Origin of the sequence: Blautia sp. LMAG:89 (genome assembly GCF_008679485.1) — a bacterium.
Taxonomy (GTDB): domain Bacteria; phylum Bacillota; class Clostridia; order Lachnospirales; family Lachnospiraceae; genus Blautia_A; species Blautia_A fusiformis.
Genome location: NZ_NANC01000003.1, coordinates 502843 through 560513, shown reverse-complemented (window position 1 = coordinate 560513; position 57671 = coordinate 502843). Strand labels below are relative to the sequence as shown.

Here is a 57671-nt window from a genome sequence, read left to right as displayed (position 1 = left end):
TCATTACATTTCCAGATAGTCTTCAGTTCTTCTTTTGACTTACTTTTCAACCAACTTTGTATCTCTGTCGTCTTTTCAATAAATTCAGGCAATCCATCCGGCGCTATGCTGTCAGTATCTGTAATCATCTTTTTAGCAGGGGATAATATTATCTTCATTAATCTAATTCCTTGAGCATATTTTCAGGATCATCTGCAGCCTTGACTTTATCATTTGCCTTTATAATAATCCCCTGTTCATCAATAAGATATGTGGTTCTTACTACTCCCATAGAGACTTTGCCATAATTTTTCTTTTCTTTCCATACATCATATGCTTCAATAACTTTCCGCTCTGGATCTGCTAAAAGTGTAAATGTCAATCCATATTTTTCCTCAAATCTCTTATGAGAGGATACAGAATCCTTACTGACTCCAAGAATAACTGCTCCTTTTTCGGTAAACTGAGGGTATCGCTCAGAAAACCCACATGCCTGTTTCGTGCATCCCGCTGTATTATCCTTGGGATAGAAATATAAAATCACTTTTTTTCCTGTATAATCCGATAATCTATGTATTTTCCCATTTTGATCTGGCAACTCAAAATCCGGTGCCTTAACCCCTACTTCCAACATTATTTATCCCTCCCTTTCTGTATCTTTCTCTTTATTCGCCTTTTTCTTCCTATTCCCGGTAATCATTTTATGACCTGTATATATCGCCATTACCATACATAACATAGAACTTAAAGCAAAGTATTTGTGACTTGATTTTTGCTTTTTATATCCAGTGTAAAAAGTCCCAAGCATTGTGATCAATGCTCCTACTGACCAATATTTATGTGCTTTCATGTAATTCCTCCATTTTTTCAGTGTATTCAATTCTAATTATACGCTACCATATTCCTATGTCAATTTGATAATAGAGCATTCCTATAAAATTTTTCAAAATATCATTGTCAAAACTATGTATTGTTATCCTTTAATTTTTCTTTGAAATAATTGACAAAAAGCTTGCTTTCAGGAGATTACTATTTAATCTCATTTCCATCTATATATAGTTGAAATTTATCAGGATTATTGACAACATCATAGTCCTTTCCGTATTCTACAGGTCTATATTCGGCTGTCATTACCGATTCCCCGTCTTCAATATCCTCTTTCCATAAATAGATGTTCATATCAATGCTCGTCGCATATCCTCTGTCTGTGGAGAATTTTGTCGAATGAAAAGAGACTTTACAACTTAAAATTGGATAAAAAGGACAAAAAAAGAAGAGCTGCTTGCTCTTCCCATATAGTAGTAGTAAAATAATATGTCATGCCAGCGCAATATATTACCTAGAATATCGCTATAACAGGAAAGGGACTGCATTGTGACAGCCCCTAGTTTACTTCATCATGTTGTCTACATTCTGAGTGAACTCATTCCCTGGTTTATTTTAGCATCGATCTGGATTTTGTTTCATAAAGATAAATTTTGCCACAGAGCGGTCGTATGTTTTAATGTGTCCAAACAGCCAGTCGATTACATTTTTCTGTACAAGTTCACTGAACTGATCTGTTGGTCCTTCATACTCCTGAAGGTATTCATACAGTTCCTGAATTGTCTTTTTAAACTCTTCATGTTTTTCATAATGTTTTTCACGCTCTGGATAACCGGATTTTTCCTGAAGCTTTTCCTCTTCTTTGAAATGAAAGTCAGTATATTCATCCAGATAATCCAGCATTTTGATTGCTTTTACTTTGCTGTCGCCATTTTGACAGGCAGTTACAAAGTTCTGGATACGGTCGATCAATTCTTTATGCTGGGTATCAATTGTTTCATTTCCTGTTACTAAATTGTCATCAAAGGTAATGTTTAAATCGTAAGTCATAATTTGACCTCCATTTCTTTTATATGTTCTCTTAGGATCTTTTAATGTCTGACAGTTTCGTACCTGCATTTTCTGCTTAGTCTTCTACAGGAACGAAAACATCTTTTCCTAATCCACAGATTGGGCATGTCCAGTCATCTGGAATATCCTCAAATGCAGTTTCTGGATCGATACCAGCGTCTGGATCTCCTACTGCCGGATCATAAATATATCCACATGGTTCACATTCATATTTTATCATAGTCATTTTCCCTTTTCAATGTCGATTTATTTTTGTTACCAAGTTCCTAGCAATTTTTCTAACACTTTGTTTCTTGTATATCTGTATTATACATGATAATTATTTCTCTTGTCAATAATAGTAATTATTATTATTATCGCACTTAGCATAAACTGATATTTGAATTGCAAATTTACATATTGTATATATCATGGGAATAGTTGAATAAAAAAATGAACTCTATTCATTAAAGACAGAGTTGCTGGAAATTATTTCTCTCCAACAACTTTTTTCGTCTTTAAGTCCTTGAAACACAATACTGTCCAATCAGATTCATCCAACTGTTATATTTATTCTTTTCACACACCTTTCGGCAAATTTCATTTTCCATCAATACACAGAACATCTTATCATAATCAAATGCCCAAACAGCACCATTCACATGGTTTTCCACTGCTTTCTGATCTATGTTCTTTAAACGTGTGGCCATTTTTTCAATTTCTCCATTTCTCAAGTTACCGATATTTTTGCAGATAAACCGAAAGAAATTCAACGTTGCATATTCGTCATGCCAATGGAACTCTTCTGGATTGTTTATAATTTTACTGACTCGCTGCTGTTCTTTGATTATCTGATCAGCTACACCTTTCATCGAATCTTCGTATCTCATATTACTCACCTACTCTTCCTCAACGCCCAGTGACGGTTTAAATCTTTTATCCTTTGCCTGCGGTACCACGATCTCATAAAAATAAAATCCTAAATATCCAAGTGCCTGCTTCTTCATTTTATAAAAAGAAGTCCTGCCTATTCCTAGCTCCTGCTGTACTTCCACATCTGTCTTACATAAATTAAAAGGTAAATATGTTCAAACATAAGGCCTCGGAATCTTAATGATTTCTGGGGTTTTCTATTATTGGGATAAGACTATTTATAGCAATTTAAACCGAATTATGATAACATAAGGCAAAGATAAATCGGAATTTATAAAGGAGAATATTGATGAAACTATTTTTATGTTCGCATTTTTCAAGTGTAGGAAGTCTGATAAAGGAAGAAATTGAAAATAAGAAAGTCGCATTTATTCCAACAGCTTCGCTGCGTGAAGGCTACACCGGTTATGTCGGCTCGGCTCGAAAATTATTCAAAAAGTTGGGAGCAATCGTAACTGAAATTGATATTTCAACGGAGGCTTATTCAACGATACAGTCTGTTTTTGAAGATGCAGATGTGATATATTTTACCGGCGGAAATTCTTTTTTTCTTATGGACCGGCTCCGTAAAACGGGAACTGATGGGCTGCTGAAAAAGGAATTGGCAAATGGAAAATTGATGATCGGCGAGTCGGCAGGCGCAATTATATGCGCTCCAAGCATCCAATATATCCAGCAAATGGATAAAAAGCCGGAGGACTACTCACAAGAAGATGATGCAGGGCTTGATTTGATTGATTTCTATGTTCTTCCGCATTATCTTACATCACCATTTAAGAAAGTTACCAAGAAAATAATGACTGAGTTTTCAGATTTGAATCTATGCCCAATTAACAACCGTCAGGGAATTGTAATTGACGGTGAAGGTTCAAAGGTTATTTGCAAAGACTAATTTGAAAATTCCAGTTTGCATATTTCTTAAAAAGATGTATGATATAAAAAAGCTCAGGAGGTTCAAATGAAATCACATAAATACTGGTCCATCGGTGCGCTGGTTTCCATGATCGGAACTTGCTACACTGGCTACAAGGATATGAAATCAGCTCATAAATATTTTGCGTTCAGTTCACTGATCTGCATGACTATGGCCATTTACTCAGGTCATAAAATGATTTCTGGCAAATCCAGAAAAAAGAAAGAAACTGCAGCTGAAGAATCTACGGAATAATAAGAGGAATAGGGGAGTATTCCATTATATATAAGCCTGATGGAAAGGGGAGAGTCCATCAGGCTCTTTCAAATCTACTCTTCCGTTTCTGGAAAAGACGGCTTATATCGTTTGTTTGCAGACTGTGGCACTACGATTTCAAAAAAATAATATCCCAGATACCGGAGAGCTGCTTTTTTCTTCCTGTAAAAACTTGCCCGGCTCATCCCCAGTTCAAGCATAATTTCCATATCTGTCATTTTTCTATGTCTGCAGAAGCAGCCATAAAGCACATCATAATATTCGGTTCCAAAATTCGGGGTAAAATATTTTACCAATGTCATTGCCCGGTTGACCATATCGCAAAATCCATAGATTAGAATGATATTGTTTACTTCTTTTTTCAGTTTTCCTAAATTCATGCGGTAATCGTAAGAATCCATATACTGAAGAGCATAAGCCATGTTCTCATTGATCTTTTCCTGACACTCCTGCTCTAATTCATCCAAAACCATCTGATTTTCCAAAATCAAGTCCTGATAATTGTTCATCAGTTCCTTGATTTTTCCATAGTACAGGTTCATTCTTTCTTCTGTATGGCGTGCTGCATTTAAGGTTACTTCTTTAAACGATCTGATCGCATAATCTCTCTCTGTCATTATCAAAATCTCCTTTTCGTATTGAATCGTCTTTCTCTGACGTTCTATACTCCCATCCCTGTGATTTTGACGGAAGCTCAATAAGAATTATTCTTGAGCAGAGCCACATCTGCATGGACAATATAGTGGGTATATTGTTTCATGCACATAGATGTAATGCCCTTATATGTCAACCTGAAAAGAGCAAAAGGGAAAGGTCAGCTCTTCTGCAGATCCTGTTTTCTTTCTTAAATCTTTACGCACTCTTGCGCTCCATAAACCACTTATCAAATTCATAATATAAATGGCATTCCTTACCATCTACCAATACCGTATACATGATTCCAGTACCACCTGCCTTACGACTCGCACATCGTTCTTTTGATTTTACTTTATCAATGATGTACTTCGTTCCATCTTCCCAGATAAATTCTACGGGCATCATAACACCATCAGTACTAAATTTTACGGTTACTTCAACATATACTTTATAATTTTCCAAAGAACTTACCTCCCATTAAAATATCCTACTGGATGTACCGTGTGGGATTTCTGTGCATCCAAACTTGATAAGACTTTATCCTGATACATAAATGCTCTCTGGACACTGTGATAACCAAACCGTCGTCTGATTTCATCTACTGCTCTGTCTAACTTCTCCTGTTTTTCTCGACGTTGTTCATTCATAAACAAATCTAACTGCACCGGTACTGTTCCCATCACCAGATCATCAGCACGAATGCCAAGGCTTCTGATCGGACGTGACCAATGATAATTTTCCTTGAATAGCTGATAAGCTGCTCTCATAATCTCATCTGTAATGTCAGTGGGTTCTTGAATTTTTTTCTGTCGTGAAAAATGATACAGCTCATTGTCCCGGATAGAAATTGAAACTACATTACATTTAAAACCATGTTTCCGTAATCTGGCTGCAACACTTTCTGCCAATGCCATCAGAATAATCTGTACATCCTGATCACATTCCAGATCTCTCGGTGTTGTCGTACTGTTACCAATAGATTTGATCGGAGCATGATATGATTCTGCTGCAACCGGCGAATCATCCCATCCGTTTGCAAATGAAAATATCACAAGTCCCATCTTTCCAAGCTACCGTTCCAGAAAACTTGGATCTGTTCTTGCCAATTCTCCAATTGTGCGAATACCATATTTCTGTAAAGTTCTATTCGTTGATCTGCCTACATATAGAAGATCTGATACCGGAAGTTTCCAGATTAGTTCACGGTAATTCGTCCGATTAAATTCTGTAATTCCATCAGGCTTCTTATAATCGCTTCCAAGTTTTGCAAAAATTTTATTCCAGGAAATTCCAATGCTTACCGTAATACCCAGTTCTTTCTTTACCCTTCTGTTAATTTCTTCTGCAATTTTTCTTCCGTCACCTTTCAGTAAAGAACTATTAGTTACATCAAGCCAAGCTTCATCACATCCATACGGTTCAACTTGATTCGTATATTCCGAATATATTTCTCGCAACATTGAGGAAAACTTCAAATATAAATCCATCCTCGGAGGCACAAATATCAAATCCGGGCAAACCTGCTTTGCCTGCCACAATGCCATGCCAGTCTTAACGCCGCTTCTCTTCGCAATATAATTCGCTGTCAATACAATTCCATGCCTCGCTTCAGGATCTCCTCCTACAGCTAATGGCTTACCAACATATTCTGGATGATATAGCATTTCCACACTAGCATAAAAACAGTTGGCATCACTGTGCAATACTACTTTTTCCACATTTTCACCTCCCTTTTAGAACGTGTGTTCTTTTTCTATACAGGCATTATATATCGTTTTTAAATCTTTATAAAGTAGCAAATATGTTGATTTTCTGGATTTTAACGCTATTATTGTTGATTTTTTATCTGTTATGGGTTATAGTATATATAGGGAATAAATACCCGCATATGGAGGTGTATGATGATAAAGAAAGATTTTGGATCCATTATTGCTAATAAAAGAAAATACCGAAAACTGTCTCAACCACAACTGGCAGCTCTTCTGTGTGAAAGAGGCTTAGATGTAAAAGCTCATTCTATCAGTAAATGGGAAAAAAATGTAAACCTGCCAAATGTTTTACAATTTTTTGCCCTCTGTGAGATTCTTGAGATTTCCGATATAAATAGAACATTCCAGATTGGAACGGATGAGAAACTTTTCTCCAAATTAAATGACGAAGGACAAGCCAAAGTTCTTGACTACATGAACCTATTAATGAAAAGTGGGGAATACATTCGAGAAGAACCAATCATTTATCAATTTCCACGAAGAACTCTCAGTCTCTATGATCTCCCGGTTTCAGCTGGAACAGGACAATTCCTTGATTCCGACCGTTTTTCCGAAATTGAAGTTGGTGATGAAGTATCTTCCAGTGCTGACTTCGGTGTCCGGGTATGTGGTGACAGCATGGAGCCTCTCTATCTGGATGGACAGATCATCTGGATTCATAAACAAGAAACACTTGAAGAAGGAGAAATTGGTGTCTTCTTCCTTGATGGTGATGCTTATGTAAAGAAATATCATCAATCCGATTCCGGTATTCAGCTTATTTCTCTAAATAAAAAATATGCCCCTATCCAAGTCACTTCCGGATCCACATTAAAAACCTTTGGAAAAGTAGTTGGCTAATTTTAAAAGGCTGATGCATGAACAGCGTGATATGCTCCCTTCTAAGTAGACAAGAGAAATAATAAAATCTTGTTTATTTAGAAGGGAGCTTTCTTTATGGCATTCAAACATAAATTTACTTATGAAGAAAAAGTCAAAATAGTTTCTGAATACATTGATGGAACATATGGGTTCAGAGAAATATGTAAACGTTATGATATTAATCAAGGTTCTTTAAAAGATTGGAAACGACTTTATGAAACCTTTGGATGGAGCGGTTTGAAAACCGCTTCTAAAACTACTCGTTATTCAAAAGAAACTAAAGAGGCAGCTGTTAGAGATTACTTGTCTCATGAGTTTACATTCCCAGAAATATTAAAAAAGTATCAGATTCGTTCTGGAACTCAACTCAAAAAGTGGATAAAAAAGTATAATGGTTGTGAAGTATTAAAATCTTCTGGAACAGGGGGAAACAATATCATGACCACAGGCAGAAAAACCACATTTGATGAAAGGATCGAAATCGTACAGTATTGTATTGCACATGATCATAATTATGCCGAAACAGCCGAAGAATATCAGGTATCCTATCAGCAGGCACGTAACTATACTATTAAATATGAATCAAAAGGTGTAGAAGCTCTAAAGGATAATCGTGGAAAAAGAAAATCTCTAGATTCAATGAGTGAGTTAGAAAAACTCCGTGCTGAAGTTAAAATCTTACGTGCTGAAAAAGAACGTGCTGAAATGGAGGTTGCATTCTTAAAAAAATTAGAGGAGATCGAAAGGAGGCGGGGCTAAACCGAATAAGAAACGAACATACTTATCTGGCAATCAAAGAGCTTCATGAAGAAACGAAATTTTCTATCTGCTCATTATGTAAGATTGGGCATGTTTCCAGAGCAGCCTATTATAAATGGTTAAACCATAAAGAAAGTGATAATGACAAATTGAATCAGAAGTTGGCAGAAAGATTGGAAGAATTGCATAAGCAGCATCCGGACATGGGATATCGCCGATTAAACGACAAATTATATCATGATGATAAAATCGACGTAAACGACAAACGTATCTTACGAATCTGTCGCAAAAAGCAGATAAAATCCACTTTGAAACATCGTTATGATGGTTGTACCAGACCTTCCAGAAATCCAGGCTTCATCGCAGAGAATGTTTTAAACAGAGATTTTCATGCAGATAATCCAAACGAAAAATGGGTAACCGATGTTACAGAGTTCAAATACGGCACATCCTTCGACGATATTCATAAACTATATCTTAGTGTTATTTTAGATTTGTGTGACCGACGACCTGTAGCATATGTTTTAGGTGATTCGAACAATAATCAACTCGTATTCGATACTTTTGATCAGGCAGTAACCTTGAATCCAGATGCTAAGCCGATTTTTCATAGTGACAGGGGTTACCAATATACATCCAGGGCATTTCATCATAAACTGGAACAAGCTGGAATGACTCAAAGTATGTCACGTGTTGCTCATTGTACAGACAATGGTCCAATGGAAGGGTTCTGGGGAATTTTAAAACGAGAAATGTATTATAAGAAGAAATTTCATAGTAGAGAAGAATTAGTCTCCGCGATTGTTGAATATATAGATTATTACAGAAACGACAGACCTCAACGAGGTCTCGGTATTCTAACTCCAATGGAATACCATGACATGCTTATGGCAGCATAAAAATGCTACCCAGCATGATCTGGGTAGCAAAAAACCTATATTTTTTTTAATTGTCTACTTGACGGGGCGCACACCAGTCCAAACACATCGGCTCAATCTTTTGACCTGATCGGTCATTATTCATTTTTTTCTTACTGGCTCATATAGTCCATTTTTCATAATGAGCAAAATAAAAGGCACTGACTGTTTTTTATGGTTAATGCCCTTTTGCGTTAATCACTTTTAAATTATTCGTCCAACATCAACTTGCCTTTCTTAGCCTTATTTTTTTATCTCTGCATTTGTTCTTTTTCTATCTGCTGGATACTTTTTTCCGGTGTTGGCAAATCTTCTAGCATAGTTCCTCCAATCTTTTCTATCGCAGTTCTTACCTCTTTTCCAACATTATAATGCACTGATATTGCGGTTTCCGCACCGACAATTTTATCTTTTCTTAGTTTTCTTTTGTCTTCACGTAGCGACCACTCTTGATTCTTGCGTCAGCTGGCTTTTCCGCATCCGCTGGAATCGCCCAGTATGAACCGATTTTCGTTGCTCCGGGAATTCGTCCGGCTTTACAAAGATCACTGATCCACCTTGCCGAAAGGTTCCATTTTTCCGCTGTCTGTCTGATTGATAAATAGCCCATACAATTCTCCGATCTAATCCGAGCAAATTCTACATGTAATCACAATAATTGTACTCCAAACCTCGCGGAAAATCAAGATATTCTATCCTCGTTAAGCTTTAGCTTTCGTGCCCCCACTAATTCGCAAGCAGGGCTTTCGTGACATGAAAGCGATTTTCTGCTTGTTGGGGAAACTCTCCAATCCCCATAGAACACTGCCTGCGGCATCGGGCTACTGCGTCTCCGTTCCACTCCGGTCCGCGCAAAGCAGACGTCCACCGGACGTCTTGTACCGTTTCGGATGCTTTAACGGCATTCCTGCCAAAGAAAACGCCGGAGTGAATCATCACCCCGGCTTCAAAAAGTATTTACTTGTGCTTGCGGCCTCCACGCTTTTTGTAGTCCTCGTCTATACGCTTTTTCCAGTCTGCACTCAGCGGGGCACTGCAGCGGGGCACTGCACCGGACAGAGCTGATTGCTTCGCTGACCACCTCATAATTCAACGCGGTTCCTTCACTATCGCACTGATAGTTGACTGCACGATCTGCACCGATTCCGAACTGGCTTGCAGTCTCTACTGCGTCAATATTGGCACCAAGGAACAAAAACTCCCAACCGTATTTCGCTTTCTGCCGCTCGATCATCTGCTTCACTTTTTCGCTGTTGTACCGGCGGCTGGCATTTTCCATTCCGTCCGTAGTGATTACGAACATGGTGTGCTCTGGGACATCTTCCGGTCGTGCGTACTTATGAACATTTCCAATGTGATGAATCGCACCGCCGATGGCATCTAAGAGTGCTGTGCATCCGCGAACCATGTAGTCACGGTCAGTCATCGGTCGGATATCCTTTACATTTACACGGTCGTGCAGGACTTCGCTCACATTGTCAAACAGCACCGTTGAGATCAGTGCTTCGCCCTCTGCTTTTTTCTGCTGCTCAATCATGGAATTGAATCCGCCGATGGTATCCCGTTCCAATCCGCTCATGGAACCGCTGCGGTCTAAGATAAAAACGATCTCTGTTAAATTTTTTCTCATATGCTTGTCCTCCCAAAAGATTATGGCTGCTCGGTTTCGTACCTTACAGCCATAATATAGCGATTTTCTTTTGTGAAGTGGTCGCATAGAAAACGACATTTCTTTGTCCTTATGCCCCGATCAGGCTCTGGTCAAAAGCAAACAATGCCTCGTTGATTTCATACACATTGTAGTTTCCCCGTTCGACAAAATATTCTACAATGATATCGAATTTGCTCGAATGGGAAAGAGTAAATCCTGCCTTGCCGAGCATCTCCTGCATCTGGGCAAGCGGCAACTCCAAAGCGAGAGCAAATGCCAGCACTGTTGGTTTGGATGGCTTATAGAATTTATCAGAACGAATTTTGGAAAAGAGCTTCCGGTCAATGTTTGCCTTCTTGTAGCACTGAACATCCGTCATGCCGCTTTCGTCAATCTTCCGCAGCAGCATTTCCGAAAAGCTCTCATCAATCTGCCCCAGTGCCTCCTCCAGAGATTGACTGCTGCAAGATTTACAGATTGCTTCGGACGGCAGCGGGGCAGATGCAGCTTCAAAGCAGGATTCCTCTGACAACGCTTCAAGCCGCCGTCTCTGTTCTACTCGACTGTCGGTATGTTCATCCACATACCAGTCATCTATGTACGCCGCGATATCAGCAAACAGTTTTCCGCTAATCTGATATGCCTTCTTATCAAAGATAACGATGTAGACCATCATCTCATTTTCCAGTAAGAATGCACTGATGGTATCGACTGCAACCTTCAGAGCCTGGTCTTTTGGATAGCCGTAGATGCCGGAGGAAATCAGCGGAAAAGCCACCGCCTGACAGCCATTTTCTTTTGCCAGGTTCAAAGATGTCCGATAACAGGATTCCAGAAGCTGTTGTTCCTGATGCTTGCCATCTCGCCAGCGCGGGCCGACTGCATGAATCACATATTTGCAGGGCAGGCGATATCCCTTTGTGATTTTTGCGCTGCCAGTCTCGCAGCCATGCAGCGTACTGCATTCTGCAAGCAGTTCCGGTCCGGCGGCACGATGAATGCAGCCGTCCACACCACCGCCGCCCAAAAGAGAAGTGTTGGCAGCATTGACGATTGCGTCAACGCGCATTTTTGTAATATCGTTTCTGATAATCTGTAACGGCATGAAGCATACCTCCCATTCGTCCGATCAGAGTCCTTGTCTGATCAAATATCTATTAAAGTGTCTCATACATTGCTTTCAATTTTTTCGGCGCTACACCGTTCCTGCAAATACACTGCCATAAAGGGCAAATATATTTGCTTCCCGTCCGTATTGTTCTATGCTATAATACTATTGTTGTCCAACCGAAACCCGACAACGGGAGGAGGTGAACCTCATGGAATTTATTATTTCTTTCTTTGTCTCCTGCATGGCTGGTGTAGCCTGCCACTACATCATCAAATGGTTAGACGGCGACAAGTAAGGACAGCACTGACCTAGTGGTTTCTTGTCCACTATAAAAAATAAGAAGAAGCCCTCAGTATTCGCGGTACTGGGGGCTTCATTCTTTTTGTCCTCATGGACTTATTATTTCTTTTGCCTACTGGCATTATATCATACACAATTTTTCTTTGCAATATACTCAATATATTTTTTAAGGTGTTTTGTGCGCTACGTGTGTTCTACACTTCAAAATCGACCCCTTTTTAGAAAATTTTAGAAATTTCAGATATAAAAAACCCCGGAAAATCAAGGCTTTCCGAGGTTTTAATAAATTTCCGTATTCGATTGGAATTATCGCTTGCTGAACTGCGGAGCGCGACGAGCTGCTTTGAGACCGTACTTCTTACGCTCTTTCATACGTGGATCACGTGTAAGGAATCCAGCAGCTTTAAGAGCTGGTCTGTAGTCTTTGTCTGCCTCAAGGAGTGCTCTGGAAAGGCCATGACGGATTGCTCCAGCCTGTCCTGTGTATCCACCGCCGTGAACGTTAACGATCACGTCGAATTTACCCTCTGTCTCTGTTAAAGCCAGTGGCTGACGAACGATAACTTTCAGAGTCTCAAGTCCGAAGTACTCATCGATGTCTCTTTTATTGATAGTGATTTTACCTGTTCCAGGTACCAGGTAAACTCTTGCGATTGATTTCTTTCTTCTTCCTGTTCCGTAGAATTTTGCGCTAGCCAATGTTTTCTACCTCCTATTAAAATGTTAAAACTTCAGGCTTCTGAGCCTCATGTTTGTGCTCTGGTCCTGCATATACGAAAAGTTTCTTGTTCATAGCTCTTCCAAGAGGTCCTTTCGGAAGCATTCCCTTAACTGCGAGCTCGATAACCTTCTCAGGTTTCTTTGCTAACATTTCTTTTAATGTGGTTTCTTTCATTCCACCAACATAGTCGGAGTGGTTATAATAAATCTTCTGCTCAAGCTTCTTGCCTGTAACTTTGATCTTATCAGCGTTTACAACGATTACATAATCTCCTGTGTCAACGTGCGGTGTAAACTGAGGTTTGTTCTTTCCTCTTAAAACACTTGCAACACCGGATGCCAGACGTCCCAGAGTGCAACCCTCTGCGTCAACTACATACCATTTTCTTTCGATTTTATCCGGATTAGCCATATAAGTCTGCATGGTCCTACCTCCTGTTATTTATCAACGATAATGTTTCTCAAACCGCGGTACTTCCGCGAAAAAAAGTAAATGGAAACGCGGGTGCAAAATAAATCGCGGAAATGTCCGAAACCGCTGATAAAATGCCGTCGCCGGGGCTATTGGCTCAAGCATCTTCGCACTACGTCACATTGAGTTATTATATTATAAGGCACCTTGCCTGTCAACTGTTTTTTCTTGTAATTTTCAACAAAATTCCTGTTTTCAGAAAAACTCGATTCCCATCAGCGTCAACCCCTGAGCCGGAGCTGTGGGGCCTGCTGCCCCGCGGTCACAGGCTTTCAGGATCTTATCCATGCGTTCCGGCGGATACTGACCGTTTCCGATCTCGATCAGGGTTCCGGAAATGATACGCACCATATTGTAAAGGAAACCTGTTCCTGAAATGCGGATGGTCACCATGTCACCATCTCTCCACACGTCCATGGAGGTCACGGTACGGATGGTGGTCTTCACCTGTGCGCCGGATCCGCAGAAGCTGGCAAAATCATGGCGTCCGATCAGATAAGATGTTGCTTCCTTCATCTTATCCACATCCAGTTTATAATGGTAAAAATAAGAGTACAAACGCTCCGTTGGCACCGGAAACTTCCGGTTCAGGATACGATATTCATATGTTTTTTCACTGTCACAGTAACGGGGATGAAAATCCGGCTCCACCTCCTCAGAAAGCTGGACACGGATATCCTCCGGAAGTCTCTGGTTCAGTGCATAGGAAAATTTTTCCCCGGGGATCCTGGATTCGGTATCAAACACCGCCACATTTCCAAGAGCGTGCACTCCTGCATCTGTACGGCTGGCACCGATGGTCTCGATCTTTTCCCCAAGCAGCTCACTTAAGGTATCGTTTAAAACGCCCTGAATGGTGATTCCATTTGGCTGTGTCTGCCAGCCTGAGTACTTAGTTCCATCATAAGCTACAACAAGTCCTACTCGTTTCATAAAATATATTCCCTCCTGATACAGACATCCCTGCAGTACTTTCTATCCCAAAACAGACATACCGTCCTGCAAAATGCCTGCCTGATCCGGTTACAGTTCCGCTGTGCAAAATGCAGCGCTTCGGACCGTTCCATGTCTGAGTACCGGCAGGATTTGGTTACAGTCCTGCCACGCGGAATGCAACCCCCACAGCAAGATATACCACAAGGATCCCATAGGCCGCATAATCTCTTTTTTCATAATGCAGCGGCTTCATCTGGGTTCTGTGCTCTCCACCATGGTAACACCTTGCTTCCATGGCCATTGCCAGATCATTGGCGCGGCGGAACGCTGAAATAAACAGCGGCACAAGAAGGGGTACCATATTTTTCGCCTTCTGGATCAGATTTCCGCTTTCAAAATCCGCACCTCTGGCGATCTGTGCCTTCATGATCTTATCTGTCTCCTCCAGAAGGATCGGAATAAAGCGAAGGGCAATGGACATCATCATGGCGATCTCATGTACCGGCACCCGGATCTTGTTCAGCGGACGGAGCAGTCTCTCCAGACCATCTGTCAGCTGATTCGGCGTGGTAGTCAATGTCATGATGGAAGATCCGATCACAAGGTAAACAAGACGGATTGCCATTCTTCCTGCAAGAACAAGGCCTTCCCTTGTGACCTTGATGATCCCGAAACGCCACAGCACTTCGCCAGGTGTCAGGATGATATTGAACACAACCGTGATCAGAAGGATCATAACGATGGCTTTCAGACCCTTGAACATGAATTTCACCGGAACCTTGGATATTGCGATCATGGCTACCAGAAATGCTGTTGCCACCGCATATCCGAGAAATGTATGGAACAGGAACACAGAGATCAGAAATCCCAGAGTTCCCAGAAATTTGGTCCGTGGATCCAGTCTGTGAAGAACGGATTTGGCCGGATAATACTGGCCAATGGTAATATCTCTGATCATTTTTCCGCCCCTCCTTTGTTCAGTAATGGAGAGTTCGCCTGCGCAAGTGCGGCAAGGATACTGTCTCTGGCTTCCTCCACCGTTGTGGCATCTGCATCCACATGCAGCCCATGTTCCTTCAGCGCATGCATGATATAAGTGATCTGCGGTGCGGCAAGTCCCATGGTTTCCAGTTCCTTATAATGTGAAAAAACCTTCTTCGGTTCATCATCAAATACAGCTTCTCCGTGGTTCATAACAATGAGACGCTCCACATATTTCGCAATATCCTCCATGCTGTGGGAAACCAGAACAATGGTTATCCCTCGCACCTTATGAAGCTCTGCGATCTGATCCAGGATATCATCCCTGCCCTTCGGGTCAAGCCCTGCTGTGGGCTCGTCCAGGATCAGGATCTTCGGGTTCATGGCAAGAACCCCTGCAATAGCTACCCTTTTTTTCTGGCCTCCGGAAAGCTCAAAGGGTGATTTCTTGAAATTGGACTCTTTTACTCCAACCTGAGTCAGCGCCTGCTTCGCTTCTTTCTCTGCTTCTTCCCTGGAAAGTCCCTGATTCATAGGTCCGAAGCATACATCCGAGATCACATCATTTTCAAACAGCTGATGCTCCGGGTACTGGAACACCAGACCAACCTCGCTGCGGAGCTGTTTCCGGTCATATTTCTCAGCCCACACATCTTCTCCGTTATACAGAACCTGGCCGGATGTTGGCTGTACCAGCGCATTCAGATGCTGGATCAGCGTGGATTTTCCGCTTCCTGTGTGTCCGATGATCCCGATAAACTGGCCGTCCGGGATCACAAGGCTGACATCCTTCAGCGCATGGCTCTCATAGGCTGTCCCGGGGCTGTAGGTATAGGTTACATTTTTTAATTCGATTGACATAATGCGCTCACCAGCTCCTCTGTAGTCAGTATTCCATCCGGAACATCCACGCCGGATTTCTTCAGTTCATATGCAAGAAGTGTTACCTGTGGTACATCCAGTCCATACGCCTTAAGGGTATCCACCTGGGAAAAGATCTCTTTGGGATTTCCCTGCATCACAACATTTCCGCTGTCCATGACATAAACACGGTCAGCATGGATCACTTCCTCCATGTAATGGGTGATCAGAATGACTGTTACCTTTTCCTTACGGTTCAGCTCCCGCACTGCCTCCAGGACTTCCTTTCTTCCGTTAGGATCCAGCATGGCGGTAGGCTCATCCAGAATGATGCACCGCGGGCGCATGGCCATCACGCCTGCAATAGCCACTCTCTGCTTCTGCCCTCCGGAAAGCTTGTTTGGGGACTGATAACGATAGGCTGTCATACCGACTTTTTCCAGGCTGTCATTCACCCGTTTCCAGATATCATCTGTAGGAACTCCCATATTTTCCGGACCAAAGCCTACATCCTCTTCCACAACGGTTCCTATGATCTGGTTATCCGGATTCTGAAATACCATTCCTGCCTTCTGGCGTACCTTCCAGAGTTTGGTCTCTCTGGCGGTATCGATCCCGTCCACCAGCATCGTTCCCTCTGTTGGGATCAGAAGCGCATTCATATGCTTCGCCAGTGTGGATTTTCCGGATCCGTTATGTCCCAGAACTGCCACAAATTCTCCTGCTTTAATGTCCAGGTTCACATCATTGACTGCACGCTGCATGTCTACCACATTGCCGTCATCATCGTATCTCTGATAGTCAAATCCCAGCTTGAGCGCCTTGATAATTCCCATCTTTTCTGCTCTCCTTAATCCTCTGTAGCTGCCGGTTCACCAAGGCCGGTCAACTCATCGATCAGTGCCCATATCTCGTCTCTTCCCTGCTTCGTCTCCGCAGAAAACGGAAGGATCTTTCCCTCTTTCGGAAGGCCCAGTCCGATGCGGATCTCCTTCAGGCTTTTTGCCACCTGGCTGCGTTTCAGCTTGTCAAGCTTGGTCGCGATGATCACCGGCTCATATCCGTTGTGACAGATCCAGTCATACATCTGCTTGTCATTGGCGGAAGGCTTGTGGCGGATATCCACCAGGAGAAAAACCGCACGGAGCTCTTTGGAATTATGAAGATAGCCCTCGATCATTTTTCCCCATTTTTCCTTCTCTGCTGCAGAAACCTTGGCGTAGCCGTAGCCCGGCAGGTCTACGAGATACATTGCTTCATTAATATTATAAAAATTGATCGTCTGTGTTTTTCCCGGCTGTGCGCTGGTTCTTGCCAGGGCCTTGCGGTTCATCAGACCATTGATCAGGGAGGATTTCCCTACATTTGATTTTCCCGCAAAAGCTACCTCCGGCCTTCCTGTGTCCGGGATCTTGCTTGTGATGCCGCAGACGATATCCAGCGATACGTTTTTGATTACCATTCGTTATTCCTCCCTTTTCTTTTAAAAGCCCTGTCCTGAAGGTCAGGGCAGGGTTTTTCTGTTTTTTGTTTATGCAAGAGCTTCACCGAGAACTTCTTTCATGTTATCCACAAACCGGATATTCAGTCCCTGGATGATCTCTCTGTCCATCTCCTCGATATCCGGACGATTTTTTTCCGGAACAAGGACTTCCTTGATCCTGGCATATTTAGCTGCAAGCAGCTTCTCTTTCAGTCCGCCGATCGGAAGCACACGGCCTCTTAAGGTGATTTCACCGGTCATGGCAAGATCCGCACGTACCGGTTTTTCGATAATTGCAGACAGCATGGCAGTTGCCATTGTAATACCGGCAGACGGGCCATCCTTCGGAACGGCCCCCTCCGGAATATGTACATGCATATCATGCTTCTGGAAAAATTCCGGATCGATCTCATATTGGTCAGAAACCGAACGGATATAGCTGATACCTGCCTGTGCAGATTCCTTCATCACATCTCCAAGCTGTCCGGTAAGAAGCAGCTCGCCTTTTCCAGGCATGATATTGACTTCGATCTGCAGGGTATCACCGCCTACCTGTGTCCATGCAAGACCGCGGGCGATCCCGATCTCATCCTTCTCATTGGCCATCAGATAGTTATATCGTTCTTTGCCAAGGAATCTGGAAATATTTCTGGATGTGACAACTACCTTATCCTTACCCTCTTCCATGATAGCACGTGCAGTTTTTCTGCAGATACGTCCGATGCTTCTCTCCAGAGAACGGACTCCTGCTTCCTTGGTATAGTTGTTGATCAGCTTGCCAAGAGCTGCCGGCTGGATCACCAGCTTGCCTTCCGGAATACCGTTGATCTCCATCTGCTTCGGGATCAGATGTTCCCTTGCGATATGTTCCTTCTCATTTTCCGTATATCCCGGGATTTCCATCAGCTCCATACGGTCAAGAAGAGGTCTCGGGATTCCCTGAACATCATTTGCAGTGGCAATAAACAGTACCTCGGAAAGATCCTGGGGAATCTCCACATAGTGATCATTGAACTTACTGTTCTGCTCCGGATCCAGAACCTCCAGAAGTGCTGCGGAGGTATCTCCTTTATAATCGCTGCTGGTCTTGTCGATCTCATCAAGAAGCATCAGCGGGTTACTGACTCCGGCTTCCTTCAGTGCGACTGTGATCCTTCCTGGCATGGCACCGACGTAAGTCTTTCTGTGGCCACGGATCTCTGCCTCATCACGGACACCTCCAAGACAGATGCGGACGTATTTCTTGTTCATGGCCTCTGCCACAGAACGTGCAATGGAAGTTTTTCCGGTTCCCGGAGGTCCCACCAGACAGAGGATCGGACTCTTTCCCTTGTGGGTCAGCTTACGTACAGCAAGAAATTCCATGATACGCTCTTTGACCTCTTTCAGTCCGTAATGACCCTCTTCCAAAACCTTCCATGCGTTCTCAAGATCCTCGGAATCCTCGGATTTCTTATTCCACGGAAGTGCAAGAACAGTTTCCAGATAGCCTCTCTGCACCGTTGCCTCTGCAGCACTGGCTGCCATTCCTTTAAAACGGCTGATCTCCTTGGAAATCTTCTCTTTTACTTCATCAGATGCATCCAGCTCCTTCAGCTGTTTTTTAAATTCATCGATATCATCAGCAGTATTCTCCTCGCCCAGCTCCTCACGGATGGTTTTCAGCTGTTCCCGGAGGATATACTCTCTCTGATTCTTATCGATATGGGATTTCACCTTGCGCTGAAGATCTTTAGTGATATGGATCACCTCGATCTCGCTGCCAAGAAGCGCTCCAAGGATCTCATAACGGTCATTCAAAGACACTGCTTCCAGAAGCTTCTGCTTGTTCTGATACGCCATCGGAAGATTTACTGCGATCTGGTCGATAGTTTCCTGCACATCTTCGATGTTCATGATCTGGGTTACCAGATCCTTGCTTACTTTTCCGCTTTCTCTGCAGTATCTCTGAAAAAGCTCCCGGATGCTGCGAAGCATGGCGTCCTTTACCGGTTCCGGGTAATCCTCTTCCTGTGCCGTAACGATCTCGCATTCCGCCTTCAGATATGGTTCCTCCTGCTCCAGGCCCAGAACCTCTGCCCTGTCCAGTCCCTCTACCAGAACCCGGTAAAGATCCTGTGGAAGCTTCACCACCTGCTTGATATAAGCGACGGTTCCTACCTGATACAGATCCGTAAGTTCCGGTATTTCCACCTCAGGATCCTTCTGTGTCAGCAGAAAGATCTTCTGGTCATGGAGCATGGCTGCTTCCACGGCACGGATAGATTTCTCCCTGCTCACATCAAAGTGTACGATCATATCCGGAAGGACTGTAGTCCCACGGAGAGCGATCATTGGCAATATATTGACCTGATTTGTCATTTATGTCATTCCCTTCATCAAGCTGTTTCCGGCTTGCCTTTCTTTCTCGAACGGGATGTTTTGTGTCCTGCTTTTTTTGCAGGAGCCTTGGCCTCCCCGTGGATGATCTCCGGCTCTCCGGTTCCCTCCACTGCCTCTTTTGTGACGATACACTTACGGATGGTGTCGTCCGATGGTGTCTTGTACATCAGATCCATCAGGGTATGCTCCATGATGGCACGAAGTCCTCTGGCACCTGTTTTTCTCTCAAGAGATTTCCGGGCAACTGTCTCAAGTGCTTCATCCTGGAACTCAAGCTGCACGCCATCCAGCTCAAAAAGCTTGTCGTACTGTTTTGTGAGGGAATTCTTAGGCTCCTTCAGAATACGGATCAGTGCTTCCTCATCCAGAGAATCCAAGGTTACCACGACCGGAACTCGTCCGATAAACTCCGGGATCAGACCGAATTTAATAAAGTCCTCCGGCATAACCTCCTTCAGAACTTCGCCCACATTGCGCTCTTCCTTCTCGGAAACCTCTGCTCCGAAACCAATGGATTTGGTATCCTGTCTTGCCTCGATGATCTTCTCCAGTCCGTCAAAAGCACCACCGCAAATGAACAGGATGTTTGTAGTATCGATCTGGATAAATTCCTGATGAGGATGCTTTCTTCCTCCCTGAGGAGGTACGCTTGCAACGGTTCCTTCCAGAATTTTCAGAAGTGCCTGCTGTACGCCCTCACCGGACACATCTCTGGTGATGGAGGTATTCTCGGATTTTCTTGTGATCTTATCGATCTCATCGATATAGATGATTCCGTACTGGGCACGCTCAATATCGTAATCGGCTGCCTGAATGATCTTCAGAAGAATGTTCTCAACATCCTCGCCAACATAACCTGCCTCTGTGAGAGTAGTGGCATCTGCGATGGCAAAAGGAACATTCAGCAGTCTTGCCAGTGTCTGTGCAAGAAGTGTCTTACCGGAACCGGTCGGACCAAGCATCAGGATATTACTCTTCTGCAGCTCCACGTCCAGGTTTCTTGAAGCAAGAATCCTCTTGTAATGATTGTAAACAGCTACGGAAAGTGCCTTCTTGGCATCATCCTGTCCGATCACATACTCATCCAGGATACTGTGGATCTCTTCCGGTTTCAGAAGGTTGATCCCTGTTTCATAATCTGCCTCATGATCATACATACTGAATTCTTCTTCCATGATCTCGGAGCAGATCCCGATACATTCATCACAAATATATGCTCCATCCGGACCTGCGATCAGCTTGCGTACCTGATCTTCAGTCTTATGGCAAAAGGAGCATCTTACCTTTCCTTCTTTTACTTTATCTGCCATATCTTTTTGTTTCCTTTCTAAGCGTAAATGTCCGTCTCTCGCAGACATTTAAAATTCCTTTTTAAAGCAAGATAAGACTCCTGTGTCTTTACAGGAGTCTTTTCTTACGCATTATTTGTGGATCACAACACCGTCGATCAGGCCGTATGCCTTAGCTTCTTCCGCTGTCATATAGTTGTCACGGTCAGTATCTTTTTCCACAATCTCAAGAGGCTGTCCGGTATTCGCAGAAAGAATCTCGTTCAGCTTCTTTTTGGTTTTTGCGATCTGGTCAGCTACGATCTGGATCTCTGTAGCCTGCCCCTGTGCACCGCCTGATGGCTGATGGATCATGATCGTCGAATTCGGCAGTGCATATCTTTTGCCTTTGGCACCGGAGGACAGGAGGAAAGCTCCCATGCTGGCTGCCATTCCAAGGCAGATCGTAGATACATCGCACTTGATATACTGCATTGTATCATAAATTGCCATTCCGGCAGTTACAGAACCACCCGGGCTGTTGATATAAAGCTGGATATCCTTGGAAGGATCTTCTGCTTCCAGGAAGAGAAGCTGCGCAACGATCAGGTTCGCACTGACATCGTTTACCTCTTCTCCAAGGAAAATGATTCGGTCCTTAAGAAGTCTTGAATAGATATCATAACTTCTTTCTCCTCTGCTGGTCTGCTCAATGACGTAAGGTACTAAACTCATTTTGCCCTCCATTTCCGAGGTTTATTACGCCTCTACAGCTGCATCGGCAACTAATGTAACAGCTTTCTGAACAGCCATATCTTTCTTCATCTGCTCCATCTCGTTCTCACCGATGAGATCTTTTAATTTGTCTGCTTCCATCTTGTACATCTCTGCCATCTTGGAGATCTCTTCGTTAACCTCTTCCTCTGTTGGCTGGATGTTCTCTACCTCAGCGATCTTCTCAAGAACAAGTCTTGTCTGGATTCTCTTAAGAGCCTGTGGCTTCATGTCTTCCATCATCTTGTCAACGCTCTGGCCTGTGAACTGGAAGTACTGCTCCATGGAAAGACCCTGGGACTGCATTCTTCTTGCGAAATCGTCAAGCATCTGACGTGTCTGTGTCTCGATCATTGCCTCCGGAATATCCATCTGTGCATTCTCGATCACTTTATCTACTGCTGCGTCTTCTTTTGCACGACGTGCATCTTCTGCTTTCTTCTCTGTCAGGTTCTTCTTAACGTCTTCCTTGTACTCAGCAAGTGTATCAAACTCAGATACATCCTTAGCGAAGTCATCGTCAAGCTCCGGAAGCTCTTTTGCTTCGATCTTCTTAACATCGCACTGGAATACAGCTTCTTTGCCAGCCAGCTCTTTTGCCTGATACTCCTCCGGGAATGTAACCTTAACTTCTACGTGATCACCTGTGTTAGCACCAACAAGCTGCTCCTCGAATCCCGGGATGAAGGTGTTGGAACCAAGTGTCAGCGGATAGTCTGTTCCTTTACCGCCCTCGAATGCCTCACCATCTACGAAGCCCTCGAAATCGATAGTTGCTGTATCGCCGTTCTGTGCTGCACGATCCTCAACTGTGATGGTTCTGGAGTTTTTCTCCTGCTCTTTCTTAAGCTCAGCCTCAACTTCCTCGTCTGTTACCTCTGTCTCAGACTTCGGAACCTCAAGTCCTTTATAGTCACCAAGAGTTACCTCTGGTTTAGTAGCTACTTCTGCTGTAAAGATAAATGGTTTGCCAGGCTCAACCTGTGTTACATCGATCTTAGGCTGGGAAACGATCTCAAGATCACACTCAGCAAGTGCTTTGCTGTAATGCTCAGGGATCAGAGCGTTTGCAGCGTCCTCAAGGAATACTCCCTTTCCGTACATCTGCTCGATCATTTTTCTTGGAGCTTTTCCTTTACGGAATCCCGGAATAGAAATTCTGCCTTTTGCTTTCTGATATGCATTCTGCATTGCTTTGTCAAGATCCTCGGCGGAAACCTCGATTGTAAGTTTCGCCATGTTTTTCTCCATTTTCTCCACCTGTAAACTCATGTTTCTTGTTCCTCCTTAATCATATCGAGTAAATACCTTATATAAAATAGTTAACACTCGCATTATATATTTACAGTCATTTCTGTAGTATAGCATAACCACTGTAAAAACGCCAGTATTTTTTTCAGTTTTCCATATGCCCCCACAGGGCATTTCTCAGCTGCCCACGTCCTCAATGTTAAAGTAATTTTCTGTCTTTCTTATGTTGTTAAGACAAAATGTAAAAATCCTTTTATAAGTTTTAGGCGTATAATGAACACCATCGTCTGTACCGTCTCCTGTATTGGATACAGTACCATATCCGGTCCGAATCAGATAACTGTAAACATCAATATAGTGGTACTGACTTCCAAGCTCACCAGCAAGACCGCTGTTAAAAGTCCGGACATCCTCACATTTACGATTCTTGGTACTTCCCTTTTCCCCTCCATTGATCGGATTCACAGACATATAATACAGACTGCAGTTTTTTATGGAAAGCTTTGTTCCCAGCTTTTTCATATAAGACACGTACTGTGAGAGTCTATCATTCAGATCCTGTTTTCCGTTAATATCTCTGAGATCATTGATACCATGATTAAACACCACTGCGATCTTTGCGTATTTTTCATTTTTACGACATTTTTCTATTTCTTTCAAAAGAGCCTGTGCGCCCGTTGACTTCAGCCAGCCCAGTTCCGTATTAGAACAGCATACAAAGCTGACATGGCTGTCCACATACTCCTTTCCAAACTGTTCGTACAATACCTTCTGAAGACCATATGTCCTGGAATCTCCCACAAAGATGATCCTTTCGTAATTCTCAGGATAATGAAAGCTGTTCCTGACCAGATTCGGTTCCTGATACCGCCAGAATCTCACCGCATAGAGATGCATGGTTCCACTGACTGTGATCACCTGTCCGGCTTCATACCTTGGTGCGGTCTTCTGACCTGCCCTGGTAGACCATCCAAGGAATGTATAATTCTCTTCATTGGCCATCACCGGTAGTTTCAGTTTTCCGCTTGGAGCCTGGATGATCTTGTAGATATCTCCGTCATTCCTGTGCAGGATCAGTTTGGGATTGTTCTTCTTTTTTATCACTGCATAAAACGTTACATTTCTTTTTACAAAATATTTTTTTCCCGGCTTATATCCTGCCTCCGCTCCTCCTTTTTTCAGAGACCATCCTTCTGCCTGATATCCTGCTGGGACCTGCGGCACTTTGGGAATCGTGATCATGGAACCATATTTCTGTTTCTTTTCCAATTTTTTATATATAGCAGAGGAGGCTCCTCCGCCTGACCTGAAAGATACGGAATACACTTTTTTGCAAGCATTCCCGAATGTATCATCCGACCAGTCAAAGCCGGCAGCTGACACCAAATTTCCTGTGGCTGTCATCAGTATAACAAAAAGCGCCACTACCCACAGGACCTGTTTCATCTCTTTTTTCATGCTCTTACATACACCACCGATTCAGCGATCTCTTCTGCCTTTGCGCTTCCCTCCAGCTGTCCGATCAGGGAAAGGCTGAAATCGATGGCTGTTCCAAGGCCTCTGCTGGTAGTTACATTTCCATCTACCACTACAGGCTCCAGAGATGTTCTGGCACTTTTAAGCTGTTCCATAACAGATGGGTACGATGTAGCATTTCTGCCTTTCAGGAATCCAAGTCTCTCGAATATACCTGGTGCCGCACAGATAGCTGCTACCTTGCCGCCATTCTGATAGAAATCTGTCAGAAGCTCAGTCAGCGGTTTATATTCCTCCAGATATTTTGTTCCCGGCATTCCTCCCGGAATTACAAGCATATCCGCATCGGAAAAATCACATTCTCCAAAGGTACGGTCTGTAAGAAGATCGATCCCATGAGAGGTTCTGATCTCTTTTGTCTCTTTGATAGATACTGTCTGGATGTCGATCCCGGCTCTTCTCATCAGATCTACCACGGTCAGTCCTTCAATATCTTCAAAACCATCTGCGAAAAAAATATATACTTTACTCATGATCCTGTTCATCCTTTCTTTTATAAGATCCATAAATATTTTCTGTATTCCCCATTCCCTTCCATAATGCTTTTTCCATCTGAAAATGTCAAGAAATTTCAACAGATATGCCATTGCAAATCCTGTTTTTTTCCTGTAGACTGAACATAATATCTTTTCATTTCACAAATCCGGAGGTTTTTTATATGGAGATCGAACGTAAATTTCTGATCCGGAAGGATGACCTTCCGCAGGATCTGGCTTCTTATCCCTGCCACAGGATCGAGCAGGGGTATCTTTGCACTTCCCCTGTCGTCCGCATCCGCCGGCAGGATGATGACTATTTTCTTACTTACAAATCCAAGGGTCTCATGAGCCGTGAAGAATATAATCTTCCGCTCACCGCTGAAGCCTATGAGCATCTGAAGCCTAAAGCAGACGGTATCCTCATTACCAAGGACCGCTATGTGATTCCGGAAAAAGACGGACTTTTTATTGAACTGGATGTGTTCCACGGAGAATACGAGGGAGTTCTTCTGGCTGAGGTGGAATTTCCTACAGAGGAAGCCGCCAATGCCTACACTGCGCCGGACTGGTTCGGAGAAGATGTAACTTATTCCACCAGATATCATAACAGTACCATGAGCCAGGGCTGGCAGAGCGATTACTGTTCACTCCGTTCTCAGTAACACACTTCGCGGAATATTACCAATGAACAGTAACGCAGAGCGATCACTGACTGGTATCGTAAATCGCACTTGTATTTCTTATTTCAGGTGCTATAATTAGTAATGTAGGCAGATATAGTTCATCGGTAGAACATCAGCTTCCCAAGCTGAGGAGGCGGGTTCGATTCCCGTTATCTGCTTTCATTGCCAAAGAGGGCACGCAGTCAGGCGTGTCCTTTTTTATAAATTTCAAGGAGGATTTTTGTTTATGAAGATTGGATTTATCGGATGTGGAAATATGGCCTCTGCCATGATCGGCGGTATTCTCCGTCAGGGGATCTTTTCAAAGGACGAGATCATTGTTTCCAACCTTACAGACGAAGGCAGAGCGCGCAGTGAAAAAACTCTTGGTGTTGTCACCACTCTGGATAACAATGAAATCGTCCGATCTGCAAAAACTGTCGTTCTTGCAGTAAAGCCGCAGTTTTACGAGGAAGTTCTCACAGAGGTCCACGACAGTCTCACGACAGAGCACACCATCATCGGAATCGCTCCCGGCAAGACTCTTGCATGGCTGGAAGAAAAAGCCGGTCTTCCTCTGAAAGTTGTCCGTTTTATGCCTAATACTCCTGCACAGGTTGGGGCCGGAATGACTGCTGTATGTACCAATGACCGGGTTTCGGAAGACGAACTGGCAGAAATCCTTAAAATCACAGACAGCTTTGGCTGTACCGAAGTGATACCGGAGCGTCTGATGGACGCCGCAGGCGCTGTAGGCGGCTGTGCACCGGCTTATGTGTTTATGTTTATCGAAGCCATGGCAGATGCAGCTGTCAGCCAGGGAATGCCTCGTAAGCAGGCTTATAAATTTGCTTCCCAGACTGTTCTCGGCAGTGCAAAAATGGTTCTGGAAACCGGCAGACACCCGGGAGACCTGAAAGACATGGTCTGCTCACCGGCAGGAACTACCATTGAAGGTGTCCGCACCCTGGAAAAGAGCGGCTTCCGCAGTGCCGTATTCGAAGCGCTTACCGCAGCTGCTGAGAAGGGTAAGAAGTTATAATTTTCGAAAACAAAAACTCCGTGAGGTCTGCATTCACCCGGGCCTCACGGAGTTTTTCCATCTCATCTCTTTTATCGTCTGCCGACAGCCCTACAGCAACTCGATCAGCGCGTCAATATCTTCCATTTTTGTTCCCCAGCTTGTGGCAAAACGGATCACTGTATGATCTTCATCATATTTTTCCCAGAAATCAAACTGAACTTCTTTGCCCAGTTCTTCTTTCTTTTTATTTTCCAAAACTACAAACTGCTGGTTCGTGGGAGAATCCAGGAAAAGCTGATATCCTTTTTCCTGAAGGGCTCTTTTCAGCTTCATAGCTGTTTCAATAGCATTTTTGCTGATTCTTGTATACAGATCATCGGTAAACAGTGTGTCAAACTGGATTCCCAGAAGACGGCCTTTTGCCAGAAGGGCTCCCTGCTGCTTCACCATAGTCATAAAGTGCTTCGGAGCTTTTTTCGTAAAGACCACTGCCTCACCGCAGAGTGCTCCTACCTTGGTTCCGCCGATGTAGAACACATCTGTACATCTGGCGATATCCTCAAGTGTCACATCTGCTTCCGGACTTACCAGACCGTAGCCAAGTCTTGCTCCGTCCAGAAACAGCGGAAGCTCGTATTTATGGCATACCTCGGAAATTTCCTCCAGCTCTTTCTTCGTATAAAGTGTTCCGTACTCTGTCGGGTGGGAAATATAAACCATTCCCGGAAATACCATATGGGCGTGACTTTCATCCCCATAAAAAGTTTCCACATAATCTGTGATACTTTCTGCTTTGATCTTTCCGTTTTCTGCCGGAAGTGTCAGTACCTTATGTCCTGTATACTCGATCGCTCCGGCCTCATGACAGCTTACGTGTCCGGTCTGCGCCGCAAGAACACCTTCATAACGGTTCAGGACAGAACCTATGATCGTGGCATTGGTCTGAGTTCCTCCCACCAGGAAAAACACATCTGCATCCGGGCAGCCACAGGCTTTACGGATCTTCTCCTTTGCAGAATCACAGTATTTGTCTGTGCCATAGCCGGAAAGCTTCTCCATATTGGTTTCCAGAAGCTTCTGGAGGATCGCCGGATGAGCTCCCTCGCAGTAATCGTTTACAAAAAATAACATTTTATTTTCTCCTCATCTGTATATGGTTTTTCACAGCATTTCCCCATATATTTTCATAGATTGCTGTAAAAGTTCTTCTTTGATTGTAAACATTGGTTTTTTCTCTGTCAATGCCCAACCTTTTTAATCTGTAAACGCTTCTTTCACATATTCCGTATTTACAAGCTTTTTATACTCCACTCTCTCATTAAGCTCTCCCGCTTCCTGCAGAATATCCTGCAGAAGCTCAAAACTTTCTTTCTCAAAAACCAGGTTTTCTTTCCAGGTATCCTGATCATAATAGCGCTTTACGATGGTCGTGATGGTATCCAGATCTGTTTCTTTAAACTGTGGTGCGATCACCTCTGCAATTTCCTCCGGTGTATGGCTCTGCACATAGTCCATTCCTTTCTGAAGAGCTTCCGTAAATTTCCGGATGATCTCAGGATTTTCTTTCATATAACTTGTTTTGGCACTGTAAGAGGTATATGGCACATAACCGGACGCCTCTCCAAGCGATGCCACCACATATCCGGCCCCTTCCTTCTCCAGGATTGTCGCGGACGGTTCAAACTCCACCGTATATGCCGCAGATTCATCTCCCGTAAAAGCAGCTGCTGTAGAACCGAAGTCTATACTCTGATCTATGGTCAGATCTTTCCGGGGATCTATGCCGTTTTTTCGGAGAATGTATTCAAATACCATTTCCGGCATGCCACCTGTACGGCCGCCAAGAACTTTCTTGCCTTTTAAATCTTCCCACTTAAAATCCGGCATTTCTTCCCGTGCAACCAGGAAATTTCCGGCACGCTGGGTGAGCTGGGCAAAGTTTACAACCGGATCTGTTGCGCCTTCCTGATAGGCATAAACAGACGCTTCCGCCCCCATAAAGCCGATATCTGCCTCACCGGAAATAACAGCAGTCATTGTTTTATCCGCTCCGAATCCCGTCACCAGTGTCAGATTCAGCCCTTCCTCCGCAAAATATCCCTTCTCGATCGCAACATACTGGGGTGCATAGAAAACAGAATGTGCTACCTCATTTAAAGTAACTTTGCTCAATTTCTCCTCTTCCTTATCTTTCTTTGATGCAAAAACTGTCATCGGCAGCGCCGTCACCGCCAGCACGACTGCCACCGCCAATGCGATCCGTTTTTTATTTTTCATGAAGATACTCCTTTTTTGACTTCTGATTTTAGCATATGCCAGAAGGACCTGAAGGGTTCGGAACATCAATAAAGCAGATAATATCATCAGAAAAATGAAACTTCTGGCCGTAACATCATACTGAAATGGAAAGGAATTGCCCCTCCCCCAAAAATATGATAAGGTGAAGCAAATAGAATTTTTCAGAAGGAGCATCCATATGAAATATGACTTCACTTCCATCATTGACCGGCATGGCAGAGATTCCATCGCAGTAGACGGCCTGAAGGGCGATGGTTTCTCTCCTGCCCCGCCGAAAGAAGGCTTCGATGCCATCCCGATGTGGGTAGCAGACATGAACTTCCCTACTGTACCTACCATACAGCAGGCAATCATCGAACGGGCCAGTCACCCGACCTTCGGTTACTTCGAAGCCCCGCCGGAATATTATAAGGCCATCATCCGCTGGCAGGAAACACGCCACGGTGTCACCGATCTAAAGCCCAGACACATTGGCTACGAAAATGGCGTTCTGGGCGGAGTTATCAGTGCACTGAACTGCATCTGCTCCCGCGGTGATAACGTCCTGGTTCACAGCCCGACATACATAGGCTTCACCAAAAGTCTGAAAAACAACGGCTACGAGGCCGTACATTCTCCGCTGGTAAGGGATGAAAACGGCATATGGAGAATGGATTATGCAGACATGGAGAAACAACTCCGGGAAAAGAAGATCCACGCTGCCATTCTCTGCAATCCGCATAATCCCTGCGGACGCGTGTGGGAGCGTTGGGAGCTGGAAAAAGCCATGGAGCTTTACCGAAAACATGATGTCTATGTCATCTCAGACGAGATCTGGTCTGATCTCATCCTGAACGGCCATAAGCATATCCCCAGCCAGTCCGTCAGTGAAGATGCCCGCCAGCGTACAGCAGCCTTCTACGCTCCATCCAAAACCTTTAATCTTGCAGGACTTGTTGGCAGCTATCACATTGTATACAACAGCTGGTGGCGGGATCGTATTTTGAAAGAGTCCAGTCTGAGCCATTATAATATGATGAATGTTCTGTCCATGCACGCTCTGCTTGGCGCTTATCAGCCCGAGGGCTATGAATGGACCGATGAACTATGCGAAGTACTAAGCGGAAATGTAAACTTTGCCTGTGATTACATTGACCGGCACTTTAAGGGTGTCAACGTTTCCAGGCCTGAAGGCACCTACATGCTCTTTGCCGACTGCACCGACTGGTGTGCCGCCCATGGCAAAACAATCGAGGATGTGGAAAAAGCCTGCTGGGATGTCGGTGTTGCCGTCCAGGACGGCAGGATGTTTTTCGGTTCCTGTCACCTGAGAATGAATCTGGCCTCACCCCGTTCCCGCATAGAGGAAGCCTTCCGCCGAATGGATCGGTACGTCTTCAACAGGTAAAAATCTACTCTGCCATTCATTACAATCTATGCTATAATAGAGCTCATAACATCAGCGTTCCATCCTGTCACTTTCCGGAACGCTGTAAACAGGAGGAAATCAATATGGATATTAAAGAGGAAATCCACGCATTATCAGAAGAAATGCTCACAAATCTTGGCAGACTGGTTGCCATTGACTCCCAGCTCGGTACCCCTTCCGAGGGAAAACCATTTGGTGAGGGTCCTGCAAAAGCCCTGGAAGAGGGACTGAAGATTGCCGAAGAACTTGGTTTTAAAACCGTAAACCTGGATAACTACTGCGGTTATGCCGAAATGGGTGAGGGCGATGAGATCGTCGGCATCGCCGGTCATCTGGATATCGTTCCTGTAGGCGGAGACTGGACCTACGATCCGTTCCGCCTTACCCGTGAAGACGATCATGTATACGGCCGCGGGACCACTGATGACAAAGGCCCTATCCTGGAAGCGCTCTATGCCATGAAGCTTCTCCGCGACCACGGCGTGAAGCTGAACAAAAGAGTCCGCCTGATCATGGGCTGCAACGAGGAAACAGGTTCCAAATGTATGGATCACTACAATCAGGTAGCAGAAGAGCTTTCCTGCGGTTTCACACCGGATGCCAGCTTCCCGTGTATCCACGGTGAAAAAGGTCAGCTTGCCATGATCGCCTGCTCCAAAAACACCCGGATTATCTCCATGAACGGCGGTTTTGTATCCAATGCAATGTGTGACACCTGTACAACCATTGTTCCCGATGAGGACGGTCTGAAGGAAAAGCTGGAATCCGCACTTTCCCAGACGAAGCTCCAGGAATATAAGGTAAGCGAAGAAAATGGCAGACTCACCATCTACGCCAAAGGTGTTCCGGCCCATGCCAGCACTCCTCATCTCGGTGTCAATGCTGCAGGAGTAACCTTTGAATGCCTGGCAGAAGCAGGCTTTGAAGATGACTTTGTAGAATTCTATAACTCCCATATCGGCACTGCATGTGACGGCTCCGGCATTGGTCTGAAATTTGCAGATGAATACGGCGATCTGACGTTATGCAACGGAATCGTAAAAACAGAAAATGGTGTCATTTCCTGTACCATCGATATCCGTGTTCCGGTAACTCTTAATGAGACCGATATCCGCAGAATGTGCCAGGACAGACTGGAAGATAAAAACGGCCGTATTGAGATCACAAATATTGTTGCCCCGTTATTCTTCCCAAGAGAATCTCCGCTGGTAAATGCTCTTTACAAAGCGTACACAGATGTGACTGGCGATACCGAACACAAACCAATGGTCATCGGAGGCGGCACTTACGCAAAATCCCTCAAAAACATCATAGCCTTCGGACCTGAAAAAGAGGGAATTGACTACCGTATCCACGGAGCCGATGAATTTATCCTGGTCTCTGGCATGGAAGAAGCAGTACTGATCTATATGGAAGCGATCAAAAATATGCTTGCGATCTGAAATCAGGAGGATAAGAAATCATGAGTACAAAAGCTGAACACGCTACAAAATTACACGAGAATGGCTGTAACTGTGCACAGGCAGTTGCCTGTTCTTTCTGCCAGGAATTTGGCATCGATGAAAACGAGATGTTCCGTATTGCCGAGGGCTTCGGCCTTGGAATGGGTGTTATGGAAATGTGCGGTGCTCTTTCCGGTATGGCTATGATCATCGGACTTTCCAACAGCCGCGGAAATACCGAAGAAGGTTCCGGCTCCAAAGGTGACACTTACAAAAAGCTCCGCACCTATATCCAGAAATTCAAAGAAAAAAACGGTTCCTGTATCTGCCGTGAATTAAAAGGTGTGGAGACAGGCAAGGTTCTCTGCAGCTGCCCGCAGTGTATCACGGATGCGGTTGCTCTTACAGAAGAATATCTTGCGGAAAACAGATAATCTCATAAAATAAAACAGCAGAATTGTATATTCCCTGTAATCCCGGGACATACAGCTCTGCTGTTTTCTTTTCCTGTTCCTATTCTCTTTTCACTGTCAGATCCTTCACCCATCTGTATTTCTTATAATCCAGGTACACCGCCGGGATCTTTACAAATTCATCCAGGCTGATGAGCTTTCTGGTAAAAATGCCAGGGCTCTTTTATTTTCCATTTATTTTTGCCCACGCCTCCTCATCAAACTTACGATCCTTAAAGTAATATGGCTTGTCCGCATCTGTGATCTCTCAGATAAAACTTTTGTTCTGCCTCTTCTAACTCATCCCCGATCACACCGTCTTCCTGAATTTCGCCGGTGACACTCCAAACTGCTCCCGGAACAGATGATAAAAGTGGCTCACATTGGAAAATCCGCAACACTCACAGATATCCAGAATCTCCCGGTCTGTCTGTGCCAGAAGATAAACTGCATATTTCAGACGCTCCTGGTTAATATACTGGGTAGGCGTTTTCCCACAGATCTGTTTCAGCAGCCTGCAGAGATGGCTTGGAGAGCAGGGAGCCAACTCGCACATTTTTTCGTAGCCTTCCTGGAGATTTTCAATCTTTGACATATTTAAGAGAAGCTCTGACAGCCAGGAAGGCATCTGATTCCAGGGATCCTTTTCATCATAAGTGAAGAAATAATCCTCCAGAAGAAGCGCAATGACACACTGCGCATGATATCTTGCGTGCCGGGGATGGCCGCTGTTTACCAGCTTTCCCGCAGTATCCATTGCATCCAGAACCTTGCTGAAACTTTCCCCTTCCAGATGTACATAGGCAGGCATCTCACTGTTTATCAGCTTATCCATCTTCTCCTCCTGCTCCAGAAACAGGGAAACATTCCGGAGCACCTGGGTAGAAAAGCCCAGATTCCGGACACAGAAATTCTCCGAATGATAAAAGTTATAGCTGTGCATATCATTGGGGCGTATAAAAAACAGATCCCCCTTTCTTACTGTCTGCACGGAATCATTGATCATATGATAGGCCGTACCCTCTGAAATGATGAAAAGTTCATAATGATTATGAGTATGTATTGGCACATGCTTGTAAATATCCGAAATTGTATAGGAAAGTCCGGACTCTCTGTTCAGCGGATACTGTTCTTTTCCAAATACCGGTATTTCCATCTTCTTTTCTCCTCCCCACTTTCTGATATCAATATACTACAAAAATCTGACAGCTGTAAACAAGAAACATAGTGTAAATTGTGATATTCTTTTACCGCATTGAAGAAGATTTTTCGTTGAAGAAGATTTCTCATTGAAAAAATTTTCTCTGATGCAGAAACTTACTCTTTATTTTTTCAGGGAGGACTTATTATCATGTCATCATCCAAATCTCGATTTTTTAATCCGGCTGTTGTAGGCCTGATCATGCTCAGCTTTTTCCTGGGTACCAGTGAATATACTGTGATCGGTATCCTGCCGGAAATTGCGGACGGATTCGGAATTTCACTAACTCAGGCCGGAAGCATTGTATCTCTGTTTGCCTTTGCCTATGGCCTTGGCACTCCGTTTCTGGCTGCCTATGTGGGAAAATACAACCGTTTTCGTATTACCATGTTGGGAATCTCACTGTTTGCACTCTGCAACCTGATCTGTGCCATTGCTGTCAATTACATGGTATTTCTGGTGTTCCGTATTCTTACGGCTGTGGTTTCCGGCACTGTGGTCTCCATCTCCATGACTTATGCGGAAGATGTTGCTTCCATCCCGGAGCATATCCCAGGTGTGATCGCAGGTGTCTTTTCAGGCTTCAGCGTTGCTTCTGTTGTGGGTGTGCCTATCGCTTCCACTATCACGCAAACTTTTGGCTGGCGTGCGGCTTTTATCACGATCTTCGTGGCAACCCTGGCTCTGCTGGCACTTCTGTTTGTGAAGCTGCCGCGACAGAACCGGCTGAAGGCCGGAAGTATTCTGGAACAGTTTAAGCTTTTTCTGGACAAAAGGATATCCATTGGCTGTGCCATCGTTTTCCTGGCAGGTGCCTCCACTTACTGTTTCTATACTTATCTGACACCGATTTTCCAGCAGGAGCTTCATATTCCGGATTCCATGCTGAGCCTTGCGCTTCTGATCTTTGGTATTGCAGCGATCACCAGCAATGTAAGCTCCGGTCAGGTGGCAAACAAAACCGGCATCCGCATGCTGCCCCTGATCTACATCATCCAAACTGTATGTCTGCTGCTTCTGCCTATTGCCACCCATAATCTGATAAGCGGAGGACTGGTACTGTTTATCCTCGGTGTTGTGATGTATCTTCTGAACTCACCACTTCAGATGCATTTTTTGAAGATCGCTACCAGAGAGCATCCTGCCTGTGTAAACCTGGCATCTTCTTTGATCTCGGTTTTCTTTAACTTCGGTATTGCAGCCGGTTCTGCCATGGGTGGAGTGATCGTAAAATATGCCGGACTTCGTTTTGTAGGGATCGGCGGTGCAGTTCCCGGCATCGGAGCGTTCATCTGTGCGATGATCCTGCTTCAGATCATGAAGCCTGGTGCGGATATCCGGTAAATAAAAATACAGCCAGGAAATTATCCAGATCTTATATCTGATATTCCTGACTGTATTTTATTCTCTCAATATTCTTCTGTTACTGATATGGTTTTATTTTTTATATTCTTTCAGTCCTATAAACCGGTCTTTCCTGTTTTCTATTTCATCTCGATTTTAAACAGTCTGGCCGCTTTTTCCTGTGGCATCTTCACTACAAGATTTCCATTTTCGATCTTATATCCGCACATCTCTTCCTTCGGATAGATCACGGATACTCTGCGGACCTGCTCTGCATTTTCCAGCGGGATCACTGCTTCTGTTGTTCCCGGTGTCCATACGGAAAGATAAGTATTCTTCTCTGCTTTCACTCCGTAAGCAAGAACTTCAGATTTCAGAGTTCCAAAACCAAGCGGAAAGAACGGCACGCCGTCACGGATTTCCTCACGGATCTCCTTATACAGGGAGATTCCCTCCTTCATACGGTTCATGGAATTTTCGCCCAGCTTCCATACCATACCGCTGATATATGGGCGGAGAAGCATACCATTTACTACATTGTAGATCACATGCTCTTCTTCATCCTCATACGGATATACCCACATACCACCCTGCTCCGGAGTTACCGCACTGGCTACATTGGCAGCGATATTAGCATTGTAGAGATAATCTGTCTGATCACTGGTAGACTGCAGGCTTAAGATCTTCAGCATACCATAATCCATACGCTGTCCGCCGGAACCGCAGTTCTCCACAACAAGCTCCGGATGATCCCGGAAGATTTCCTCATACCACTGGTGAAGACATTCATAATGCTCACGGATGGCATCTGCACAGCTGTCACTGTTCAGATCACTTCCATATCCCATGGTTACGTTATAGTCCACTTTAAAGTACTCTACACCGTAATCATTGATCAGCCTGTCTACTACATCACGGCAATATTTCCGTACCTCCGGATTGCGAAAATCCAGCATATAGCGTTTATTGTCAATGTGGCGTTTTCCATGACGGCAAACAAACCAGTCATCCGGAAGCTTGTTTGCCAGTTCGCAGGCAACTCCCATAACCTCGATTTCCAGCCAGAGTCCCATTTTCAGGCCTTTACTATGTGCATGATCGCAGACTTCTTTCAGACCATTGGGGAATCTTCCGGATGCTTCTTTCCATTCCCCGACACGGTCCCACCAGAATCCGTCGTCATACCAGCCTGCATCCAGGCAGTAATATTCACACCCAAGCTCTGCTGCCTTGTCAATAATGGAAAGCTCACGCTCCGTTGTAGGATCTCCCATCAGACAGTTCATGTAATCATTAAATACCACGTTCAGCTTCTCATCGTCCGTATTCGGTCTGCGTACTTTTCTCCGATATCTGGTCAGTGCCGCTGCTGCCGGATTCAGGCCACCTTTTACAACCGCTGCCCCTGCCGGAACGGTTGTAAAGCTTTCTCCCGGTTTCAGATTCTTATACCAGCCATGCTCCTGCTCTGTGGCGCCGCTTAAGGCAAGATACAGATTTCCGCCCTGTGCAGAGCCATATTCTGCCAGCCACTGTCCGGAGCTTTCAATCTGGAAAATATACGTCTCCCCTGTTTCTCTGTCCTCGGCAATTCCCATGGGAAGATACTCACAGGTAGACCAGGTGCCCTTTCCACTGTAACAATAACGATTCAGGCCATATCCCTGATGATTGAAGCCGTCTACGACCATTCCGTTTAAATTCAGCGTTTCTGCATCGTATTTCTGCCACTGTGCCTCACAGCACCAGCTGTTAAACGGCACATAGATATCTGTTTTTTTATAATAAGGCTTCTCGCCGCCTCTGGAGATTCCCTGATACATAAAAGAAGAAACATAGGTCAGCCCCTGATCCTCGCTTCCCTCGTTGATGATCTCTGTCCAGGTCTGTACTGCCGGCACTCCGTCAAACAGGCGCATATGATATACTGCCTTCAGCTTTTCCGGGGAAACCATTACGATCTCCAGCTCTTTTCCACCGTCCTGTGCCTTCAGCTCATGGTTCTCATAAACAAAATCCACAGAGGACTGATTGATGTTGTTTTTGTAGGCATGCATGTTCAGGCTTCCTGTGCCGCTTCTGTGAATCTCAACAGCCGGATAACAGATATCCTCCTTCGGCTCCATGATTGCTTTTTTTACTTCCTGTGATGAAAAATCTGCCAGCTCTACCACACCGTTTTCTCGGATACGGAACCGGATATCCAGGCCATTCTCATGTAATTCGATCATTTTCATGTTTTCATTTTTATAGCTCATAGAAAATACCCTCCGTTTTTCTGATTCTGATCACAGTATAACATCTGTTTTTTTATGAGGTGACAGGTATCATCCCCTGAATGTAAAAATGCAATATATTGTCGTATTTATTTTTGCGTGATATACTGTTTGCTGACAGTAAAGAGTACAGTCAGTCAGACATGTAGGGCGATTTAATCGAATATCTGCATCTGTCCGACTCGCAATTTACAGCTGAAATATTTACATTCCGCTTCGCAGTATACTCAGGAGGTTTTTTCATGCCAGATATTTTCCAGGACTCTTCCCGATATTTCCATATTTCTGCTTTTTATGCTCTCTCCCTGCCTTATTATCATATGGAGCATCACACACATTCCAGCTATGAGATCATGTATATCACCTCCGGTTCCTGCCGGGTTTTCTGCCTGGATGGCACACAGGACACGGAATTCCCACTGAAATCCGGGCAATTTATCTTTATCCGGCCGGATGTACCTCACCGGCTGGAGATTCCGGATGGTTTTCCCTGCTCGATCCTGAATCTGGAATTTTCTCTTACTCCCGAAAAAAGTCCGGTTGCTCTGGAGCTTCTCCTGAAAAAGGATCCCGGATTTTCCCAGTTCTGGAATTTTATGGAAGCCTCCCAGGGCTTCTGCTCCGGCGCGGATTCCCGCAGCTTCGGATACAGCCTGAAGGATCTGCTCACCTTTTTACAACAAAATTCCGGTCAGATACAAAAGGAAGAATTTCTCTTCTTTCTTCTTTTCAGCCGCATGCTTACAGAGCTTGCATTCTGCGCCCGCTCCAGCCGGAGCACCCAGGGAATCGTCTATCTGAAAAAAGCGCTCCGCTATATTGACGAGCATTATCTGGAAGACATTGATATTCCTGCCATCTCCGCATATGCAGGGATCAACAAATCCTACCTGCAGGCGCTCTTTACAGAAAAAAACGGCTGCACCATCAATACCTATATTAACCGCAAGCGTATGGAACAGGCCGCCTTTCTTCTGTGCAACAGTACTCTGCACATTACGGATATTGCCTTTTCTTCCGGATACAACAGCCGGCAGCATTTTGCACATACCTTCGAAAAATTTTATCATATGAGCCCCTCCAGGTACCGAAGCCTTCATACCCGGCCTCTCCGTTCGGATACCCAAAAGAAACGCTATCATATGACTGACGGACTGATGTTGGAAAGCGAACCCTTTCCTCAGGAATAAAACTTACTTCATACACCTACACCTTCAGGCTGATACCTGCGATCCACGTCTGAGCAGCCTAAAAAAACGGCCAGGTACGAAGCTCTTATCTCTTCGATAACCTGGCCGGCTTTTTATATTTATTGTCAAGCGGATATTCGCAATCCTACAGGGGACTTACTCGATTCGGTTAAAAATTTTCTATGGAAGCAGATTCTGCATACTCTTCAGGCTGATCGCCAGTGTGGAGGTATTATGCAGAAGTGCGGATGAAGTCGGCTGCAGGATACCTGCAACGCCACAGGCGATAAGACCTGCGTTAAAGGTAATAATAAAACGGTAATTGCGTCTGATACGCTTCATCAGTGCATTGCTAATCTCTTTCAGAACAACAAGCTCCTGAAGATCATCTGCACCTACAGTAATATCTGCGATCTCCCGGGCAATTTCAGCACCATCACTGATGGCGATACCGACATTGGCTGCGGAAAGTGCCGGAGAATCATTGATTCCGTCACCTACCATGATAACCTTTCTTCCGGCTGCCTTTTCTTTTTCGATGAAGTTGGCCTTATCCTCCGGAAGTACCTCGGAATAATATTCGTCCACTCCCACACGTCTGGCAATGGCTGCTGCTGTACGCTCACTGTCCCCTGTCATCATAACGATCTTGGAAATCCCTGCCCCGCGCAGTGCTTCTACAGCAGCTTTCGCCTCCTCACGAAGGGGATCTTCAATACAGATCACGGCCGCAAGGCGTCCGTCAATGGCAAGATACAGGTGGGAATACTCTTCCGGAATATTGTCGAATTTCTCCTTGCCATCCTCCGGGATCAGACATTTCTCATCTTCAAATACAAAGTGATAGCTTCCGATCACGGCCTTATGGTCTTCGATCGTAGTGGAAATTCCATGCGCTACTACATATTCAACCTTTGAATGCATCTCCTCATGAGCCAGATGCTTCTTCCTGGCAGCACTGACAACAGCCTTGGCCATGGAGTGTGGGAAATGCTCTTCCATACATGCGGCGATACGAAGCATCTCCTCCGGATCATTACCGTCAAAAGGAACCACATCCACAACGGTTGGCTTCGCCTTTGTCAGAGTTCCTGTCTTATCAAATACGATGGTATCTGCCTCAGCCATTGCTTCCAGATATTTACCGCCCTTAACTGTAGCCTTATGTGTACCGGCCTCACGGATCGCAGACAATACAGAGATCGGCATTGCAAGCTTAAGCGCGCAGGAGAAATCCACCATCAGGATCGCAAGGGCCTTGGTGGCATTTCTGGTAAGGAGATATGTAAGTGCTGTTCCTCCAAGAGTATAGGGAACCAGCTTATCTGCCAGATGCTCTGCCTTTCCCTCCAAAGAAGATTTCAGCTTCTCAGACTCCTCGATCATGGTAACGATCTTGTCATAGCGGCTGGAACCACCTACCGTCTTTACGCGGATGGTGATCTCACCTTCCTCCACAACAGTGCCTGCATAGGCAACGCTGCCCTCTTTCTTGCATACAGGTACAGACTCACCGGTAAGAGAAGCCTGGTTGACCATAGCCTCTCCATCTGTAACACTTCCGTCAAAAGGAATTACGGTACCCATACGTACAACAACATCATCTCCCGGCTGGACCTCTCCGGACTCTACCAAGATCTCCTGATCCTCTTTCTTCAGCCATACCCTGCCAACATTCAGGGACATGGTTCTTGCAAGATCACCTACGGATTTCTTGTGCGTCCACTCTTCCAGGATTTCTCCGATCCCAAGCAGGAACATGATGGAGCCTGCAGTACCAAAGTCCTGACGTAATACAGACACTCCAATTGCAGTGGCATCCAAAACCGGCACCTCGATCTTACGGTGAAGAAGTGTATCGATTCCCTTCCAGATATATTTCAGGGAAGTAGCTGTTGTATAAATGGCATTCAGCGGATATGGCAGAAAAAGACTTCTTCCGTAATGGCAGATCACCTTGGAGATCAGCTTCTCCTGATATTCTGCATTCAGTGCTCTCCCTGAGCTCTGCAGCACCTGTGAAGGAACCTCTACATCCTGATAATGAAATTCGCTGATACCACGGATAACCGCAGCTCTGCTGCCCCGATAATTTACAACTGCGTCACAGGTTCTCTCGTATACCTTGGCAGAAACCACTCCATCAAGATTCTCGAGATAATACAACAGCGTATCTGCCTGCCCGTAGCTCATCCTCTTCTGAGCAAGATGGATACGAAGCCGGCCTCTTGTCTCATGTTTGATATAAAATTTCACGGAAAATCGCCTCTTTACTCAGCTGTCTCTTCTGCTGCTTCTTCTGTCTCTTCTGCTGTTTCTTTGAATGCATCCTCATCTGCAGTTTCCTCTGCTTCTGTCTCAACATCCTCTACAGCCTCTTCAGCTGCTGCTCTTTCCTCATTGATCTCCTTAGCTTCAGCATAAATGTCTTCAGCATTCTCCTGAAGATTCGTAGCTGTTTTCATGATGCAGTCCTTAGCTCTTAAAACGGCTGCTGTGCATCCTGTGTAAAGCTTCTTCGCATCCTTGCTTGTGAGGATCTTGATTCCTGCTGTACCGAAAAGAACGCCTGCTGCAAAAAGTCCTGATTTCTTGAATTTAAAGTCTGCCATAATAATTTCCTCCTGATATATGATTTTTATTTTTTTCTGATTCCCGGTGAGGATTTTTCATGTCCGCCCCGATATTTTCATTATTATAAAATGTCTGTAAAAAAAAGTCCAGTGTTTTTTGTGTGAATTCAACACAATTCGTTAAATTTTCAGTTATTTTTGCCTAACAGTTAATTTTTACTAATAGTTTAATCTATCTAATTCTTAGTCTGTACAAACCTCTTCTTTCCTATTATATTGTGCCATAGCTTTTCCATACTCACCCGACCTCATGAACAGGCAACAGCGCCAGGGTACGGATATTCTGTTCACTGATCTCCCCGCAGGCCCGAAGTCCTGCAAGGATCACTTCATTAAGCTTCTGTCCGGACAGATGGCATATCGTATCATCATCCAGTTCTACTGTGCAGACGCCTTTTGTGCTGCATGCCACGCGATACATATTCTTTCGGCTGATAGCACCGATGGATTCCAGCGTATTGACCATACGGTATACTGTAGCTACACCGATCTTCGGATCCAGTGCGGAAGCCCTGTAATAGATTTCCTTACAACAGGAGCACTCTCCCTCCAGGATAATGTCCAGAAGAATCTTTCTCTGTCTGGTAATGCGGAGCCCCTTCTCCTTCAGTTTCTCTATAATAAGATCCCTCTGCATCTCTGTATGTCGGTAGCATCCTGTTTTTTTCTCTTCTGTTTCGGCTTCTGCAATATGCATTCTGATCCCTCCTTTATTGAGAAAACTTTTCTTTTATCTAATAAGTTAGTATACTCCAACTTAGGTTAGTTGTAAATAACTCCTTTGAACTTTTTTTACATATTGAGGATTCTGCCTGAATACCGTATAATGTTTCGTGAACCTGTACATAGGAAACCGTCGTTTTGACAAAATGACGAAAAATCCCCTTTCGTTTTTTCGTCAGAATGACAAGAAACTGCCGGAAACTTTGTAAGATTCAGCTCTAGCCCTTTTCTCTCATTTTCGATATACTGTTAACCAGCAAAGGAAATTACGTAAAACAATATATTAATTTTGGAGGGAAACAACAATGGCAAGTTTATCATTATCTCACATTAATAAAACTTATCCGAACGGCTTCCAGGCAGTTAAAGATTTCAACCTGGAGATCGAAGACAAAGAATTCATCATCTTCGTAGGACCATCCGGATGTGGAAAATCTACAACACTTCGTATGATCGCAGGTCTTGAGGAGATCAGCGGTGGTACACTTAAGATCGGTGACAAAGTCATGAACGATGTTGAGCCTAAGGACCGTGATATCGCAATGGTATTCCAGAACTACGCTCTGTATCCTCATATGACAGTTTATGATAACATGGCATTCGGACTTAAGCTTCGTAAAGTTCCGAAGGACCAGATCGACAAGGCTGTTCGTGAAGCAGCAAGAATCCTTGACCTTGACAAGCTTCTTGATCGTAAACCGAAGGCTCTTTCCGGTGGTCAGAGACAGCGAGTTGCTATGGGACGTGCTATCGTTCGTAATCCTAAGGTATTCCTTATGGATGAGCCTCTTTCCAACCTGGATGCTAAGCTTCGTGTACAGATGCGTATCGAGATCTCCAAGATCCATCAGAGACTTGGCGCTACTATCATCTATGTAACACATGACCAGACAGAGGCTATGACACTTGGTACCAGAATCGTTGTTATGAAAGACGGTGTTGTTCAGCAGGTTGATACACCACAGAACCTGTATCAGAAACCAGGCAACCTCTTCGTTGCAGGATTCATGGGATCTCCGCAGATGAACTTCCTTGATGCTGTTATCTCCGAAAAAGGCGGCAATGTAGTTGCTACGATCGGTGGTGAGCATGAGGTTATCGTTCCGGCAGCTAAAGCTAAAGTCCTGAAAGACAAAGGCTATGTTGGAAAGAAAGTTGTTCTTGGTATCCGTCCTGAGGATATCCATGATTCTCAGATGTTCCTTGAGACATCTCCAAGCAAACCAATGAACTCCGTAGTTAAAGTTTACGAGCTTCTTGGTGCTGAAGTATTCCTGTACTTCGATGTTGACGGAACTCAGGTTACAGCACGAGTTGATCCTCGTACAACAGCTAAGACCGGTGATCCGATCAGATTTGCATTCGATATGGAGAAAGCTCACTTCTTCGACAAAGAGACAGAGCTTACTATCACAAACTAATTCTCGTCGAATCATAAAAACAGAATGTAACCCCGGGGGATATGATTTCCCGGGGTTTCTTTTTATTTCACTAGTTTTATTTCACATCAGAAAGGACGCTTTTTATGAAAATACAGCAAACAATTCAAAAATGTCTGGATGACTGGAACCGGATCAGCGGTCTTGATTTCTGTATTCTGGATGAAAATGACCAGATATACATTTCCACAGGGGACCGCCGACTTCCTTCTTCTGAAAAGCTTGCTCAGTTTCGGGAGGATCCTGCCTTATGCATCTCCAACCGCAGCTGCAGTCTGTACAAGCTAAACAACATACCTCAGAGCAATATGCTTCTGATCGTATGGGGCTCCGGAGAGCAGGCTTCTACCATCGGAGAGCTTGCTGTCTGCCAGGTAGAAAGTCTCCTCACTGCCTATACGGAAAAAACAGACAAGAACTCCTTTATGCAAAATCTTCTCCTGGACCGTTATTCCCAGGTAGAAGCTTTTAACAAGGCTGCCCGTCTTCATATCACACCTTCCGCCCGCCGTGCGGTATTTCTTGTGGAAACCAAGCAGCACAAGGACGAAAATGCCCTGGCTACCATCCGCAACATCTTTTCTGCCCGTACACGGGATTTTATCACTGCACTGGATGATTCCGGCATCATCGTAGTACGTGAGCTTCAGAGCACCGAAAGCTACGAAGAACTGGAGGGTATCGCCTGCATGCTGGTGGATATGCTCAATACAGAGGCTATGACCTCTGCCTGGGTTTCCTACAGCAATGTTGCAGATGATATCATGGAGCTTTCCGATGCCTACAAGGAAGCCCGCACTGCCCTGGAGGTCGGCAAGATCTTTTATGCTGACAAAAATGTTTTCGGTTATAACCGTCTGGGCATTGGCCGTCTGATCTATCAGCTGCCCACTCAGGTCTGCAACATGTTTGTAGGCGAGATCTTCGGAGAAGAATCCCTGGAATCTATTGACGACGAAACCCTCAATATCATCCGGACCTTCTTTGAAAATAACCTGAACCTTTCTGAAACCTCCAGACAGCTCTATGTGCACCGAAATACTCTGGTGTACCGTTTTGAAAAGCTGCAGAAGCGTTTTGGCCTGGATATCCGTACCTTTGAGGATGCACTGGCCTTCAAGCTTGCCATGATGGTGTCCGATTACATCACCTATTCCGGAAATCACGGAAAATAGCTCCTGTCCGCAAAAATCCATCAAAAATGCAGATGCACAAAAAATCCCGGAAACAGCAAATAATGTCTGTTTCCGGGATTTTCTTTATTTCAGCAGCATCAGATGCTCCGGTGGAAGATACAGATATTCCGGAAGATCTTTATCCGGATCCTCCGTAAAGCTGTTTTTGGGACGCATCCACCATAATCCGGCAGCATTCTCTTCCGCTTTGTTTCGGATCATATACTGATGTTCAAATGTAGTTTCTATGTATTGGTCTACCCGTACTGCCATACAGTTCTCACCTGGCTTTGATTCCGGGCGGATCCAGTGGCCGCGGATCCCTACGTAAGTAATGTCCTCATCTACGTTTTCTTCGGTATGGAGCTTCATTTTCCAGTCTGCCGCATAGATCTCGTGAGGTCCCAGCCTCTCCGCTCTGGAAAAATTCTTACAGCCGGTAAGCTTTGCTGCCTCCAGAAGTCCCGGTCTCTCAAACAGCTGCTTTGTCTCCCCGGTCACAAGGATCCTGCCTTCATGTACAATGGAAAGCTCCCTGCAGAATTTATAGGCCTCATCTCTGCTGTGTGTCACAAGGATCATATCTCCCGGATAGTCCTTGAGGAAATCCTGCATCTCCCGCTGGAGCACATCCTTCAGGTAACCGTCCAGCGCGGAAAACGGCTCATCCAGAAGAATAGCTTCCGGCTCTCCAATCATCATTCTGGCCAGTGCCACTCTCTGCTGCTGTCCGCCGGAAAGCTGTGAGGGCAGGCGCTTCTCCAGCCCCTCCAGATGATATCGCCGGATCAGATCTGCCACTTTTTCTCTGGCGGAGGATTTTTCCCCACGATAACCGCAGCGGATGTTCTGTTCCACTGTCATGGTTGGGAACAGCGCATAATTCTGAAACAGATATCCGATCCGACGCTTCTGGGGCTTCAGATCGATCCCTGCTTCAGAATCAAACACTGTTTTTCCATTGATGACGATCCTTCCCTTATCCGGTGTTTCGATTCCTGCAATACAGCGTAAGGTCATGCTTTTTCCGCTGCCGGAAGCACCAAGAAGCCCAATGGCTGCCGAACTGCCTTCAAAATCCACCTTCAGTGAAAAATCCCGGAAGTTTTTTTCGATATTTACTTTGACTGCCATCAGATCCACCTTCTTGTTTTCATTCCTCTTCCGGATACGATATTGATCAGCGCTACGATCACAAAGGAGATCAGCACGATCACAACGACCCAGAACCCTGCAGTTCCGTAATTTCCGGCTGCTGTCTCTGATGCAATGGCAACAGAAACTGTTCTGGTTTTTCCAAGGATATTTCCGGCAAGCATGGAGGTTGCGCCATATTCTCCGATCGCGCGTGCAAATGCCAGCACTGTTCCGGATGCGATCCCCGGTCCTGCCGCAGGCATGACTACCCGCCAGAAGATCCGGCTGTCGCTCATCCCCAGAGTCTGGCCTGCATGGATAAGATTTATATCCACCTGTTCAAAAGCAGCCCGTGCATTGCGGTACATCAGCGGAAATGCGATTACTGCCGCTGCGACCACACAGCCCTTCCAGGTCTGCACGATCTTAATATCAAAATTATCCAGAAGAAAGCTTCCGAAGGGCTTTTTCAGGCTGAAGATCAGTAGCAGAAAAAATCCAGCCACTGTAGGAGGAAGTACCAGCGGAAGAGTAAGGATCCCGTCCAGTACTGCTCTGGCTCCCGGCTTCAGCTTCATGATCTTCCGGGCGCAGAATATTCCCATAAAAAAAGCGATCACTGTGGCTGCCAGACCTGTTTTTAAGGAAATCCACAGAGGACTCCAGTTTATTTCTCTCAAAAATTCTGTCATATTTCATTCCTGTATCAGCATTTACTGTGTTTCAGTATTTACTGCCGGTTTTCTACATCATACTCATTTGGATGTGCTGTCTGCGGAAGCTGTACTGTCCTCAGCCTCATATGCTGTAAATCCATAGTCCTCAAATACCTTGATCGCTGCGTCAGACTCTACATAATCAAGAAAAATCTCTGCTGCCCTGGTATCGTCTTCCGATGCTTCCTTGTCCTCGATAAGTCCCACAGGATAAAGAACCGGCGTCTTAAGGCTGTCTGCCGACGCCTCTGCGATGATATCTACTTTATCAGTAACAGACGCAGCATCTGTCGCATATACAACACCAACCTCATTGCTTCCTTCACTGACTGCTGCAAGTACATCCGTTACATTCTTGCACTCGTTGATCTCCATTTTGTTTACATCGTCCATGATCCCAAGATTGCTAAAGATCTCACGGGAGTACTGTCCCACCGGAACATCCTCTCCTGCAAGCGCCATATTTTCAGCGTCTGTGATATTCTCGAATCCTGTTACCTTTGTCTCTCCGTCCTTTGGTCTGATCAGAACGACTTTGTTCTCAAGAAGATCCTTAACGGTGTCTTCCTTTGTCAGTTTTTCCTCTGTGAGGGCATCCATCTGTTTATCTGCTGCTGAAAAGAAAAGATCACAGCGTGCACCTTCCTCGATCTGTGTCTGCAGTGTACCTGAACTGTCTGCACTGTAATAGATCGTTACATTCGGATAAAGCTCATTGAAATCCTTCTGGATCTCCTCCATGGAATTGCTGAGGCTAGCAGCAATAAATGCATAAACCTCTCCCTTCAGGTTCTCATCACCTTTCGCTTCTGTGTCTGCCGCAAAAACAGTTCCGGTCATAAGGCCTGTTGTTAAAATTCCCGCGGTAAGGGCTGCTAAGATTTTTTTCTTCATCTTTTGTTCCTCTACTTTTCCGTTTCATTCAGTTTTGTTTAGTTTTGAATGATTTTGTTTAATTTTACCGAAAGGAAAGTTTCTTGTCAAGCTATAAGGCATTGCTGTTTTTCTCTACAAGTGCTATCATAAATACATAGTTGACAAGCCAGGCGGATGTTCACGATCCGCTTCGTTTCTTATCATGAGTGGCTTACAGCACTCCTGATACAGACAAATCCCACACAAGGTTCATTGCTCTGCACAACGGAAGCAGAGAACTTGCCTGATCCGGTTCATTCAATATTCAAGAAAGGGAGAATTACTTATGAAACTCAGTGCGCGTAATCAGTTAAAAGGAAAAATCATCAACATCAACCAGGGAGCTGTAAATTCCATCGTTTCCATCGATATCGGTGGTGGAAATATCATCACTGCTACCATCTCCTGTGCGGCGGTGGAAGAACTTGGCCTGAAAGTAGGCTCTGATGCTTACGCAGTTATTAAGGCAACCAATGTTATGGTAGGTATCGATGAATAAAGTATACACAGCACAGGAAGTTGCAGATAAACTAAAGATCAAAAAATCCACAGTATATGACCTGATCAAACGCGGAGAGCTTTCCTCCTCCAAAGTCGGCAAACAGCTGCGGGTCAGCGAGGAACAGCTGTCTCAGTATCTTAAGGGTTCGGAATGTTCTGCGTCTTCTGCTCAGTCTTATGATCACCAGCCGGAGAGTTCTCTTTTGAAAAGGGATTATCTTCTGCATTCCAGTGGACTGATCATCAGTGGACAGGCTTCTCCGGCTCTGGATCTTCTCCTGAATCAGCTTCCCACACACCCGGACAATCTGCCGGTTCTGCAGTCTCACATGAACACCTACAACGGACTGTATTCTCTCTATTTTGAAAAAGTCCACATCGCCTGTGCATCCGCCTCACCGGAAGATATCCACAGCCTTATACCCGGTATCCCACTGACTGTGATCTCTCTGTGTCAATATCCCGTCGGCTTCTATGTAAAAAAAGAAAATCCCAAGAATATCCGGGGATTTTCTGATCTTACACGGGCAGATATTATTTTTGCGAACCGCGAAAAAGGAAGCAGCCGTCGTATCCTTCTTGACCGTACACTTCTGTCTTCCGAAATTTCACCGGATTCCATATCCGGATATCGAAATGAGCTTGTTACCGATCACTCCACGGCTGCTGCAGTGGCTGGCGGACAGGCAGACATAGCTCTTGGCGAGGCCTGTGTAGCGAGAAGCTTTCCGGAGCTGGATTTTCTTCCTGTTTGCCAGGAATCACTCTTCCTGGTTATGCAGACCAAAAATCTGAGCACCCCCGGCTTTCAGGCCGTAGCGGAAACCATTGCATCCGAACCTTTCCGCCGGTTTTTAGCTCTTCAAACCGGATACGATACTACTGACACCGGAAATATCCGGCATATTTAGGGCTAAGAAAAACGCTTATGTAAAAAATTCTTCCACAACCATTTCTTTGATAATACAAAATCAGCCAGCACGTCAATGATCACTCCTTATTTTTGCCCAATTAAGGAAGTTTCTTGATCTTATGACTGCTGGCTGATCTTTATTTATTCAGATATTGATATACTCTTGAAGAAATCGAACGGATTCCGTGCAGTAAATGATCTTCGGAAGCTCCTTCAGAGAATATACATAATACATAATTTGTTTTCTTTCCATAGATGATCGCCATATCATGCTGAACTGAGCTTGTCTCACCAGTTTTGTTCGCGCATACTATACCTGTCGGAAGACCTGATGGAATTTTGTATCGTTTCGTCTGATGCAGTAAAAGATTTAGCATTTCTCTGGAATACTGTTGAGAAACACACTGACCTCGATAGATTTTTTCTAAGAGTATCCCACAATCTTTTGCAGATGCCGTGTTACGCCAGCCATCACTGCTCCAGGCAGAAGAAGACGGATGCAGGGAACTGTGACAACCGGTATTTTTGTAACCGTTCTTTCGAAGATATTGGTTCACTACAGCTGTTCCTCCTACAAAGCTTCCGCCTCCCTGACGCCTTACCAGTTCATTATAACATTCATTATCACTGACGGTGATCATATCCCACAGCAAGCTGTACACACCGGAGCTGTATTGCATTTTTCCCTGACGGATCTGATCATAGACCGACGCCATCACAAATGCCTTGATCGTACTTGCCGGATACATTTCCCGATCATTTATGTTTACAATATTTCCTGTTTTCAGATCTTTTATATAAACAGACCAGTTTCCACCGTAGGCAGAAACAAAACTCTCCAATTCCGATTTAAATGCACTTAAAGCATACTCTGATCTTGTACTTTTTCTTCCCTGCCAGTCCACATACTGACCATCCGGTGTTTTCATATTTTTCGCAATGGTTCCGTTCGATTTCAGGTAATAACCATCTTTCCACCGGTTCACCAGCATTTTTCCATTTTGGTCTACATAATATTGCTGGCCCTCACAGGTTACCCACCCTGCCTTCTGTACCATTCTTCCGTTATCATTGCCAAAATAATAAATTCCGTTAAACTTCTTTCCCTGAACTGTTTTGTTCACTTTATGAAAAGACGGACGCATGCAGATTCTTCCGGTTCCATAGAAATAATAATAACCGCCTTTAAAATCACGCCCACCGAATCTTCTCTGTCTTATATAGCGTACTGTTCCACGATCAGCCAGTTTTCCGTACGCTTCCACATAATAAATGCCTGCGATAATTTTTTTGCCCCGTACCTTCTGTTCAGCTACGTTTACAAAGCCACGCTCTCCCTTTGAAATTCTTCCATTGGAGTCTGTGATGTGGTATTTATCAAAGCGGACACCAGAAACTGTCTTTTTATCGAAATAATAAACGGATTGCTTTCTCAAAAGTTTTCCGTTTTTATCAAACATATAAAATCCTGTTTTTAAAAACTCTGTCTTTGGAATTGACAAATAACGTAATCCGGTAAGTTTTCGCTTCTTAGAATCTTTCAAATACCAGTTCCCGCCAGATTTCTGAAGATAATTTCCACTGTTATCCCAAAATCGTACCGTTCTTTCAGCAGCCTCGACCTTTATCTCTGTACTTCTGGCACCAATAATACATCCAAAAACCACTACTAATATCAACCAATATATACAAACTGTTTTTTTTGCTTTCATACTTTAACAAGACCTGCCACAGACGATGGCAGGTCTTTCTCCTTTATCTTTATATTATCCTATTTTCATGCAGATGTTCTGGATCAGGCGGTTGTATCCGCTTACCTTTTTCAGCCATTCCAGCGCTATGGACACTGCCAGTGAAGCCAGCAGAAGCGTCAGTGTATTGGTCAGAAAATATCCACTCACATACACAAAAGAAGATTTTCTTATAAATGTATGTATCAGAAATATATTCATGGAATGTTTTCCGAGGAACAATAAAATCTGTCGCACTCCCGGAATGACATTAATAAATTCGCAGCAAAATGCCATAAATACAATTGGATACACACCCCAGTGGATCTCACTGTATACCGTCAGCGGCAAAGTTCTGTACGCTTTATACAAAATAAACACCGCAAGAAGCTCCAGAAGAAATTTGAAAACATGCTTCATTCCAGCATTCCATATCTTAAACCATCGGTTAAACAGATCATACTTGGCTACACACATTCCCATGAGAAATACCGGTAAAAATGCATAAATACCCGTAATTCCCATAACCTCCAGGGAAATTGTCCGTGGAAATGCCACAACAGCCACAAGAATAAATACCAAATATTCTTCCTTTATCATAAACAGCGGCACGCAGATGATAAAAATGATCGCCGCACTCATATACCACCAGGTTCCGTTCAGAGTCGAAGTTCCGAAAAGTTTCGCCAGACCAAAAAAATCCAGCACCATTGCGCTAACACCTTTGGCAATATTTCCGTTTCCGAAATATCTGGCCACGGCATAGCCGTTATAAAGCTGTGAGCTCACAACAGAAAGCCCCCATATGATCCAGAACCCTCCCATTGTTTTTATCAGTCTTTTGGCTGTCCACTTGCCAGGTGTAGAATTATTTTTTCTGTAACTGAGATACAGTCCGTATCCGGAAATAAATGCATAGATCGGTACACAGATCTTAAATGTTCTGCACAGATACATGATCCGATCTGCTGAAAACGGAGTGAAAACAACATTCAGCCCCTCAAATCTGTCTTGACTCAGATACATATGATGGAACAGCATTATAACAATGGCAATGCCCTTCATCGCCTGAGAATTATATTTATCAAACTTTATTGCCTGCTTTCCTTCCAAAATCCAACCTCCATATTACCGATTCTCGATGATCCTCTCATAAACTCGTTTGGAACAGTTACGGTCATTAAATGCAAAGGTCTCATCCATTCGTTTCCGATATTCCTCTTTCATCTGACAGCCGTCTGCCATATATTCGATGATCCGGTCCACAGTTCCGTCCAGTGTATGCTCCACCTCTCCGAAGCCATCTCTCTCATAGTCAAAGTATCCCTCTGTGTAGGAATGCGCGCCACTGAAAAAGCTGTCTCTGTCAAACTGGGAGTATACGATGGGTTTTCTCAAATATGCAAAATCAAAGGCAACCGAAGAATAGTCCGTGATCATCAGATCTGTCTGGGCAAAAATGTCCTTGTAGGAATAAGACGAATCCATAAATTTTACCCGTGGATCATGACGGAACATATGCAGACCGTCAATGGTATTTGGGTGAGGCATGAAGCAGATGGTATATCCGTACTTCTCTGCCGCCCCCAGAAGTCTTTCGTTGTTGAGAAGATCATCATAAAAATGGAAATATTCGCTTTCCTGAAATTCTTTTCCAAGCTGCCATACCCCTCTGGCATCGGTTCCTGAGGAAAGGCTTTTGCGCCAGGTAGGCATCACCGTCACATACTTACGCTCATCATGGACCAGACGGTCATAACGCGGCATTCCCGTAAGCCAGATATTTTTTTCCGGATAAAAATAGTCATAGGTAAAGGCAGAATCATATTCCGGCTTTGTGCTGACGATAAATCCGAAAAGATTACGGTTGTATTTGTTCAGCCACTTGGACTGGTTGTCTTTGGTCACACCATGCTGTAAAAATACCAGCTTTTTGTCATAGATGATATCGCGGTACAGATACTCCAGCTTTCCAAAAGGATTGATCACCGGTTTGTTAGCCTGGGAGGACAGTGAAAATTCATTCAGCAGGAACAGAAGCTTATGCTTCCAGGAGAAAGGCTCCACAACCTTTCCAAGCTTCTTCATTTCCACATAATCCTGTGTATCCTTGTTGACTACAAAGTACGGCTCCACCGTAGGGTCCGGATTGGCGCAGAGATAGCGGAACATCACTTCGCCGTTATCATCTCCGCGTGTTGTACGATCGGAGATCAGCCAGATCTGCTTTTTCTGCTTCGCCTTCTGCATCTCGTAGAGCTTACGCACGAGAACTGCCTTTTTTCCGGCCTTTCCCTGAGAAAATATTGCTTTGGTGCGTTTTTTCTTCAGCTGTTTCTCCCTGCTCTGACTGTATGGCTCTACCGTTACTTCATACTGATGGCCCAGAACCTTTGCATCTTCCTGATCCTCTCCACGGATCATCCGTACTTTTTCGTTAAGATACAGAAGCTTATCCTCTATATGCAGGAAAAGCGGCAGCTTCTTTGTAAATGGCACATATTTTCCGTAGGAAATATTGTACATTTTGTTTATATGTCCATCTGTGCCTGTGCCCCAGCTGATAAACTCCCGGATCTCGGAAAGCGGAATGTCCACGATATACAGCTTCTCAACGGCACTTTCTTCTCTGCACCAGCCGGTTCTTTCCAGTGTATATTTCCATCTGGCTTCATAGGTGTTGCCACCAGTCATCATATATACACGGTTTGTCCTGCTCACAGGCTCCACAATGGAAAATTCACAGTGCAGCTGGTCTTTTTCCGGCTGGAATATCTTGACACGGAGATTGTCATATATGGGATTCAGGATCGTGTCTGCCTGATCCGGAAATTTTTTGCATATATCCGGATAATATTTCCGGAGAAGATACACTTTGTTTGCCCTGCTGATATGCTGATTGGACATCACGATCTCCGGAAACTCCATCTGCTTCAGGAAGCTTTCGATGCCTTCCTCATATCTGCACTTTTTCTCTTCATCAAGCTTCTCGTTATCAAATATGATATCCGCTATTTTTGCGCTGTAATACAGCAGCACATAATCTGCATTTTTTTCATGAACAGGATTTTCTTTTATTCTGCAGTCTGCGATCTTTCGGAAAAATTCCTGATAAAATACCTCCAGTTGTTCCGGATCCTGCAGCATATTCTTCCAGTCCTCCACCATGAGATGGTCCGCAAGGATCTGCACATAGATATCTTCCCCTGAAGTCACTCCCAGACTCCGGCAGCTTACAACGGACTGATATACCATAGTCATCACATCCAGATACCAGATCTCCGGACGGATTTCGGATACCCATTTCACCTGATCTGCGGCAAATGTGTAAGCGGTATACAGCTGATGCAGAAGATATACATTGTTATCCAGCGTTGTTTTTTCGGTGAAACGGTCACAGTAGTTATTATGCTCCCGCACATGGATATTTCCTTTTCCACGGATCTTTGTTATGACAACATCTCTGTTGTCTTCCTCAAAGCAGCGTCTGACCTCTGCACTGGATTTTGGGGAAAAACAGATTCCGGCTTTTGCAAAAACGACATAGTTTCCGGCTATCTTATCCTTCAGCTCTGCCACAAGATCCCCGCATTCCAGTCCGTCAATATATAAAAGATCCCGGTCATCCAGCATCTCCCGGAAACGAGAATCTTCCGGATTGAACTCTCCGTAGATCTTATCCAGCTCTTCGTCCTTGAGCTCTTTCTCCTTTTCTCCTGCTTCTTCCAACTCCCTCATGTCCCGTTCATCAGGGATATCCACATCTCCTGCTGTGCGTACTGCAAGGATCTGTACCGTTCCTTTAGGTGTGACCTCACGTACATTTTTAAAGGTTCTGTAAAGCTTTGCGGTATCTTTTGCAAAAACAACTACTGAAAATTCATACTCCCTGTTCATATTGCTCCTTTTGTATCCTTACATTAAAATTTTTTCTCTTTCAGCCTTCTTTTCAGTTTGTCCGGTATTTGAGCATTGGCTATATATTCATAGATTCGTTTGCTGTTGTCATTGTCCCTGTAGGGAAGAAGCTCATCTCTTCTTCCTGAAAATTCCGGTTTTTCACGGAATCCGTTCCTCGCATATTCTCCGATAAGATCTACCAGCTGGTTCTGATCCCATGCCAGATCTCCGAAAACATCTTTTTTGTAGTCCATATAGCTTCCCTGGACTTTCTCATAGGTTTCCAGATCAAAGGGATAAAATATCACCGGTTTTTCCTGATAGTAGACATCCCAGGAAACAGAAGAATAATCGGTGATCAGCATATGACAGCTCATCAGAAGCTGATTCAGCGGCATAGTCCCAAATGGGATCAGCCGGATATGCCTGTCTTCCACCTGAAAGCTCCGGATATGTTCCCTGAATTTCGGATGGATATAAAAGTTCAGCGTGATATCCTCCTTTTCCAGAAGAGTCTTAAGCCTCTCATCCTGCAGAAATGCTTTATAACGCTGATAGTATTCACTTTTTTTAAACTGCTCCTCGCTGATATCCTCCAGCCAGCTTCTCCATGTAGGCATCAGCAGGATCTCTTTATGAGCCGGATCCGACTTGTCCTCCAGCACATCCCATCTGGCCAGTCCGGTGATGATGATCTCTTCATTATCGTATCCGAAATAATCATGGATGATCTTCTGTTCATAACCCGAAGACACCACAAACAGTGCCATCTGATTACCTCCGCCTTTATGAAAGGTCCTGTGGCATTGCTTGAAGCCCATCACTCCATGCTGGAGAAATACGATATTCTTCCGTGCCTGATACAGAACCTTGTAGATGCTGTTGGGCGAATCCCAGATATAAAAATGCCGGATTGCATCGGTAGATATCAGATACCGTGCAGCGCTGAGATAGATCATGTACTTAAATGACATGAACTGGATCACATTGGCATCATACTCTTTTACAGCCTGATAATCCGGACATTTTTTATCTATTACATAAAAAATCCGACTTCTGTCCTTCTCCGGTGCATGCTCCATACAGTACCGGAAAAAATAGAGGCCGTTGTCCTGTGCCATTGTACAGTATTTCTCGCAGATCAGCCATAATTTCTTATGATCCCAGTAAGGTTTCAGGATAAAATAGCAGAATAATGCAAGAAATTCTTTTGCTATAAATGCATAGCTGTCATATTTCGGATCATATTTCCGGTATTGAATGGTAAACTGCCTTGCTCCGTTGACAAAGGGATAAACCATATGCCCATCCCCGGTTCTGGTCCATCTTGGAAAAAGGATCAGCTTAAGTTTAAGTTTTGAACTTAAGCCTCCCAGGATCGCATCCTCATAATTTCCTTTTCCTTCTTTATCCACAGATGCCACCACATCCCAGAATGCGGTTTCCATCGGATACTGATCTACATTGATCTGTGCATGATACACGATCGTATTTCCTTTTTTTGCTGTCTGCATTTCAAAAGGAAAACTTGTATCCAGCACTGCATTTCGCTGTTTCAGCTTCAGGGAACGGATCTTTCCTCTGGATCCTTCCAGCTCAAAACTGATCTTTATGGTTCCTTTTGTCAGCGAAAATTTCCTGGTTTTTACCTTGATCTCCGCCGGAGCTTCCATTAACTGCTGCAATTTTTCACCACCTGTTACATTTCTTTGATCGCTTTGTAATTTCTTTCACAGTTCTTTGTATCCCACAGATCAAAATATTTTCCGTGTCTTTCCAGATAGATCTCTTCATTGGCAAATCCCTGCTTATGCAGGCGGATCAGCCAGTCCGTTACTTCCTGTTCCGTTACACATACCGGACCGAAGCCATCTTTCCGGAAATCAAAATACCCGATCTGATGATGACTTTGCCGGAATTTTTCATTGTCAAACTGGTAGTAGACCAGTGGCTTTTTCATGTAGGCAAAGTCCATGGCCACACTGGAAAAATCAGTCACCAGCACTGCGGACTCTTTAAGGAGTGTCTGCACATCGTACTCAGGCCAGGACGCCACTGTGATCTTCGGATGATCCACATGAAAATATTTCAGAAACCGATGCATTTCCCTGTGCGGATAAAAGATGATCTGAAGATCGTTCTCCTCAATATAGCGGATCAGTCTCTCATCCTTGAGAAGTGCATCCCAGTACCGGTAATAATCGGTTTCCATGAATTTCTGTGCTTCCAGCTCGTGATCAGAGGCTGAGATCTCATTGCGGATATACATACGCCAGGTCGGCATGATCAGGATCTGGTTCTTTTTTACCTTCATATCATGAAGCTGGTCAAAACGACACAGTCCCAGCTCCTGCACATAGCCTTCCGGATATCCGTACCGGTCATTGACATATTTCCACTCATCATAGGTACTGGTAACAAAAAGGCTCATTTTTGTATGGGGATAATACAGAAAACTAAGATCTGCCGTAATGATCCCATGCTGCAGGAACGCCCGCTTGTTCCGTAGGATTCCGTAAACCTCCAGCACATAGCAGATGGCTGCGTTTGGTTTTCCCATTTTCTGGGAGCTGATATTTTTTGATGCAGCCAGATAGTAGATCCAGTGGCGGAAGCTTCCATACTGGATCACAGGTCCCAGATCTTTTACCCGGGCATAATCCGGAGATTTTCTATTGATGGCGTACACTGCATCCTCACTGGTATTTTCTCTCAGATATTTGTACAGCCAGAATCCGTTATCCCGGCATTCATTCTCTGTATCACAGAGAAGCCAGAGATCCCTGCGAAAAAGTCTGTAGACCATCGCAATGGGAAATGCCAGGATAAACTTGATGATGTGAAGCAGATCCCCAGGTTTTACTCGTTTCAGTTTTTCAAGAAATGTCTGTTCCATGTTTCCCTCTGTTTACAGGATCCCGGTTTATTCCTCTGACCAGTCTCCGTTATCATCCCAAACAATCTCTCCGTCTCCGCTGTCATCTGTATCTGTACTGTTGTCAAGAGAATCGTCACCGCTTCCGCTGTTGCTGCTGTCATCTACATAGTCGCCGCTATTATCACTGCTGTCATAGTTTCCATCATCACTGCTGTTGTCGTAGCTTCCGTCATCGCTGCCGTCGTAGCTTCCGTCATTACTGCTGTCATAGCTTCCGTCATCACTGTTATCATAGCTTCCATCATCACTGTTGTCATAGCTTCCATCGCTGCTGTCGGAAGAAGTATCCGTGATACCGGAAGAACTGTCTGTCAGATCTGAAGCATCTGTGCTGTCTGCGGAATCACTGCTGTCCGCCTCACTGTTATCCGTTTCCACATTGCCAATAGTGCTCTTCTCACTCTTGTCACTGAGGCTTGTATAGGTCAGGTATGCTTCTCCGTTATCGATCATCAGTTTTGCCTTTTCCATATCGCTCAGCTGTACACTGTAGATCTCATAGGCATTTCCGTCTCCGTCTACGATCTTCAT

At 44.4% G+C, this 57671-nt stretch carries 56 protein-coding genes, 1 tRNA gene and 2 pseudogenes (2 of these 59 only partly in view); 17 read left to right on the top strand and 42 right to left on the bottom strand.

The features are described 5' to 3' along the window. The 7 genes from yaaA to CCC70_RS02830 all read right to left on the bottom strand — a co-directional run. A protein-coding gene (yaaA, locus tag CCC70_RS02860; RefSeq protein ID WP_055066634.1) for a peroxide stress protein YaaA crosses the window boundary here: on the bottom strand, positions 1-158 show its start. 589 nt of this gene lie to the left of the window's left edge; 158 of the gene's 747 nt are visible here — the first part of the coding sequence; it begins with the start codon at positions 156-158; its stop codon lies beyond the left edge, outside the window. Next, the gene (bcp, locus tag CCC70_RS02855) at positions 158-613 is read right to left on the bottom strand and encodes a thioredoxin-dependent thiol peroxidase (protein WP_005421605.1); all 456 of its coding nucleotides are present in this window, start codon (positions 611-613) and stop codon (positions 158-160) included. Before bcp ends, yaaA begins: the two co-directional genes overlap by 1 nt. A 3-nt stretch (positions 614-616) precedes the next feature. After that, positions 617-829, bottom strand: a complete 213-nt coding sequence (locus CCC70_RS02850; protein ID WP_005421604.1) for a DUF6219 family protein — start codon at positions 827-829, stop codon at positions 617-619. Between the two features lie 179 nt (positions 830-1008). Further along, the gene (locus CCC70_RS02845; protein ID WP_173684846.1) at positions 1009-1158 is read right to left on the bottom strand and encodes a hypothetical protein; all 150 of its coding nucleotides are present in this window, start codon (positions 1156-1158) and stop codon (positions 1009-1011) included. A 261-nt stretch (positions 1159-1419) separates the two neighbouring features. Further along, on the bottom strand, positions 1420-1854 hold the full coding sequence (locus CCC70_RS02840; protein ID WP_106492463.1) for a bacteriohemerythrin: 435 nt from the start codon (positions 1852-1854) through the stop codon (positions 1420-1422). Positions 1855-1930: 76 nt separating this feature from the next. Next, complete coding sequence (gene rd, locus CCC70_RS02835) at positions 1931-2095, bottom strand: rubredoxin (RefSeq protein WP_020993356.1); 165 nt, start codon at positions 2093-2095, stop codon at positions 1931-1933. Positions 2096-2372: 277 nt separating this feature from the next. Further along, the gene (locus CCC70_RS02830; RefSeq protein ID WP_055057025.1) at positions 2373-2744 is read right to left on the bottom strand and encodes a hypothetical protein; all 372 of its coding nucleotides are present in this window, start codon (positions 2742-2744) and stop codon (positions 2373-2375) included. A 332-nt stretch (positions 2745-3076) separates the two neighbouring features. Here CCC70_RS02830 and CCC70_RS02825 point away from each other — a divergent pair, with 332 nt between their 5' ends. Then, on the top strand, positions 3077-3679 hold the full coding sequence (locus CCC70_RS02825) for a Type 1 glutamine amidotransferase-like domain-containing protein (protein ID WP_005421573.1): 603 nt from the start codon (positions 3077-3079) through the stop codon (positions 3677-3679). Positions 3680-3745: 66 nt separating this feature from the next. Beyond that, on the top strand, positions 3746-3955 hold the full coding sequence (locus CCC70_RS02820) for a DUF6219 family protein (protein WP_270391931.1): 210 nt from the start codon (positions 3746-3748) through the stop codon (positions 3953-3955). Between the two features lie 74 nt (positions 3956-4029). Here CCC70_RS02820 and CCC70_RS02815 read toward each other — a convergent pair whose 3' ends face one another. The 3 genes and pseudogenes from CCC70_RS02815 to dinB form a co-directional block, all read right to left on the bottom strand. Next, the gene (locus CCC70_RS02815) at positions 4030-4593 is read right to left on the bottom strand and encodes a hypothetical protein (protein ID WP_287084205.1); all 564 of its coding nucleotides are present in this window, start codon (positions 4591-4593) and stop codon (positions 4030-4032) included. Between the two features lie 235 nt (positions 4594-4828). Then, positions 4829-5074: a hypothetical protein gene (locus CCC70_RS02810; protein ID WP_044924549.1), complete on the bottom strand. Its 246-nt coding sequence runs from the start codon at positions 5072-5074 to the stop codon at positions 4829-4831. Between the two features lie 5 nt (positions 5075-5079). Continuing rightward, positions 5080-6330: pseudogene (dinB, locus tag CCC70_RS16480) on the bottom strand (DNA polymerase IV). A 183-nt stretch (positions 6331-6513) separates the two neighbouring features. Between dinB and CCC70_RS02800 the strand changes: the two are divergent. The 3 genes from CCC70_RS02800 (at position 6514) to CCC70_RS02790 (ending at position 8900) form a co-directional block, all read left to right on the top strand. After that, the gene (locus tag CCC70_RS02800) at positions 6514-7221 is read left to right on the top strand and encodes a S24 family peptidase (protein WP_044924547.1); all 708 of its coding nucleotides are present in this window, start codon (positions 6514-6516) and stop codon (positions 7219-7221) included. Positions 7222-7317: 96 nt separating this feature from the next. Continuing rightward, positions 7318-8001, top strand: coding sequence for a helix-turn-helix domain-containing protein (locus tag CCC70_RS02795; RefSeq protein WP_118369385.1), 684 nt, complete (start codon positions 7318-7320; stop codon positions 7999-8001). After that, the gene (locus tag CCC70_RS02790) at positions 7959-8900 is read left to right on the top strand and encodes an IS3 family transposase (protein ID WP_118369387.1); all 942 of its coding nucleotides are present in this window, start codon (positions 7959-7961) and stop codon (positions 8898-8900) included. Before CCC70_RS02795 ends, CCC70_RS02790 begins: the two co-directional genes overlap by 43 nt. 433 nt (positions 8901-9333) lie before the next feature. On the opposite strand, the gene CCC70_RS02785 is transcribed toward CCC70_RS02790, so the two are convergent. From CCC70_RS02785 to CCC70_RS02710, 16 genes and pseudogenes are all read right to left on the bottom strand, one after another. After that, entirely contained in the window at positions 9334-9528 is a 195-nt protein-coding gene (locus CCC70_RS02785; protein WP_287084204.1) for a helix-turn-helix domain-containing protein, read from the bottom strand. A 347-nt stretch (positions 9529-9875) separates the two neighbouring features. Beyond that, positions 9876-10548: pseudogene (locus CCC70_RS02780) on the bottom strand (vWA domain-containing protein). Between the two features lie 109 nt (positions 10549-10657). Beyond that, positions 10658-11674: an O-acetyl-ADP-ribose deacetylase gene (locus CCC70_RS02775; RefSeq protein ID WP_110104171.1), complete on the bottom strand. Its 1017-nt coding sequence runs from the start codon at positions 11672-11674 to the stop codon at positions 10658-10660. A 612-nt stretch (positions 11675-12286) separates the two neighbouring features. Then, positions 12287-12679 carry a 30S ribosomal protein S9 gene (rpsI, locus tag CCC70_RS02770; RefSeq protein WP_059086106.1) on the bottom strand — a complete coding sequence of 131 codons (393 nt, stop codon included), beginning with the start codon at positions 12677-12679 and terminating at the stop codon, positions 12287-12289. Between the two features lie 16 nt (positions 12680-12695). Next, complete coding sequence (rplM, locus tag CCC70_RS02765; protein WP_021650595.1) at positions 12696-13124, bottom strand: 50S ribosomal protein L13; 429 nt, start codon at positions 13122-13124, stop codon at positions 12696-12698. A 243-nt stretch (positions 13125-13367) separates the two neighbouring features. Next, positions 13368-14105, bottom strand: coding sequence for a tRNA pseudouridine(38-40) synthase TruA (gene truA / locus CCC70_RS02760; protein ID WP_287084203.1), 738 nt, complete (start codon positions 14103-14105; stop codon positions 13368-13370). A 157-nt stretch (positions 14106-14262) separates the two neighbouring features. Further along, positions 14263-15066, bottom strand: a complete 804-nt coding sequence (locus tag CCC70_RS02755; RefSeq protein ID WP_287084202.1) for an energy-coupling factor transporter transmembrane component T family protein — start codon at positions 15064-15066, stop codon at positions 14263-14265. Then, positions 15063-15950: an energy-coupling factor transporter ATPase gene (locus CCC70_RS02750; RefSeq protein WP_015527360.1), complete on the bottom strand. Its 888-nt coding sequence runs from the start codon at positions 15948-15950 to the stop codon at positions 15063-15065. Before CCC70_RS02750 ends, CCC70_RS02755 begins: the two co-directional genes overlap by 4 nt. Next, positions 15935-16786, bottom strand: a complete 852-nt coding sequence (locus tag CCC70_RS02745) for an energy-coupling factor transporter ATPase (RefSeq protein WP_015527361.1) — start codon at positions 16784-16786, stop codon at positions 15935-15937. Before CCC70_RS02745 ends, CCC70_RS02750 begins: the two co-directional genes overlap by 16 nt. A gap of 14 nt (positions 16787-16800) precedes the next feature. Next, positions 16801-17412, bottom strand: a complete 612-nt coding sequence (yihA, locus tag CCC70_RS02740) for a ribosome biogenesis GTP-binding protein YihA/YsxC (protein WP_015527362.1) — start codon at positions 17410-17412, stop codon at positions 16801-16803. 69 nt (positions 17413-17481) lie between these two features. After that, positions 17482-19794, bottom strand: coding sequence for an endopeptidase La (gene lon / locus CCC70_RS02735; protein WP_092068692.1), 2313 nt, complete (start codon positions 19792-19794; stop codon positions 17482-17484). Between the two features lie 17 nt (positions 19795-19811). Continuing rightward, positions 19812-21125: an ATP-dependent Clp protease ATP-binding subunit ClpX gene (clpX, locus tag CCC70_RS02730; RefSeq protein ID WP_287084201.1), complete on the bottom strand. Its 1314-nt coding sequence runs from the start codon at positions 21123-21125 to the stop codon at positions 19812-19814. Between the two features lie 111 nt (positions 21126-21236). Next, positions 21237-21818 (bottom strand): ATP-dependent Clp endopeptidase proteolytic subunit ClpP, encoded by a 582-nt coding sequence (clpP, locus tag CCC70_RS02725; protein WP_015527365.1) that lies wholly within the window; start codon positions 21816-21818, stop codon positions 21237-21239. Between the two features lie 24 nt (positions 21819-21842). Then, entirely contained in the window at positions 21843-23129 is a 1287-nt protein-coding gene (gene tig / locus CCC70_RS02720; RefSeq protein ID WP_015527366.1) for a trigger factor, read from the bottom strand. Between the two features lie 156 nt (positions 23130-23285). Beyond that, a complete protein-coding gene (locus tag CCC70_RS02715; protein ID WP_287084200.1) occupies positions 23286-24566 on the bottom strand; it encodes an InlB B-repeat-containing protein in 1281 nt (426 codons plus the stop codon). Next, entirely contained in the window at positions 24563-25120 is a 558-nt protein-coding gene (locus CCC70_RS02710) for a DJ-1 family glyoxalase III (protein WP_092068762.1), read from the bottom strand. The genes CCC70_RS02715 and CCC70_RS02710 overlap by 4 nt, the downstream gene beginning before the upstream one ends. Before the next feature lie 182 nt (positions 25121-25302). Here CCC70_RS02710 and CCC70_RS02705 point away from each other — a divergent pair, with 182 nt between their 5' ends. The 3 genes from CCC70_RS02705 (at position 25303) to proC (ending at position 26827) form a co-directional block, all read left to right on the top strand. After that, a complete protein-coding gene (locus CCC70_RS02705; RefSeq protein WP_021650584.1) occupies positions 25303-25785 on the top strand; it encodes a CYTH domain-containing protein in 483 nt (160 codons plus the stop codon). A 108-nt stretch (positions 25786-25893) separates the two neighbouring features. Further along, a tRNA-Gly gene (locus CCC70_RS02700) sits at positions 25894-25964 on the top strand. A gap of 68 nt (positions 25965-26032) precedes the next feature. Beyond that, positions 26033-26827: a pyrroline-5-carboxylate reductase gene (gene proC, locus CCC70_RS02695; protein WP_287084199.1), complete on the top strand. Its 795-nt coding sequence runs from the start codon at positions 26033-26035 to the stop codon at positions 26825-26827. A gap of 90 nt (positions 26828-26917) precedes the next feature. Here the strand turns inward: proC and CCC70_RS02690 are convergent, their stop codons facing one another. Both CCC70_RS02690 and CCC70_RS02685 read right to left on the bottom strand, forming a co-directional pair. Further along, entirely contained in the window at positions 26918-27940 is a 1023-nt protein-coding gene (locus CCC70_RS02690; RefSeq protein ID WP_287084198.1) for a threonine aldolase family protein, read from the bottom strand. A gap of 123 nt (positions 27941-28063) precedes the next feature. Further along, positions 28064-29086, bottom strand: coding sequence for an ABC transporter substrate-binding protein (locus CCC70_RS02685; protein ID WP_287084197.1), 1023 nt, complete (start codon positions 29084-29086; stop codon positions 28064-28066). A gap of 199 nt (positions 29087-29285) precedes the next feature. Here CCC70_RS02685 and CCC70_RS02680 point away from each other — a divergent pair, with 199 nt between their 5' ends. The 3 genes from CCC70_RS02680 (at position 29286) to CCC70_RS02670 (ending at position 32391) form a co-directional block, all read left to right on the top strand. Further along, on the top strand, positions 29286-30494 hold the full coding sequence (locus CCC70_RS02680; RefSeq protein ID WP_287084196.1) for a MalY/PatB family protein: 1209 nt from the start codon (positions 29286-29288) through the stop codon (positions 30492-30494). 104 nt (positions 30495-30598) lie between these two features. After that, positions 30599-31957, top strand: coding sequence for a M20 family metallopeptidase (locus CCC70_RS02675; protein WP_287084195.1), 1359 nt, complete (start codon positions 30599-30601; stop codon positions 31955-31957). Positions 31958-31977: 20 nt separating this feature from the next. Further along, complete coding sequence (locus CCC70_RS02670; protein ID WP_022426236.1) at positions 31978-32391, top strand: C-GCAxxG-C-C family protein; 414 nt, start codon at positions 31978-31980, stop codon at positions 32389-32391. Between the two features lie 328 nt (positions 32392-32719). Here the strand turns inward: CCC70_RS02670 and CCC70_RS02665 are convergent, their stop codons facing one another. Then, the gene (locus CCC70_RS02665; RefSeq protein ID WP_287084194.1) at positions 32720-33565 is read right to left on the bottom strand and encodes an AraC family transcriptional regulator; all 846 of its coding nucleotides are present in this window, start codon (positions 33563-33565) and stop codon (positions 32720-32722) included. Between the two features lie 195 nt (positions 33566-33760). Between CCC70_RS02665 and CCC70_RS02660 the strand changes: the two genes are divergently transcribed. Beyond that, a complete protein-coding gene (locus CCC70_RS02660) occupies positions 33761-34954 on the top strand; it encodes an MFS transporter (RefSeq protein WP_287084193.1) in 1194 nt (397 codons plus the stop codon). Between the two features lie 140 nt (positions 34955-35094). Here CCC70_RS02660 and CCC70_RS02655 read toward each other — a convergent pair whose 3' ends face one another. Beyond that, entirely contained in the window at positions 35095-37212 is a 2118-nt protein-coding gene (locus CCC70_RS02655; RefSeq protein ID WP_287084192.1) for a glycoside hydrolase family 36 protein, read from the bottom strand. Positions 37213-37472: 260 nt separating this feature from the next. Between CCC70_RS02655 and CCC70_RS02650 the strand changes: the two genes are divergently transcribed. Continuing rightward, positions 37473-38420 (top strand): AraC family transcriptional regulator, encoded by a 948-nt coding sequence (locus CCC70_RS02650; protein WP_015527383.1) that lies wholly within the window; start codon positions 37473-37475, stop codon positions 38418-38420. A gap of 180 nt (positions 38421-38600) precedes the next feature. On the opposite strand, the gene CCC70_RS02645 is transcribed toward CCC70_RS02650, so the two are convergent. The 3 genes from CCC70_RS02645 to CCC70_RS02635 form a co-directional block, all read right to left on the bottom strand. Then, positions 38601-40676: a heavy metal translocating P-type ATPase gene (locus CCC70_RS02645; RefSeq protein WP_287084191.1), complete on the bottom strand. Its 2076-nt coding sequence runs from the start codon at positions 40674-40676 to the stop codon at positions 38601-38603. A 14-nt stretch (positions 40677-40690) separates the two neighbouring features. Further along, entirely contained in the window at positions 40691-41032 is a 342-nt protein-coding gene (locus CCC70_RS02640) for a DUF6110 family protein (protein WP_110102788.1), read from the bottom strand. A gap of 259 nt (positions 41033-41291) precedes the next feature. Continuing rightward, a complete protein-coding gene (locus CCC70_RS02635) occupies positions 41292-41750 on the bottom strand; it encodes a transcriptional repressor (RefSeq protein WP_021651932.1) in 459 nt (152 codons plus the stop codon). 331 nt (positions 41751-42081) lie between these two features. Between CCC70_RS02635 and CCC70_RS02630 the strand changes: the two genes are divergently transcribed. Together CCC70_RS02630 and CCC70_RS02625 are read left to right on the top strand one after the other, a co-directional pair. Next, positions 42082-43197, top strand: a complete 1116-nt coding sequence (locus CCC70_RS02630) for an ABC transporter ATP-binding protein (RefSeq protein WP_015527387.1) — start codon at positions 42082-42084, stop codon at positions 43195-43197. Between the two features lie 104 nt (positions 43198-43301). Then, a complete protein-coding gene (locus tag CCC70_RS02625; protein WP_021651931.1) occupies positions 43302-44390 on the top strand; it encodes a PucR family transcriptional regulator in 1089 nt (362 codons plus the stop codon). An 84-nt stretch (positions 44391-44474) separates the two neighbouring features. Here the strand turns inward: CCC70_RS02625 and CCC70_RS02620 are convergent, their stop codons facing one another. The 3 genes from CCC70_RS02620 to modA form a co-directional block, all read right to left on the bottom strand. Continuing rightward, positions 44475-45524 (bottom strand): sulfate/molybdate ABC transporter ATP-binding protein, encoded by a 1050-nt coding sequence (locus CCC70_RS02620; protein ID WP_287084190.1) that lies wholly within the window; start codon positions 45522-45524, stop codon positions 44475-44477. Further along, a complete protein-coding gene (modB, locus tag CCC70_RS02615) occupies positions 45524-46219 on the bottom strand; it encodes a molybdate ABC transporter permease subunit (protein WP_287084189.1) in 696 nt (231 codons plus the stop codon). The genes CCC70_RS02620 and modB overlap by 1 nt, the downstream gene beginning before the upstream one ends. 63 nt (positions 46220-46282) lie before the next feature. After that, a complete protein-coding gene (gene modA / locus CCC70_RS02610; RefSeq protein WP_287084188.1) occupies positions 46283-47137 on the bottom strand; it encodes a molybdate ABC transporter substrate-binding protein in 855 nt (284 codons plus the stop codon). Between the two features lie 307 nt (positions 47138-47444). Here modA and CCC70_RS02605 point away from each other — a divergent pair, with 307 nt between their 5' ends. Then, entirely contained in the window at positions 47445-47657 is a 213-nt protein-coding gene (locus tag CCC70_RS02605; protein WP_015527392.1) for a TOBE domain-containing protein, read from the top strand. Continuing rightward, entirely contained in the window at positions 47650-48570 is a 921-nt protein-coding gene (locus CCC70_RS02600) for a helix-turn-helix transcriptional regulator (RefSeq protein WP_287084187.1), read from the top strand. The genes CCC70_RS02605 and CCC70_RS02600 overlap by 8 nt, the downstream gene beginning before the upstream one ends. 139 nt (positions 48571-48709) lie before the next feature. Here the strand turns inward: CCC70_RS02600 and CCC70_RS02595 are convergent, their stop codons facing one another. The 6 genes in view from CCC70_RS02595 to CCC70_RS02570 are tightly spaced (at most 54 nt apart) and all read right to left on the bottom strand, a layout consistent with a single transcriptional unit that may run on beyond the window. Continuing rightward, on the bottom strand, positions 48710-50284 hold the full coding sequence (locus CCC70_RS02595) for a serine hydrolase (RefSeq protein ID WP_287084186.1): 1575 nt from the start codon (positions 50282-50284) through the stop codon (positions 48710-48712). 54 nt (positions 50285-50338) lie between these two features. Next, positions 50339-51415: an acyltransferase family protein gene (locus CCC70_RS02590; RefSeq protein WP_270389514.1), complete on the bottom strand. Its 1077-nt coding sequence runs from the start codon at positions 51413-51415 to the stop codon at positions 50339-50341. Positions 51416-51430: 15 nt separating this feature from the next. Then, a complete protein-coding gene (locus CCC70_RS02585; protein WP_270389515.1) occupies positions 51431-54199 on the bottom strand; it encodes a CDP-glycerol glycerophosphotransferase family protein in 2769 nt (922 codons plus the stop codon). Between the two features lie 23 nt (positions 54200-54222). Beyond that, on the bottom strand, positions 54223-55887 hold the full coding sequence (locus tag CCC70_RS02580) for a CDP-glycerol glycerophosphotransferase family protein (RefSeq protein ID WP_270389516.1): 1665 nt from the start codon (positions 55885-55887) through the stop codon (positions 54223-54225). Positions 55888-55901: 14 nt separating this feature from the next. Beyond that, positions 55902-57098: a CDP-glycerol glycerophosphotransferase family protein gene (locus CCC70_RS02575; RefSeq protein ID WP_015527396.1), complete on the bottom strand. Its 1197-nt coding sequence runs from the start codon at positions 57096-57098 to the stop codon at positions 55902-55904. Between the two features lie 27 nt (positions 57099-57125). After that, positions 57126-57671, bottom strand: partial view of a hypothetical protein gene (locus CCC70_RS02570; RefSeq protein ID WP_118752900.1) — the 3' portion only. 378 nt of this gene lie beyond the right edge of the window; only the last 546 of its 924 coding nucleotides appear in the window; the start codon falls outside the window, past its right edge; its stop codon occupies positions 57126-57128.

What these genes read in the sequence shown, in the direction of transcription:
- bcp (WP_005421605.1), bottom strand. Translation starts at nt 613, where the DNA reads ATGTTGGAAGTAGGGGTTAAGGCACCGGATTTTGAGTTGCCAGATCAA.
- CCC70_RS02850 (WP_005421604.1), bottom strand. Translation starts at nt 829, where the DNA reads ATGAAAGCACATAAATATTGGTCAGTAGGAGCATTGATCACAATGCTT.
- CCC70_RS02845 (WP_173684846.1), bottom strand. Translation starts at nt 1,158, where the DNA reads ATGAACATCTATTTATGGAAAGAGGATATTGAAGACGGGGAATCGGTA.
- CCC70_RS02840 (WP_106492463.1), bottom strand. Translation starts at nt 1,854, where the DNA reads ATGACTTACGATTTAAACATTACCTTTGATGACAATTTAGTAACAGGA.
- rd (WP_020993356.1), bottom strand. Translation starts at nt 2,095, where the DNA reads ATGATAAAATATGAATGTGAACCATGTGGATATATTTATGATCCGGCA.
- CCC70_RS02830 (WP_055057025.1), bottom strand. Translation starts at nt 2,744, where the DNA reads ATGAGATACGAAGATTCGATGAAAGGTGTAGCTGATCAGATAATCAAA.
- CCC70_RS02825 (WP_005421573.1), top strand. Translation starts at nt 3,077, where the DNA reads ATGAAACTATTTTTATGTTCGCATTTTTCAAGTGTAGGAAGTCTGATA.
- CCC70_RS02820 (WP_270391931.1), top strand. Translation starts at nt 3,746, where the DNA reads ATGAAATCACATAAATACTGGTCCATCGGTGCGCTGGTTTCCATGATC.
- CCC70_RS02815 (WP_287084205.1), bottom strand. Translation starts at nt 4,593, where the DNA reads ATGACAGAGAGAGATTATGCGATCAGATCGTTTAAAGAAGTAACCTTA.
- CCC70_RS02800 (WP_044924547.1), top strand. Translation starts at nt 6,514, where the DNA reads ATGATAAAGAAAGATTTTGGATCCATTATTGCTAATAAAAGAAAATAC.
- CCC70_RS02795 (WP_118369385.1), top strand. Translation starts at nt 7,318, where the DNA reads ATGGCATTCAAACATAAATTTACTTATGAAGAAAAAGTCAAAATAGTT.
- CCC70_RS02785 (WP_287084204.1), bottom strand. Translation starts at nt 9,528, where the DNA reads ATGGGCTATTTATCAATCAGACAGACAGCGGAAAAATGGAACCTTTCG.
- CCC70_RS02775 (WP_110104171.1), bottom strand. Translation starts at nt 11,674, where the DNA reads ATGCCGTTACAGATTATCAGAAACGATATTACAAAAATGCGCGTTGAC.
- rplM (WP_021650595.1), bottom strand. Translation starts at nt 13,124, where the DNA reads ATGCAGACTTATATGGCTAATCCGGATAAAATCGAAAGAAAATGGTAT.
- truA (WP_287084203.1), bottom strand. Translation starts at nt 14,105, where the DNA reads ATGAAACGAGTAGGACTTGTTGTAGCTTATGATGGAACTAAGTACTCA.
- CCC70_RS02755 (WP_287084202.1), bottom strand. Translation starts at nt 15,066, where the DNA reads ATGATCAGAGATATTACCATTGGCCAGTATTATCCGGCCAAATCCGTT.
- CCC70_RS02750 (WP_015527360.1), bottom strand. Translation starts at nt 15,950, where the DNA reads ATGTCAATCGAATTAAAAAATGTAACCTATACCTACAGCCCCGGGACA.
- CCC70_RS02745 (WP_015527361.1), bottom strand. Translation starts at nt 16,786, where the DNA reads ATGGGAATTATCAAGGCGCTCAAGCTGGGATTTGACTATCAGAGATAC.
- yihA (WP_015527362.1), bottom strand. Translation starts at nt 17,412, where the DNA reads ATGGTAATCAAAAACGTATCGCTGGATATCGTCTGCGGCATCACAAGC.
- lon (WP_092068692.1), bottom strand. Translation starts at nt 19,794, where the DNA reads ATGACAAATCAGGTCAATATATTGCCAATGATCGCTCTCCGTGGGACT.
- clpX (WP_287084201.1), bottom strand. Translation starts at nt 21,125, where the DNA reads ATGGCAGATAAAGTAAAAGAAGGAAAGGTAAGATGCTCCTTTTGCCAT.
- clpP (WP_015527365.1), bottom strand. Translation starts at nt 21,818, where the DNA reads ATGAGTTTAGTACCTTACGTCATTGAGCAGACCAGCAGAGGAGAAAGA.
- tig (WP_015527366.1), bottom strand. Translation starts at nt 23,129, where the DNA reads ATGAGTTTACAGGTGGAGAAAATGGAGAAAAACATGGCGAAACTTACA.
- CCC70_RS02715 (WP_287084200.1), bottom strand. Translation starts at nt 24,566, where the DNA reads ATGAAAAAAGAGATGAAACAGGTCCTGTGGGTAGTGGCGCTTTTTGTT.
- CCC70_RS02705 (WP_021650584.1), top strand. Translation starts at nt 25,303, where the DNA reads ATGGAGATCGAACGTAAATTTCTGATCCGGAAGGATGACCTTCCGCAG.
- proC (WP_287084199.1), top strand. Translation starts at nt 26,033, where the DNA reads ATGAAGATTGGATTTATCGGATGTGGAAATATGGCCTCTGCCATGATC.
- CCC70_RS02690 (WP_287084198.1), bottom strand. Translation starts at nt 27,940, where the DNA reads ATGTTATTTTTTGTAAACGATTACTGCGAGGGAGCTCATCCGGCGATC.
- CCC70_RS02685 (WP_287084197.1), bottom strand. Translation starts at nt 29,086, where the DNA reads ATGAAAAATAAAAAACGGATCGCATTGGCGGTGGCAGTCGTGCTGGCG.
- CCC70_RS02680 (WP_287084196.1), top strand. Translation starts at nt 29,286, where the DNA reads ATGAAATATGACTTCACTTCCATCATTGACCGGCATGGCAGAGATTCC.
- CCC70_RS02675 (WP_287084195.1), top strand. Translation starts at nt 30,599, where the DNA reads ATGGATATTAAAGAGGAAATCCACGCATTATCAGAAGAAATGCTCACA.
- CCC70_RS02670 (WP_022426236.1), top strand. Translation starts at nt 31,978, where the DNA reads ATGAGTACAAAAGCTGAACACGCTACAAAATTACACGAGAATGGCTGT.
- CCC70_RS02665 (WP_287084194.1), bottom strand. Translation starts at nt 33,565, where the DNA reads ATGGAAATACCGGTATTTGGAAAAGAACAGTATCCGCTGAACAGAGAG.
- CCC70_RS02660 (WP_287084193.1), top strand. Translation starts at nt 33,761, where the DNA reads ATGTCATCATCCAAATCTCGATTTTTTAATCCGGCTGTTGTAGGCCTG.
- CCC70_RS02655 (WP_287084192.1), bottom strand. Translation starts at nt 37,212, where the DNA reads ATGAGCTATAAAAATGAAAACATGAAAATGATCGAATTACATGAGAAT.
- CCC70_RS02650 (WP_015527383.1), top strand. Translation starts at nt 37,473, where the DNA reads ATGCCAGATATTTTCCAGGACTCTTCCCGATATTTCCATATTTCTGCT.
- CCC70_RS02640 (WP_110102788.1), bottom strand. Translation starts at nt 41,032, where the DNA reads ATGGCAGACTTTAAATTCAAGAAATCAGGACTTTTTGCAGCAGGCGTT.
- CCC70_RS02635 (WP_021651932.1), bottom strand. Translation starts at nt 41,750, where the DNA reads ATGCATATTGCAGAAGCCGAAACAGAAGAGAAAAAAACAGGATGCTAC.
- CCC70_RS02630 (WP_015527387.1), top strand. Translation starts at nt 42,082, where the DNA reads ATGGCAAGTTTATCATTATCTCACATTAATAAAACTTATCCGAACGGC.
- CCC70_RS02625 (WP_021651931.1), top strand. Translation starts at nt 43,302, where the DNA reads ATGAAAATACAGCAAACAATTCAAAAATGTCTGGATGACTGGAACCGG.
- CCC70_RS02620 (WP_287084190.1), bottom strand. Translation starts at nt 45,524, where the DNA reads ATGGCAGTCAAAGTAAATATCGAAAAAAACTTCCGGGATTTTTCACTG.
- modB (WP_287084189.1), bottom strand. Translation starts at nt 46,219, where the DNA reads ATGACAGAATTTTTGAGAGAAATAAACTGGAGTCCTCTGTGGATTTCC.
- modA (WP_287084188.1), bottom strand. Translation starts at nt 47,137, where the DNA reads ATGAAGAAAAAAATCTTAGCAGCCCTTACCGCGGGAATTTTAACAACA.
- CCC70_RS02605 (WP_015527392.1), top strand. Translation starts at nt 47,445, where the DNA reads ATGAAACTCAGTGCGCGTAATCAGTTAAAAGGAAAAATCATCAACATC.
- CCC70_RS02600 (WP_287084187.1), top strand. Translation starts at nt 47,650, where the DNA reads ATGAATAAAGTATACACAGCACAGGAAGTTGCAGATAAACTAAAGATC.
- CCC70_RS02595 (WP_287084186.1), bottom strand. Translation starts at nt 50,284, where the DNA reads ATGAAAGCAAAAAAAACAGTTTGTATATATTGGTTGATATTAGTAGTG.
- CCC70_RS02585 (WP_270389515.1), bottom strand. Translation starts at nt 54,199, where the DNA reads ATGAACAGGGAGTATGAATTTTCAGTAGTTGTTTTTGCAAAAGATACC.
- CCC70_RS02575 (WP_015527396.1), bottom strand. Translation starts at nt 57,098, where the DNA reads ATGGAACAGACATTTCTTGAAAAACTGAAACGAGTAAAACCTGGGGAT.